The following is a 57,671-nucleotide window of genomic DNA, read 5'->3' as shown; positions in this document are numbered from 1 at the left end:
GGAACCTGCGTAGTTGCGATCGGCCCTATAGGTGAGCGTGGCAAGCGCTGCGTTGATGGCATCACGCGTGCCCGAAATAGTGAGCGTCGTTCCGCTCCCCTCCCCTGTGATGGCTCCGGTCGGATCGGCGATGCTGATCACGCCATTCGCAACGCTCAGCGAGATCGTGAAGGCATCGGCCGCCCCGGTCGCCGAGAGGTCGATCAGGTCGTCGATGCTGACGGCCGGCGCATGATTGGAACCACTGCCGCCATCGAAAGCCACGGGTGTGTCTGGCATGGTGGAGACACTGCTCGGCCCTGTGACCGTCGGCGTATCGTTGCGCGGTTCGATATCGATGCGCATGGTGGCTGTGGCGGAGTAGTCGGTGCCGTCGCCGAGCTGATATCGGAAACTCGTATATCCGGCGCCGTTCCCGTCCGGTGCCGGGCGATAGGTGAGCTTGCCGGCCGCGATGTCGGCCACGCTCATGGCGTCTCCGGCGATGACCGCCTTGCCGTCCAGATAGAGTGTGCCTCTGGCCGGCAAATTGATGATTCTCACGTCCTCAAGCGCATCGCCCGTGTCGACATCTGTCGAGGCGAAGTCGTCAGGCGTGAGCACGATGGCACCATCCTCGACGCCGCTCACCGTATGGTTCGTGTCGACGACGACCGGCGCGTCATTCGAGCCGGTTATGGTGATGGTGAGCTCTGCGGTGGACGTGTCGCCGTCACTATCCGTGATCGTGTAGGTGAAGACCTCCGTAACTGTCTCGCCCGGACGCAGCCCGTCGACGGCTGGGTTGGCGTTGTCCAGCACATAGGAATAGCTGCCGTCGGCATTCAGTGTCAGGGTGCCGTATGTGGCACTCGCGGGAGTTCCGATCGGCTTGGAATCCCCGTTGAAGCTCAGGCCGGTCACCGTGCCGCCATCGGCGCCAAGATCGTCGGCCACGTCGCCCGCACCGCCGCCACTCACCACATTGCCCGTGACCGCGCTGGTGTTCTCGGCGATCATTGCCGCATCCGGCTCCGCAACCGGCACATCGTCGATGATGCGCACCGTCAGCGTACCGGTGCTGCTGTCGCCCCCCGCGTCCGTCACGGTCAGAGCGATCGGATCCAGGCCCTCCGTCGCCGATGGCTGGCTCTGCGGCGCCTTCAGCATGTAGCTATAGCTCAGCGTTCCGCTCGTCGGCACAGCGCCCGCAGCAAGGCCTGGCACAAAGCCGGTCAACGTCAGGATGCCCTCGCCCGTGTCGATCGATATCGGCGTCGAGCCCAACGTCTGCAGCTCAGCCAGCGCCACTGTCCTGCCGCCCACGGTGATGGAGGCAAGGCCATCCGGCGACGTGATGTTGACAGTGCCCGTCCTGGTCTCGCTTATATCCGACGGCGAGGTCAGGCCGTGCTCCTGTACCTCTGCCTCGCCCGCCGCTCCGCCATTGCCGTCAACGGGGACGATACTCGGCGATCCGTCGGTATTGCCCTCTATCGTGATGGTCAGCGTCGCGCTCGAGGTCTCGCCGTCGCTGTCGACGATGGTGTAGCTGACGGTCTCGCTCAGACTGTCGCCGGTCTTCAGCTGATTGACGGCCGGGTTGCCGTTGTCGAGCGTGTAGGAGTAGCTGCCGTCGGCGTTCAGCGTCAGCGAGCCGTAGGCGGTTGTAAACGCCGTGCCTGCCGTGCGCGCGGTGCCGCCGAAGCTCACCCCGGTCACGACGTCGCCGCCGGCGGGAGGACCATCGGCACCGAAGACGTCGGCCACGTCCTGCGGACCCGCTCCCGTCACCACGTTGCCGCTCACGGTCGCGGTGTCTTCCACGATCGTCGCCGCATCGTTGTGCGCCGTCGGCGCGTCGTCGATGATACGCACTGCCAGCGTGCCATTCGCGCTACCGCCGCCATTATCCGTCACCATAAGTGCGATCGGGTCCAGGCTCTCCGTCGCCGACGGCTGGTTCTGCGGCGCCTGCAATGCGTAGCTGTAGCTCAGCATGCCGCTCGTCGGCACGCCGCCAACAGAGCTGCCTGCGGTGAAGCCGGTCAGCGTCAGCGTACCCTCGCCCGTATCGATCACAACCGGCGAGCCCGAGAGATTGTTCAGCTGCGCCAGCGTTACCGTCGTGCCGCCGACTGTGATGGAGGCAAGCCCATCCGGCGACGTGATGTTGACAGTGCCCGTCGTGGTCTCGCTCGAATCCGACGACGAGGTCAAGCCGCGTTCATAGACCTCGGCCTCGCCCGTCGCACCGCCGTTAGCGTCTACGGGAACGATGCTCGGGCCGCCGTCTGTATTGCCTTGGATCGTGATCTTCAGCGTGGCGGTCGAGGTCTCGCCGTCGCTGTCGATGATGGTGTAGCTAGTGGTCTCACTCAGCGTGTCGCCGGCTTTCAGCTCATTGACGAGCGGATTGCTGTTGTCGAGCTGATAGGTGTAGCTGCCATCGGCGTTGAGCGTCAGCGAGCCATAGGCGGTCGTAAATGCCGTTCCCACGGTGCGTGCCGTGCCGTTGAAACTCACATCGGTCACGACATTGCCGCTGGCGGGGGGACCATCGGCGCCGAAGCTGTCCGTCACATCCTGCGGGCCCGCCCCGGTCACCACGTTTCCGCTCACGGCGGCGCTGTCTTCCACGATCGCCGCCGCGTCGTTTTGCGCCGTAGGCGCGTCGTCGATGATAAGCACCGTCAGCGTGCCGATCGCGGTGTCTCCGCCCGCATCCGTGACCATCAACGGGATCTGGTCCAGGCCCTCCGTCGCCGCGGGCTGGTTCTGCGCCACCTTCAGCACGTAGCTGTAGTTCAGCGTACCGCTCGTTGGCACGCCGCCGACCACGGCGCCCGGCGTGAAACTGGTCAGTGTCAGCGTACCCTCGCCCGTGTCGATCACGACCGGCGAGCCCGAGAGACTGTTCAGCTGAGCCAGCGTCACCGTCGTGCCGCCCACGGTGATCGAGGCAAGGCCATCCGGCGCCGTGATGTTGACGGTGCCGGTGGTCGTCTCGCTCGTGTCCGCCGCGCCAATTAGGCCGTGCTCGTGGACCTCAGCCTCGCCGGTCGCCCCGCCATTGCCGTCGACCGGCATGATGGTGGGCGAGCCGTCCGTGGTGCCCGTAATGGTGATCGTCAGCGTCGCGGTATCCGTGCCGCTTGCCCCGTCGCTGATCGTATAGTCGACGGCATCCGTCAACGTCTGCCCGGTCTTCAGCGCATTGACCGCAGCGTCACTGTTGTCAAGCTCGTAGGTGTAGGTGCCGTCCGCGTGCAGCGTCAGCCAACCGTGGGTGGTCGCGAAGCGCGATCCAACGCCCAGCGATGTGCCCCCGCGGCTCACATCCGTGACCGTCAACACCTGAGTGTCAGGATCCGTGTCCTGCCCGGCACCGCCGGCTGCACCGGCGATTACATTGCCGCCGACGGAAGCCGTGCCTTCTGCGATCGTGTTCACGTCATCGACCGCAACTGGCGGATCGTTGGTGATCTGGATTGTGATCGTTCCCGAGATCGGAGCGGCAGCGAGCGACGTCGCACCGCCGGCATTGCCGCCGGCCTGTTGGTTGTTTCCGTCTTCCAGTGTGATGGTGTAGCTGCGGGTCGTGTCCGCGCCATAGTTCGTCGGGTTGTCGCTGGTGTTGCGGTAGGAGATCTGCGCGATGATCTGTTGCACCTCGGCGATCGTGGTATCGCCGTCGAGGGTGATCGTGAGCGTGCCGTTGGTCCCTCCGCTGACGTTCACACCCACCGGCAGCGCGCCGTCGACGAACAGGACGTCTCCCGTCCGGAAGGACGCGCCGAGGCGTACCGTGATCTGGCCAGACCCGAACACGCTCAGACCCGGCGTCGTGGTCAGGTCGATATCCGACAGCGTGACCGTACCGCTATTGACCAGTGCCGTCCCTGGAATACTGTTTCCGGTGCCCGTCTCGCTGTTTTCGACGACAGTCGGGTTGCTGGCCGTTCCGTTGAGCACCGGTGCATCGTTGAGCGGTGTGACCATAGTGGATAGCGTGCGAACAAACGACCATGTGCTCGTCTGGTCGTTCACCGTCGCCGAGATGTCGGCACTTGCAGCGAAGTTGACCGTGCTATCCGCACCGCGGACGGTGAGCCCGTCGGGTATGCCGTTGAAGTCGGCGGCGGGGAGGAAGCGCAGCCGCGCAGTCGTGGGCAGCAGCAGTGCTGCCGCGTCGGAGACCGCCGTCGAGACGTCGTCCCATGTCGCGCCTTGATCGAGAGAATATTGCCAGATGCCCTGCCCCGCCGACGCCGTATTGCCGATAATCGCGATGCCGCCAAAGCTGGTTGCGGCATTTCCGCCGCCCGTAATACCCGACTGGTTGTCTGTTACATCGCCGTAGCTGACGCCGAACAATGCCGAAACCGTAGCTCCGGACGGACCAGTAGTATCTTCCGGCACGCTGCTCAACGTCCCGTTGCCGAGCGTCGGCCGGTCGTTGGTGTTGGTGACGCTGGTCGACAGCACGACCGATCCGCTGCTGTAGCGTGTCGTGCCACCGGTGGCGCCTCCGCCGGACAGATCGACAACGGTGCCGCTTGTCGGCACGGTTCCGCCGTCTTCCACGAGTCTGACGGTCATCGCATTGGGCGTACCATGGAAATCGGCTGCAGGGTTGAACCTAACCAGCGTGTCGGCGCTGAGGATGAGCGCGTCGTCGAGGCTCCGCGTGCCGATAGCCACCCAGGTGCTGCCGTCGAAATATTGCCACGTGCCCTGGAGGGCATTGGTCGTCAGTCCGACGATGGCGACGCCGGCGAAGCTGTTCGAGCTCGAACCTCCCGCAATGGGATCGAGCGGATCGCCGAACTGACCTCCGAAAAGGCTACCGACGGTCTGGCCGGCGGGCGCGCTGTCCTCCTGAGCGGCCGGCAGCGTTTCCGTCCCGTCGCCGACAACCTGGGGCGCATCGTTCACCGGCGTCACCGTGAAGGTGAAGCTACGTGTGGTCAAGAGCGCCGCGCTCGCTCCATCGGCAAAAGCGAAATCGCCGGGATTAGCGGTGGCGTCATTCGTGTCGCCCGCCAGGCTCCCGGGTCGGGCGCCGTTGTGGCCGCCATCGTTTACCTCGATGGTCACGTTGAACGTACCGTTCCAGTCGCCCGCCGTCGGCGCGCCGGCGACATCGGGAAGCTGGATTCGGATGCTGTTCACTGTCGAGTTGATGTCCGCGACCGACCCGCTGAGCGTGAGCGTGCCGGTACCGATACCGGAAACACCGGCCGAACCGCCCGCCGAAGCGAAGGTGAAGCCGCTGGGGAGCGTCACGGTGGCGGTAACGGTGTCGCTCAAAGCGTCACTGTCGGTGATGGCAATACCGCCAAGCTGGACCGTGGTTGAGCCTTCGGGCGTGACGAGGGGGCCGCTAAGGTCGATATGCGCTGGATCGTTGGCACCGCTCGAAAAGAGATCGCGAGAGTTCGAAGCCACATTGAGCGCGAGCCCGCCCGGAACGGCCGCATAGGGGTCGATCGCCGTCGTCGGCACGGCGGCGGCACCGTTGCCGCCATTGTCGTTGAGGCCGCCGTCGGCGCCTCCCGTCAGCGCCCCTGACAAGACGTCACGCACGCGGTCGTCCGCGACGACCTCGACGCGGTAATGATTGTCGCTGTTGGCGAGGCTGCCAGTGAACTCGACCTGCAGCCCGGCAAGATAGGTGTTCACCTGATCGCGAGTGCCGCGGATGACGAGCGCGCTGCCGGTCCCATCGTAAGTATTGTCGACCTCGAACGTACTCCCCTCGCCCGGAGCACTCATGGAGGTGATGTTGACGTCCTGGTGCTGCAGGCCACTGAGCGGAACATCTGAGGTCGACGTGATCCGCACCGTCACCTGGACGAAATCGGTTTCGCCGGCTGCGAGACCGGCCTGGCCATCGCCGCCGAGGTCGATATCGCCGACTGAAAAGCCCGGGACCACCGTCGATCCACTCACCAGCACCGAGCCGGACCCGGCCGAGACGGTCGGCACGTCGTTCACCGGAGTGATGTCGAGCGCAAGCGACAGATCGGGCGGATTGTTCGCAGCCTGGCCGGTGCCGAGGTTGGAGCCGCTGTCGCTGAAGGAGACGGCGAGCGTCACATCCCCGGCCGTGACGCCATTGAGGTCGTGGTTGACGTTCTGCGCGCCTCTATAGGTGAGGCTCGAATTGAGGAGGTTCTGGATATCTTGCGCGGTACCGGTGAGGACCAGCGTACCGGTGTCTCGGCCGCTGACCGTGAGGGCGCCCGCGCTCGCCGCGACATTGAGCATGCCGCTCGGCACGGTGAGCGTTACTGTCACGGGCGTCCCGAACGCCGCGGATTCCGGATCCGCGATCGTGAAACTGATCTGGCTGCCGATCGGTGTCGCCTGGTCTTCGTAGGTCGATGCTGAGTTGCTTCCGCTCGTCAGCGTCGCCGGATCGTTGATGCTGGACGCGCGGATGATCACAGTCGCCGCCGCAATGTTGCCGGCGATGGCACCGCTGGTCGGCGCCGCATCGGCGTACCAGTTATATTCGGTCGATGGCACGGTCAGAGGCGTGCCGGTCATGGGAGTCTCCGGCTCGTTCAGCGTGCCGCCACCATTGCCGCCCGGCTGCACGCCAGCGATGCTTCCATCTCTGTCGACGAGATTGCCGCCTGCGTCACGCAGACGATCATCGGCAATGACCTCGACTTTATAGACCTGATCCCTGTCATTGCCGAACGACACCTTGAGGGTGGTCAGCGCAGCATTGACGTCGGCGGCCGTACCCCGCAGCACAAGGAAATCGCCGTTTCCGTCGTGATCTGCATCGATGGTCGTACCGCCGGCGGTGACATCGAGCTGCACGTCCGCATAGTCAACGGCGCCGAAGGCGCTGTTGTTGGAATTGAGCAGTCGCACGACCACCTGCACGAAGTCCTGTTCTTGTGCCGTCGTGGTCTCGAGATCGGGATCGGCGACGCTGAAGCCCGGCACGCTAGTCAGATTGTCAGTCACGTTGACCGGACCAGACGGGGCTGTAACGACCGGTGCGTCGTTGGTGGGCTTGAGATAGATCCAGAACTCGCGCGCCGTCTGCTCGGCGGCGCCGTCCGCCAGTGTGAAGACGAAAGTGTCGTCGGGCGTGCTCGGGTAGCCGCTGCTGGTCGGGTCGTCGCCATTGCTGAGATAATAGATGCGGCCGGCGTCGAGATCTGCTTGCGAGAAGGCCGAGCCGACGCCAATCGTCGTGAAGTTCAGCCCGTCGGTCGAATAGGCGATGCGGCCGTGCGCGGGTGCAGTCGTGATGCGGTACTGCACCTGCTGCGCCGTGCTGTCCGGATCGACCGCCCGCAGCATAGCCGACGTGATCTGCGAGAACGAGCCTTCCCAGGTGATCTCCAGCGGCTGATTTGCGCTGGTACCCGACGGCAGATTTCCTGTTGGATCGGGCTGCGTCGGGTCCTGCGCAATCTGCGGTGCATCGTTGACGTTGGTGATGAAGAAGCCAACCGTTGCGATGGTCGACGTCGCGCCCCAGCGGTCGGTCGCCTGCACCTCGAACGCATCGCTGCGGTCCTCCCCGCCATCGTGCACGTAACGCAAGCGCGTGCTAGCTGGGTCGTTCGTGATCCAGGAGGCGTCGATCTCCATACCGGCGGGGAGATCCAACCAATCGCTGCCGTTGTAATATTGCAGCTTGCCGTGGTCCGCAGCGTTGGTGACCGTGAAGGTCAGCGGCTCGGAAGCATCGTGGTTGACTGCATAGTTGTCGCCGCCGCCGGGCAGTGTGGGGGTGCCCTCAAGATAGCTCTCGCTCTGGGCATCGTCCGCGTCGCCGAAGTTCAGCATGCCTGACGTGATGGCTACGGTCTCGCCCTCGTCGATAATATTTTCCGACGATCCGGTCGCGACTGGTGCATCATTCACCGGCTTTATGTAGAAGGTGAAGTCCGCATCCCACTGGTCGGCGGTGAGGCCGCCGCTGCCATCGCTCACGAGCACGCCGGCCGAGGCCTGAAGCCTGACACTCGATTCGAAATCCTCGCCGCCATCGTGCTGGAAACGGACCAGTCCGGCATTAAGATCCGCCTGGCTGAAGGTGTCGTAGACGCTCAGGTTGACCCAGGCGCCGTTCACGAACTTCTGCAACTCGCCGTTCCAGGTCGGGCCAGCGCCGTCAAAACCGAGCACGGTATAGACGACCTGGGAAGGGTCGACCCCTTCCACCGTGTAGTTCAGGCCGGGCTGGCCGGCCGTGCCGTTGGTCAGGACGACGGTCCCTCCTTCGACCAGCGAACCAAACGAGGTTCCGGTCGGGTTCGTGCCGGCGAACGTCGAGCTGGCGCTCGCCGTCGTCGTTTGGCGGGTCGGTAGAGTGCCGTTCGTACCGTTGGGCGTCTCGATCAGATTGATCGTAAAGGTAAAGTTCCGCAAAGTGTCCGAAGAGGTCGGCCCTGTATAGACGCCGCCCAGGCGTTCGAATTGCGCGCCGTCGTCATTCCAGTGGGGCGCGAGCGCATTGTCCACCACCTGGAAAATGAAGCTGTCCGTCAAGCCGGTGGCCGGGTCTGCGCCATCAAGTTGCCAATATTGCACCCGCCCGGCCTGCACGTCCGCCAACGTAAAAGTACCACCTTCCGGCAGGAAGGATTCGGCACCGTTCACGTCTTTGTAGACGAGCCGTCCCTGATTGAGGCCGGTCTGCGACGTGACGATAAAGGTGATGTTTTCGGGCGCCGAATCGACGTCTGTCGCATTCAGCATCGTTGGGGTCAGGATCACCTTGTAGTCGGTTGACGTATTGCCCGTCAGCGCCGGCACGGTCGCTGTGCGTGTGCTGGTTTCGACCCACACTGGGTCATCGTTGGCCGGACGGATCGTCAGATCAATCGTGCCGGTCGCCTCCGCTGCGGTTCCGGTTCCGCCGCCGCCGTCGATAACCTTGACCCCGAAGCTGTCGTTGGGGGGGCGGCCGTTCGAACCATCGACCCCGTCGTTCGCATAGGTTAGGCCGGCCCGGTTGGCATAAACAAAGACAAAACCGGTGTTGATGTCGCTCGCCGTGATGGCATGATTGGTGAAACTTTGGGTGACGCCGCCGACGGTTGCCGTTCCGGTGAAATAGAGCGTGCCGTGATCCGGCAGATCGGTCAGTTGGACATTCAGCACGGTATCGCCGCTATCGCCGCCACCGCTCGCATTGATGAGATTGCCGACCACAGACTGCGGCACGCCGCCGAGAGTGGCATTGGCAGGCTGGCCCTCATACACCGCGCCGCTGCCGGAGACCGTGGGCGCCTGATTCACCGGCGTTATATCGAGTGTGATCGTAGCCGTGTCGGAACTTGCCTGCGGCGTTGCGCCGTCATTGAGCGAGATCGTGAAGCTATCCGGGCTGTTCTGGTCCGCTCCTGTTGCAGTATGATGATAGGCGAGCTTGCCGCCAATTACGTCCTGCTGCGTGAAAATGGAGCCGACGCCGATACGCTGGTCATTGAGCGTGAGATAGCCGAATTGGGGGTCATCGGTCAGGCGATAGACGATCTGGCTGGAGACCTGTGTCCCGGCCGTAACCTCCGGATCGACCGGAGCAAGCACGCCCGTACCAAGCGTCAAGGTGCCGCCCTCGATCACGGCCGTGGAGCGATCATCAAGAATGGCGCGATCGTTGGAGGGGGTGACCTCGACCGCAATGGAATGGTTCGCAGTGCCGCCGTCCGCGTCCTGAATCGTCAGCGAGATGCTGGTCGAGCCGGCGCTATTGCCGCGCTCCACATCGGCCGCGGCGAAGTTTAGGCTGTCGAGCCAGGCATTCGCCTGCGTCAGCGTGCCCGTAAAGCTCCAACCGCCAGTAATTGCGGTGCCGAGTCCGCCGCTGTTCAATACGGCGCCGATTGAGGTGTCACCCACTATCGCTGTGACGGTGACACTACCGGAGACATTGCTGTTGAATTGCCAGGCCGCGAGTGAAGCGCGATCGGCGCCGGCTGCGTTGAGGTCGCTTGGCTCGGCCACTCTCACAGTACCGGACGCCCCGCTGATCGTCGGCGGATCGAGCAGATGATCCCAGCTATCGAGCGAGGCCGCTTCGAAAGGCGTGGCGGCATCGATCTCGCCGCTTTCGACTTCCAGAATCCAGTCGCCGCCGCGTGCCGCGGCACCGGTGGCGTCGGCGGAAGCCGCCACGTCGGCTCCGGTGAGTGCCGAGAGGCTCCCAACCAGCGCTTCGCCCGAAGGCATCGACCCGACATCACATCCCCAGATCATGATGTCGCCATCGGTGCCGAGCGAGGCGCCCCATCCGGCGATCTCTCCGGCACGCGCGGCCAGGGTTGCGCCGTCGACGGCCGTCGACCCGACGCCGAAGGAGCCGCTTTCGCCATGGCCGACGAAATGGATCGCCGAAAGATTGCGATAGCCGGCCAGCGTTTCGCTGACCTGCGTAATTCCGTCGCGAGCGGGGTCGAGAACGACGATCTCGGCACCGGCACGCGGGGTGAAGGATTGGATGTCCGGCAGGCGGCCGTCGACGAAGACGATCTCGGTGACGGGCGCCGGGCCTGAGGTCGGAAGCGGCTCGGCGTGCGATGTCTCCGTGCGGCTATTCGCATCCGTTATATCGCCACGCGCGGCGTCGCCGGAGTGGTCCGAATTTGCGTGCGCCGGTTCGCCGTATCTGTCGGTTGCCGAAGCACTCTGGGCGGCGTGGGCCTGATCCGCAACGGTCGCCGCAGTCGCCGCGCCGGCCGCGTCGTACATGAAGCGGGGCTCGAGCGCCAAGGCGAGGCTAGCAAAGGAAATACCCCTGCTCGCCGAGGCCGAGCGAGTCAGACTCCGGGCATAAGCACCGCCGCGTTTCATGCAAAACCCCCTTCCGCTGCCCGCAAGGTCCCCCCTTTTTCAGGGCAGCCTCCTTGAAGCGTACGGCGCCATCGCTAACACCGGACTGGAATTCCCTTCAACGAGTGGTTGAATCAAGGGAAAACAACCTGTTAACGAAATCAATTGAAGATACTCTGGGACAAGCCGCCTACGTGGTTGCGCTACGACCAAGCAAATTCGTAATCCCCGCTACTGGCTTGATGCGCTCAAGCATCGCCCTCTCCCCAACATAGTCGGCTCCCAACCACGATCACATTCCTCTCCGGTGCGGACAGTGGCGTTCCACTAGCAACCGAATCGGCACTAGAGATCAGACTGCATTGAGAACCACACATAAGACGATTTATAAAGAGGTTAATCAAAATTCGGAATTACAGAAGTGAATATAAGCTAAGCTGAATATGTTCCGGACAGCATACACGCCCGATTACGTCTATATTTTTTGCTTGCCGGTACGACATCATGCCGTCGGCAGGGTTGGACAAAATGGAAGGGCGCGGGCGCGCCATGATCGTACAGATTATGAAGCGGCTCAGACCTGAGCGCGATACCATGAACAGCGACATGGAGGGCCTCGTCGATCCTGATCGCCTCGCCTTCGAAGATGAAGCTTTCCGCCTCGATCGACGCCGCCTCCCGGGCAAGCTCATGATAGCGGTCCGTCCAGTCGAAGCCGTTCTTGGTGTAGAAGCGAATGCCGTCGATGTCCTTGATCACTTCCGTGCGATAGCCGTCGAATTTGATTTCGTGGCACCACCCGTCCCCCTCGAGCGGCCGGTCGACAAGCTCTGGCTCCATTGGCCTGATGAACTTCAGCCGACCCCCGCCGGAAAGCTAACGCAATTGACAACCCACGTTACCGACGCGACTCAAGCCGCGACGCCCGTTTCAGTTCCGGAACATTTTAGCCAAATTGAATGTTTGAAAGGTTGAGGAGGCCGTTCATGCTGATCAAGGTTTGTCCGCTGTGCAATGGCGACGGCTTTGGCATCTCCCCGCCGCGAAGATCGACGACCGCTACGACCTTGCCAAAGCCACCATCATCTACGCCGACGGTTCGCGCGCGCCCGCCATGTGGGAGGGACCGCGCGGAACGTGTCGAACTCGTCGCCTACGAATTCTAATGCGCCATGTGCCAGGGGCTCGGGGAGTTCGAATGGAGACGCGGCAAGACCTTGGCGCCGCTTGCCGGCTCACGAAGCTAACCGCCCTTGTCCAGACCTTATTCACAAATGCCAAATTAACAATTGTTAACTCCGATGGCCCAAGGCATCTCGTGCTGGCTTATTTCATTGCGGAACTCCAACCCGCAGGCCGGCGTCCCTACGGCAGGTTGGTTACCCCACCCGCCCCCAAAGAGACGCCGGCCACCTAACCTCGATAGACGCCCCTTATATCGACCCTCGGTATTGGGTAGCCTCAACCCATAGAGCGAGCGCAATAGCTGGAGACCGCCCTTTTACCTCCCAGTCGCGGCCTCGATAGGGTCCGGCCGCAATCCACACTGTCTTAGAACGTTGATAGATTGTGATGCCTAGCGCACTCGCGCGGGCGCATAGCTCTGCGTGATTCCGATACATCCCCTATCGAGCTCCGTTGCTCCCTCATGATTGTGGAAGCAACAAACATGCCACGCTTGCGTGACAGAGGATCGCGGCGGCGGCTGTAAAATGCATTCTCATAAATTTCCTCCCTGAGAGATTGCGCGACACAACATCGTTCAAAGGAAAACGTTCCAGGGCCGGGCTTTGGTCGGATCGGCGCAGGACCTAAGTCCAATTCTAGATGAGCAGTGGTCTTGCCAGGCACGCCGCCCCGAGCCTGTCACCCAGCAGCACACCAGCAATGCTCTGGACTAAACGTAAAACACCCTTGTTGTTCTATAAGCAATGACATAGCAGTCGCGCTCATATATACAATAGCCGGGGGGCTTTTCGTGAAATCATATGTAATTAACCTAGACCGGAGCCCGGCTAGGTGGGATCGGATATGTCAACGCTTCACGTCGATTCGTTTGGAGTTTCAAGGAATTCCAGCTGTGGATGGAAGTTTGCTTCACTACGATGACGTGATGGCGATATATCAGCCCATCCCTAACGCGGCCACGCTGACGTCGGGGGAAGTTGGCTGCTTTCTGAGCCATCGCAATTGCTGGTCGGAGATAGCCTTGGGGCAAGAGCCATTTGGCTGCGTTTTTGAGGATGATGTAATCATCTCCTCACATTTACCTCAATTCATAGGGGACGACACTACTTGGATACCGGCCGACGCCGACATTGTCAAAATAGAGACGGTCCTGGGGAGGGTGTGGCTGGACCGCGTGGTTTCTATGTTACCCGGCAATTTCCGCCTTACCCTCCTGCGCAGCCTGCACTTCGGGACGGCTGGATACATCATCTCGAAATCTGCTGCAAAGCGGCTGTTAAAACTTACCGAGCGATTTTCCGATCCGGTAGACCATGTGATGTTTAACCCTGCCTTTGGCGTAGCCCGAGGCCTGAAAACGTATCAAATACTGCCTGCGCTCTGCGTTCAGTCGTACCATCTGTATCCAGAAGGATCTGATTTGGTCGACTCGCGCGCACTTACACAACACAGCACGGTTCGATTCCCCGACAATTTGGAAAACATGCCCTGGTTGAAACGGAAAACAAAATCGGCACTCCGTCGCATATGGCGGTTCGTGCGCCCGACATCGGAGAACCGAAATTCCCTTCGCCGACGACCCAAGCAGGGCGTGACCCGAACCACGGCGTCCCAATAAAAGCGCCGATAGACAGTTGCAATCTGAGCATCGCTGGTCTTCCTGAGATCGGCCTTCATGGCGTCCGCCTTCACATAGCGGCGGAAACCAGTGTGACGCCCTTCATGGTGGCGCCGCCCTTGTCGAGTGGGTTATCGCTCCATCCACCTTCGGATTTGAGGACGAGCGCAAGCGCCCGCTGGAAATTGCGGTCCCTGGACTTTCCTTTCCACAGGGAACCTTTCGCGCCAACGTGAGTTTCTGGGCGCGGTCGGGAGGGGGAAGGTTTGGAAATCTTCCAGAAAATTGAGGCGTTCATCGACGCGCCGGACGCGGACAGGATTGATGAAGCAAAGCGTTTGCTCGCAGGCTTCAGAATCAGAAACGACAATCAAAGCGATCGATGACTTCCTGCTGGATTTCATGACACTGGTTTTTGTCGTCGAGTCCGGCGAAGAGGAGTTTCAGGGTTCTGTACGCAAGCTGGCCCGGCTCAAGCTCAAAAAACTTAAGCGGATAGCGACCATCCTTGCGTGAGGTTCGGCGGGTACCCCGGTTGGATATCTGTCAGGCGCGCTGCAACCGTCTTACTGTTTGCGCGTTGTGGTGGCCAACCTCACTGGAGATTTTCACCGATGGCCGACAAGCGCTTCTCGCAGCCTGTATCAATATTCGTTGGGATGGGTTTCGCGTTTGATATTCATTCGGTGATAGAGGCGTGCCGAGTTCTTGATGAGTGGACCGGCAGCCGGAGTCCGAGCTACGCCGCAACGCTCGCCGTTTGCCAGTCGGCGCTTCGCGGCGAGCGGGAGGTTGAGTCAGCGCGGATTGCTTTCGAAGCATTTGCCCGATCACGTGGAATTCTTGCTCCAGACGCGCTCGAGCTGGCTGCGGCCCGTGCAGCAGACGAGTGGCTGGCAGCTTGATGGACCAGCCGCAGGTCTGGTCGCACTGGTAGAACTCCGCCCAAGATAGACGCTTGCCGGAGTACGCACCGTCGTGGGCATTGTTGGTGCTCTAAGGTGTTCCGGCGGACGGCGCCGCGCCGACTAGCAGTGAGCTCCGGTGAGGCGACGTAAGGCGCAGCGGTGGCCTTGGATTGGACAACTGGTCTGTAGTCGTGCGGCGCTTGGATGGCGCCAATGAAGTCGAACAGCATCGCCGCTCCGGCTGGAACGCTCTTGTCCATGGGTCTTCCTTTTAGATGATGATTGGCTATGGTCGGCGCCGGGAGGGGCCGATGGGGAATATCAAAGTCAGGTTCACGGTCGAGACGATGCGCGACGGTGACGCGCAGCGATGCCCAGGCCGGCCGTTTTGATGAAGCGACGGAATGCCTTGGCCCGGTCAAGCCCGGGCTGGGAATGGACACGGGTGACGGAGTTCGTTCGTCAGCGGCAGGACGAACTGGATTCGGGCTGGGGATTAGCTCCGCCTTCCCACGCAAAGTGGCCCATGGCCTCTCTCGCGCAAGCGCCGGCAGCCAAGCAGAATTTTTCTGATCGGTCAAACCCCTTTCCTATGATAAAGACGGCGCCGCTTGCGAGTCGACTTTGTTGGGTCTCAACCCTAGACTGCCAATGTCGAAAGGGTCCGCCATGAGCGATTCGAAGCCAAGTCTGGGAGAATGCCTCAAAGTTTTGCGCCGGAAGCGGGGCTGGACACTGACGCAGGTCGCGCAGATGTCGCGTCTGGCCATTTCCACCCTTTCAAAGGTCGAGAACAACCAGATGTCGCTGACGTATGACAAGCTGCTGCAGCTTGCCCAAGGGCTCAAGGTAGACATAACCGAACTCTTCGGCGTGAGAAAAGCCAGCGTCTCTCCCATCGCACATGGCGCGCGTGCCGTCAGCCGGCTTGAGGACGGGCGGATCGTCGAAACCCCCAACTATGTCTATCGCTTTCTATGCACGGAGCTGTCGCGCAAGGAAATGATCCCCATGCTGGGAGCAATCACCCAGCAAAGCATCGAAACGTTTGGCGAACTCATCCGTCATCCCGGCCAGGAATTCACCTATGTACTCGAAGGCGAAGTGGAGCTGCACACCGACGTGTACGAGACGCTGAGGCTGAAAACAGGAGAGTCGGTCTACTTCGAAAGCACAATGGGTCACGCCTATGTCAGCGTCGGCGACACGCCGGCCCGGATCCTGTGCGTGTGCACGTCGGCATCCGGCCAGTCGGAGCAGACCCTCATCAGCGGCGCCAAAAACGTGCGCCCTCATGACGAGCGCGAGGCTGGCGAAGCGGAAATGACACTTGGCTAATTAGAAAAATCGGTTTCCTATCGGAAAAATCGGCTTGCCATCCGAAATGCGGGTGTTAGCGTGGCCGAAAGGCATCCCTCGGCCCGTCCCGTGAGAGATGCAAAACACAAGCTCGAGGGGAGCGCATCATGTTGTTACGTCACCTGCCGACTTTTGCGGCATTTGCCGCGTTGACAGCCTTGACCTTCGCGGGGCCGAGCTGGGCCACCGACAAGGATGTCCTGGTCATCGCCAAGGCCGAGGATCCGCCTACGGCTGACCCTGGCGTCGAGGTCAGCAACAACGGCTATACGCTGATCTTCCCGGCCTACGAGCGCCTGGTGAAATATGACGGCGCCAAGACCGAGGTCATTCCGGAGCTTGCCGAGAGCTGGACTACGGCGCCCGACAACCTCAGCTGGACCTTCAAGCTGGCGGCGGGACACATATTCGACGATGGTTCGCCGGTCGATGCCGCCGCGGTCAAATATTCATTCGACCGCGTAAAGAAGCTGGCGGCAGGCCCGGGCGACATGTTCCCGACTGTCAAGGATGTCGTCATTGTCGACCCGCGGACCGTGAAGTTCGAATTGTCGGCGCCATTTGCGCCGTTCCTGTCGGCGCTCGCCACTTCGGCCGGATCGATCGTCAATCCCAAGGCGCAAGAGCACGCGGTCAACGGCGACGACGCGAAGGCCTGGCTCGCCGAGCACAGCGCCGGCAGCGGCGCTTTCAAAATCTCGGGCTGGGAGCGCAACCAGCAGATCACGCTCGATCCCAATCTCCACTATGCCGGCAAGGCGCCGGCCTTCAAGCAGGTCATCTTCAAGATCGTACGCGAGATGTCGTCGCGCCGCCTGCAACTGGAGAACGGAGACGCCGACCTGATCGACCAGGTTCCGGTCGACCAGGCCGAGGCCATGAAATCAAGCGCGGGGGTGGTCATCGAGAGCAATCCCAGCCTCTATGTCGTCTATCTCTATTTGAACAACAAGAAACCGCCCTTCGACAATCCGAAGGTCCGTCAGGCCATATCCTATGCAGTCGACTACAAGGGGCTGGTCGACGGCGTCATGCAGGGCCAGGCCGAACAGATGCGCGGGGCTGTCCCGGACGGCATGTGGGGCCATGACCCGCAGGGCATGCAGTACAGCTACGAACTGGAGAAGGCCAAGCAGCTCCTTGCCGACGCCGGTGTTTCCAATCTGCACATCAGCTTCACCTATTCGCAGGCCGACTCCGCCTGGGAGCCGGTGGGGCTTGCGCTGCAGGCCTCGCTCGCCGAAATCGGCGTCACGATGGATATGAAGAATGTCGCCGACACGACCAAGCGCGAGCTGGTCGCCAAGGGTGACTACGACATCGCGACTGGCGCCTGGACGCCCGATTTCGCCGATCCGTTCATGTTCATGAACATCTGGTTCGACCCGACCAAGATGGGGGCCCCCGGCAACCGAGCCTTCTATGAAAACCCGAAAGTGACCGATTTGATCACCCAGGCGCTCGCGACCGTCGACCAGAAGAAGCGTGAGCAGCTCTATATCGACGCGCAGAAAATCACCAACGAGGATGCACCTTACGTCCTTCTGTTCCAGAAGAACGACATCTTCGCCATGCGATCCTCGGTGAAGGGGTACGTCTACAATCCGATGCTGATCCAGGTCTACAACATCGCCGATATGTCCAAGTCCGAATAGAAATCGGCGCCGAAGGCATGTCGCTTATTTCAACAATCCTTCGGCGCCTCGTCTTGCTGGTCTTCGTGGTGGCTGGCGTCGCGGTCATCACCTTCACGATTTCGCATTTGATCCCCGGCGATCCGGCGCAGCTGATCGCCGGGGACAAGGCTTCGGCCCAGACGTTGGCGCATGTGCGCCAGGAGCTTGGTCTGGACAAGCCCGTTGCCCAGCAGTTTGTCATCTACGTCAAGAAGCTCCTGTCGGGCGATCTCGGCCAGTCCTTGCGGACACGGCGCCCGGTGGCCGGCGATATTGCCCTGTTCCTGCCCGCCACGCTTGAGCTCGGCATCGCCGCGCTGGTGACGGCAATCATGATTGGCGTGCCGCTCGGCGTGCTTTCGGCAATCTACAAGGACGGACCGATCGACCAGGCGGCGCGTGTCGTGTCGGTCGCCGGCATTTCAATGCCGGTATTCTGGTTCGGGCTGGCGCTCATCCTCCTGTTTTATGTCAAGATACCGATCCTGCCGGGCAGCGGTCGCATCACGCTTGGCATCGCCGCGCCGCCGCGCATCACCGGCTTCTTCCTGGTCGACTCGCTTGTCGCCGGCGACCTGAAAGCCTTCTGGTCGTCGCTCTATCACCTCATCCTGCCGGCCTTTGTCCTCGCCTTCGCCAATCTCGGCATCATCACGCGCCAGATCCGGGCCTCGATGCTGGACGTCCTGCAGGAGGATTATGTGCGCACCGCGCGGGCGAATGGTTTGTCGCGATCGGCGGTCATCCTGCGGCACGCCTTGCCCAATGCCCTGATCCCGTCGGTGACGCTGCTTGGCCTCGCCTTCGGTGATCTGCTCTACGGCGCGGTGCTGACCGAAACGATCTTCGCTTGGCCAGGCATGGGGAGTTATGTGGTGTCATCGATCCAGACGCTGGATTTTCCCGCGATCATGGGCTTCACCATTGTCGCTTCGCTGGGATACGTGCTGATCAATCTCGCGGTCGATCTGACCTATATGGTTCTCGACCCACAGATCAGGGAACTCGGCTGATGGCGGCGGATGGTATCGCTACATTGCCCCGGCCGGCATCGCGGCTTCGCGTGGGACGGTTTTGGTATCGCGTGAAGGGAAGTCCCCTCACTCTGATCGGCGCCGCAATCGCGCTGATGGTGCTGTTTGTGATCATGGCCGCGCCCCTGCTCGCACCCTACCCGCCCGACAAGATCTCACTTTCAGCAAGGCTTGCCGCGCCCAGCCTGCAGCACCTTTTCGGCACCGATGAAGTCGGGCGCGATCTGTTTTCGCGGGTGCTCTTCGGCGCGCGCGCGTCCTGCGGCATCGCCTTTGCCATCGTCATCATCTCGACCGTCATCGGCTCGATCATCGGCTGCCTGTCCGGCGTTATCGGCGGCATGGTCGATACCGCGATCATGCGATTGATGGATGTCTTCCTGGCGCTGCCGGCACTCATCCTCGCCATGGCGCTGGCCGCCGCGTTGGGACCGAGCCTGTTCAACGCTATGCTGGCCGTCGCCGTGGTGCGGGTGCCCGCCTATGTGCGGCTGGCGCGTGGGCAGACGCTGTCGCTGCGCAACCGCACCTACGTGAAGGCATCGCGCAGCTTCGGAGCTTCGCCGGCCTATATGCTGCGCTGGCACATACTGCCTAACGCCCTGTCGCCCATCATCGTTCAGGCAACACTGGATCTTGGCGGCACCATCCTGACGGCCGCGGCTTTGAGCTTTATCGGCCTCGGCGCCCAGCCGCCAACGTCTGAATGGGGCTCCATGGTGTCGAGCGGGCGCAACTATTTCCTCGACCAGTGGTGGTATGTCACCTTTCCCGGCCTGGCCATTCTGATCAGCGCGATGGGTTTCAACCTGCTGGGCGACGGATTGCGCGACATGCTCGATCCCAGGCTGGGTGGCCGATGACCGAACCGTCCGGCGATGTCCTGCTCGAAATCTCCGACCTTTCGCTCGAGTTCCGCACCTATCGCGGGCCGATCAAGGCGCTGAACGGGGTCAGCCTCAATGTCCGTGCCGGCGAGATCGTCGGCATCGTGGGAGAATCCGGGTGCGGCAAATCGGTGACCATGATGGCGGCGACGCGGCTTTTGCCCAAAGGCAGCGCGCACATTACCGGCGGCGGCATCCGTCTGTTCGGCAAGGATCCGATGAAGCTCAGCGAGCGTGAACTCCAGCATGTGCGCGGGCGGCTGGTGTCGACCATCTTCCAGGAGCCGATGAACGCCCTCAACCCAACCCGACGGATCGGCGAGCAGATCGTCGAAGTCATCCGCCGTCACCAGCGTCTCGACAACGCGGCCGCGACGGGCAAAGCCTCGGGCCTGTTGCGCGACATGCTGATCAGCGAGCCGGAACGGATCATGCAGGCCTATCCGTTCGAGCTTTCCGGAGGCATGCGACAGCGCGTGCTGATCGCGATGGCCTTCTCATGCGAACCCAAGCTCATTATCGCCGACGAGCCGACGACGGCCCTCGATGTGACGGTGCAGGCGCTGATCCTGGGCCTCATCAAACACAAGGCGATGAGCACGGGAACGGCCGTTGTTTTGATATCGCATGACATGGCCGTGGTGTCGCAGCTTTGCGACCGGCTCTACGTGCTTTACGCCGGACGGGTCGCGGAAGCCGGAAGGACCGCGTCTGTGCTGGCAGCGCCAGCCCATCCCTATACGCGCGCCTTGATACGCTGCCTGCCGGGGCTGGCGGCACCCAAGCAACCGCTGGAACAGATCCCCGGCACCTTGCCCGACCTGCTTGACCCGCCTGCCGGCTGCCTCTTTCGGGCGCGCTGCCGCGAGGCGAATGATCGTTGCGTCTCGGTGCCGCCGCTGGCTGCCATGGAGCCCGCCCGCCGCGCCGCCTGCTGGCGCCGTATCGAGGAGACGCAAGCCGCGTGACCGAGCCTCCGCTCCTCTCCGTCGAAGATCTGGAAGTCCGCTACCGCGTCACCTCGGGCTGGTTCGGTGGCGCCGACGTCCATGCCGTCAACGGCGTGTCGTTCAGCGTCGCCGAAGGCGAGACGATCGGCATTGTCGGGGAATCCGGCTGCGGAAAGACCACGCTTGGACAGGCTATGCTCGGACTGACCGACATTTCCGCGGGTGCGATCAAACTCAGGGGAACTGAATGGGACCGTGCGCGGCGTACCCAATTGCAGATCATCTTCCAGGACCCCCAATCGTCGCTCGATCCGCGTCTTCCGGTCTGGCGCCTGATCACCGAACCTCTGCACATTCGCGGCGGCTACACCCGCAAACAACTGATCGAGCGCGCAACCGAACTGGCCGTCTCGGTCGGCTTGCGGCCGGAGCATGTCGATCGCTATCCACACGAGTTCTCGGGCGGCCAGCGCCAGCGCATCGCGATTGCCAGGGCGCTCGCCGTCGAACCGGCGCTGCTGGTCCTCGATGAGCCCACCTCGGCGCTGGACGTGTCGGTGCAGGCGCAGATCGTCAATCTGCTGCTGTCGCTGCAGGCGGAGCGCAAACTATCCTATGTGCTCATCTCGCATGACGTGTCGCTGGTGCGCCACGTGGCCGATTTTGTCGCCGTCATGTATCTCGGCCAGATCGTCGAAAAAGGCCCGATGCTCGACGTGCTTGACGCTCCCAGGCATCCCTATACCAAAACGCTCCTCGACGCCGTTCCGAGTTTCGATCGTCCACTGAACTCGATCGCACCGCGCGCCGGCGAATTGCCGAGCAACCGAACACTGCCGACCGGCTGCTTCTTCCGGGAGCGCTGCCCTTCCGCGACGACCGGCTGCGAACTGCCGCAGGTTCTGGTACCCGCCGACGGATTGCGAACAGTCCGCTGTCATCTGGTCACGCGCGCAAACGATATGGCGTTACCGCGCACGGCGCCGCAGCCGGTGTTTTCCGCCCCGAATGATGCGATTGCTTAAGCCGCGTCGGCCGCGAATGGGTCTTCCACTTTCGGCCAACAAGGCGTCTTGAGCTTTGTGTACGGGATCGCGGCGAAGTTGGGCTGCGTCGCACCAGGCGGGGCGCAGAACAGGATGCGCTTGGCGATGGGTGCGAAACCAGCCTGAAAATGGTAATTGGATTTGACGATGACGATGCGTCGCTCGCTTGGATTGAGACCGAGCGCAGTCATGCAGTCGGGGTGGAAGACCTGCGTGCGTACCGTGTTGATGATCAGGTCGATGCCGCCGTCGGTGGTGACCCATGCCGCATCCCCGAGCGGCCATGGCATGATGCCGAACAGCTGCGTCAACTCGCGGCCGAGGCCCTTTACTGTAACGCGCAGGTCGACAGGCATACCCGAGAACACGCCACACTTGCCGCCGACCCGCAGGTCTATGGTACCGCCGATCCCGGCCTCGACGCAGAAGCGATAGGCGATCGGGTCCCAGTACATGGCGCTGGCCACGTTCCCGATGCCACGCTCTATCAGCCGGCGCAGTATGTAGGTGGAGTCCCCCGGCGCGCCGCCGCCGGCATTGTCCGAAACATCCGCGATGACGACCGGCCCATGCGGCTCGGCGAGCGCGATATCGAGCGCCTCGTCGATGCCGAGGAATTTCGGGATCAGATCGTTACGCAATGCGAAAAGCTGTTTGCCGAACCTTTCGGCGGTCCGCTCGGCAAGCGATCTGTCATCGTCGGTGACGACCAGCATGCGGGCTCCGACATCCTCGACGTCGCCATGCGGAAAGCCATGTCCAAGCGACACTGACAGTATGCCTGGCTCGGCTTCGGCGGCGGTCATGCCATCAACGAAGCCGCGCATTGGCTGCTCCTGCACGCGGAAGGTGCTGATCATGCGGCAGTCGTAAAGCGCCATCACCGGTCTGACCTTCCCCTCCACCGTGTCGACGATAATGCGGTAGAGCTCTCCGGCCCGGTCCATGATGTCGGTGTGCGGATATTCCTTGTAGGCGACGATAGCGGTGGCGTTGTCGACCATCTTGCGGGTCGTGTGGCAGTGCAGATCGAGCTCTGCCCCGATCGGGATGTCGGGGCCGACGACAGCTCTGACACGCGCGAGAAGATCACCCTCCGTATCGTCATAGCCTTCCGCGACGAAAGCGCCATGCAGCGCCAGGAGCACGCAGTCCACCGGCATGGCGGTCTTGAGCTCGTCTAGGATCTCGTCGCGGAACTGCTCGTAGACATTGCGGATGGTTATGCCGCCGGGCTCGGCGCAGACGCACAGGCTTTCCACGATCTCGTGGCCGTCGGCTTCGCCGCGCTGACGCCACACAAACAGTTGGCAGGACGGCTCGTTCAATGGCTTCGAGGTGGCGTCGCCCCGCGCTATCCCCATTTCCTCGAAACTGTGGTAGCCGGTCGGGATGGGCGCGAACGTGTTGGTCTCGGTGTCCATGCCCGCTATGAAAATGCGCATTCTTTCGCCCTCAGTTCGTCTTTCGTTTAAGAAAAATCTTTTCTCATCATCAAACTATTATATAATTTCCGCAAGCACCTGGACCATGTAAGAGCTGCGCCAAGCCGCATTCACGTGGCTTCCGGGTGGCACAGAATCGGAAATTCACATGCATCTTCACCCGCTCGACGATCTGGTGCTGGACGAAACCACCAAGGCCATTCCGCCTGGTGTTGTGGTCTGTCTTCATGATGTCGGTTCGATGGGCTGGAACCTCCTGCGCGGTGATGTTCCGTTGCCAGCAGCGATCATCAGGGAATCCGCGCTCGACCACAATTCGCGTTGGATGCAGCGTTTCCTGGCGAAGCGCAACGCGATCATCGCGCCGCATGTCAAGACGACGATGTGCCCTCAGATCATGCAGAGGCAATTGCGCGAGGGCGCCTGGGGCGTGACCGTCGCAACGCTGCACCAGATGAAGGTTTGCCGTCGGTTCGGCATCGATCGCATCGTGCTCGCCAACCAGCTGGTCGGACGGCTGGAACTGGACGCTCTGGTTGCCGAGCTTAACGCTTCGCCCGGCCTCGACTTCTACATGCTGATCGACAGCCTCGATGCCGTGCGCCTGACGAGCGAGGCGGTCGGACGCGCTGGAACGGCCTCGCGGCCGATCCAGGTGCTGGTCGAGCGCGGCTATCCAGGCGGCCGGACCGGTTGCCGCGACAACGACACGGCGCTCAAGGTCGCGCGCGCCGCGTATGCCGCGCCGCAACTGCGGCTCTGCGGCGTCGAGGCTTTCGAGGGACTGATCAAGCCGAAGGACGGTGGCCCGGCACAGGCAGTCGCGGATTTCATCGACGAGATCGGCGCGCTCTACGAAGCATGCGCCGGCGATAACCTGTTCGAACGCGCGCCACCGATCGTGACGGCCGGCGGTTCGTCGTTCTACGACATCGTGCTCGATCGCCTCTCCGGCAGCGGTGCGCAGGTGATGACGCGAAGCGGCTGCTATGTCAGCCATGACAGTGGTGTCTACCAGGCAGAGCAGAAGCGCATCCTTGCCGCGACGGGCGAGAACGAAGGTCTGGTCAACGCGCTCGAGATCTGGACCCATGTCCAGTCCTGCCCGGAACCCGGGCTGGCGATCCTGACCGCCGGCAAGCGGGATTTCGGAACCGACTCCGGACTGCCGGTGCCGCTTCTCGTGTCGCGCGATGGTCGTTCGCCCGAAACTCTGGCGGGCTGTGAGATCTTCGCAAGCAACGACCAGCACGCTTATATGCGCGTTCCGGCGACAGTTTCGGTAAAAGTCGGCGATCGCATCGCACTGGGCGTGTCGCATCCCTGCACAACCTTCGACAAATGGCAGATACTCTTCCTGGTCAACGACGCTTATGAAATCGTCGGCGCGCTGAAGACCTACTTCTGATCGGAAGCCAGCGATGGCACCGCGATCATCGCGCCGTCGAAACGACTTCACTCTACTGTGACGACATGTCGGAACAGCCCGTCGACGATCGAACGGGCCGCGCTGGAAACAAGTCGATGTCATACTGGCGGGGGCTAGCTCATACTACAAACCGTATCGCGCGCTGGATATCGAAGAAATTGTCTGCCTCGAAGCGAAGCGTGCGCGCGGCGGGATGCTCGATGCCCGGGTACCAGCTTCCCCTGTAGGCCTCGACAGGCGTGGTGTATTCGATGATGAGCTCGAACCGGTCGGCCAGCTTCGGCAGGCATTTCGACAGATCACGCGAAAGCGAGGCCTCCACGGTCTCGCGTATGGCCCTGACTGAGCCTTGAGGCGAAAGGGACGACGTCGCCGGCCCAAAGCCTTCGCTGGTTGCAACGGTTGATATCTCGGGCACCAGCGCCCTCGCCTCGCCGCACATGCCGGCATCGCCAGACAGAAAGACCGAAGGCACGCCATAACGGGCGGCGCAGTGCGCGTTCAGCGTATATTCGGATGCCACCTCCCCGTTGATCAGCATCCTGGACACGGTGCCGGTGAGCGTGTGTGCCAGCGGATTCGTGTCGGTGCCCGCCTTGTTGTGGTAGCCGGTATAGAGAGCGGCATCGAAGGTGTCATCGATGCCGAACATCATCGCATCCGGATGGCCGCTCCAGCCGCGCACGATGCGGACATAGGCTGGAAGCTTGGACAGGATAAGGTTGCGTGCCGTCGAATGGGCGTCCTTGACGACGATCTCGGTCGCACCCGCCGCCTTAGCGCCTTCGCAGGCTGCGACCAGTTCGTCGGTCATGTATTCGCGGAACTCAGCATAGTCGGGATTGCCCTTGCGCGCCTCATCCCAATTGGTGATGCCAGCCGTGCCTTCGATATCGGCGCTGATAAAAACTTTCATGTGCTTGCCTTTCGATTTCAGAGAAAGTCGCCGCGCACGCCGCTTGAATGGCGTCCTGGCTCGTGCGGTGGAGGCGACCCGCGCAGCGATGGCTGCCCGGGCCGAAGCGTCTCAGGCTGCCATTTCAGCCCGCCGCCGCTCCAGGAACATGGGGCCGACGCGAATGCCACGGCGTCCATTGTCGTCGGCGGCGTCCAGCTCGAGAATCTCCTCCTCGTAGAGCAGCCCGTGCATGCGGAACCGGCCGGCATCCACCGGCTCGCAGGTGTGGGTGCAGAAATACTCGATCAGGCATTTCAGCTGGCCGTGGCTGTAGGTCAGATAGGTGATGTTGAAATCCGGTCCGTACTCGCCGAGGTGCGGCGCGATCTCCGGCGGCACCTTCTCGACAGGCAGACTATCGACGCGCGACCAGTTCGCCCCTTTCCAGGTCAGCTGGTTGGCCTTGGAGAAGGAGAGATTCATGTGCGCGTAGTCGGCGCCGCGACCGTAGATGCGTCCGTCGATGACGAAGTCGTTGCCCGAGACCGGGCGGATCTGCAGCGGCACGCCCTCCCCCATAAGATACAGCTTGCCGTCCTTGCTCTTCACCTCGACGACCTCGCCGCCCACCTCATGACGATACAGGCCGGGCAGGCGCGCGAACTGATCCTCCGTGATGGGCGGCGGGGTCTGGCTGCGCTCCGGCATGCGTCCCATACCGCGATCGGCAAGGGTGATACGAAGGCCATCGCCTGCGAGCCGAGAGGCTATCTGATTAGCGAAATCAAGCGTGGCGAAAATCAGAACGCCCAAACCGGCCCTGGGCAGGATCATCATCTGCGAAGCATACCCATAGACCGCGCCGCCATGCCCGACTGAGGTCCACCCGTCCATGTCGCCGACGCCGAAGCACAAACCATAGCCGTTCAGGTCCTTGTTGTGACCTTCGGGACGCTTGCCGATCGGGGTCCACATCTTGCGAAGCGACGCCGGACCGACGATGGAGTGGCCATTGGGCGCAAAACCGCCCCTCAAGAGGCATTGCGTATAATTGGCCATATCAGATGTGGTGGAGAAGATATTGCCGGCGGGCGACCCACCCAGATTGAAGACCGGCGCGGGGCTGTCCCCGTCCAGCGTCCACATGTCGGCCGGCGCCAGCCTTTCACGGATGCCGGGGGCCATGCCTGACGACGTGTCGTTCATGCCCAGCGGCTTCAGGATGTTCTCGGTGATGTAGTCGGAGTAGCTCTTTCGCGTCACCCGCTCGATCACCATGCCGACCACGGCAATGCCGGCATTGGAATAATGCATGATGCCGGCGCTGGGATCCTGCTTCAATGTGGATGTGGCAAGCTCGGCGACAGTGTCGGCCAGCGGCGGCTTGTGTGAATCCAGATAGTGTCCGCTCTTGGGTTCGCGCACGATCCCGGCGGTGTGGCTCATGAGCTTGCCCAGGCTGACATGCGAGCCGTGGGGTCCGCTTTCACGCCCGGCGAACGGATTGACCGGGTGAAAACCGGGCAGATACTCTGAGACATCAACATCAAGGTCGACCAGTCCCTTCTCCACGAGTTGCATGATGGCAACCGATGTGAAGGTCTTCGTGATCGAGCCGATGCGGAAACAGGTGTCATCCTTCATGTCGAAGTGGCGATCGTGCCGCTGTATGTGGCCGTGCGTCATGAGGCCGTCCCTGTCGACCAAGGCATAGGAGATCGACGGGATCGCCTTGTCCTCCACTTCGTGGCGGATAAGGTCTTCAAGAAGCTCGATGGCGTGGGGGGAAAGCGAAGACACGGGGATACTCCCTGATTTCAGTTTGTATGGCGGGGATCGAGAATGTCGCGCAGTGCGTCGCCGACCAGGTTCCATGCCAGCACGAACAGGAAGATCGCGGCTCCGGGGAAGGCGAGCGTGTACCAGTACTGGAACGGATTGCCGGGCTGGCCGACGATCCAGTTGCGCGCGTAGGCGATGAACTGCCCCCAATCGGCGTAGCCTTCCTCCGTGCCCACTCCGAGGAAGCTCAGGGCGGACGCGGTCAGCACCATCGAACCCGTGGCCATCGTAGCCAGAACCAGCACAGGGAAGAACGCATTGGGCAGGATGTGGAACACGATCAGCCTGAAGTCGCCGGCGCCGTAGCTTCTCGCCGCATTCACGAAATCCATCTCTCGGATCCGCAGGATTTCACTGCGCACCACGCGAGCATAACCCATCCATCCGAAAGTCGTCAGCGCGACGGTTATCGGTCCGAGCCCCTTGCCGAGCAGGGCGGTCAGCACCATGGCGGCGATGAGGAACGGAACCGCCATGAAGACGTCGACGATACGCATCAGCACTTCGTCCACGATGCCGCCGTAAAAGGCCGCGAGCGATCCGATGACCGTGCCGATCAGCACGGAGATGGCGACGACACCGAGGCCGATCTTGAATGCCGTGCGGGTGCCCCAGATCACGGCGTAGTAGATGTCGTACTGGCCTTCGGTTGTTCCGAAGATCGCCTCGGGCGAAGGGGGTTGCGGCGTTGCCAGAAAGCCCGCTCTCGGCGTGTCGTATACCGACATCTGGAATTCCTGTGGCGGCGCAAGTACCGGCGCGAAAATCGCGATCAGCACGAATGCCAGCAACAGCAGCACCCCGACCAGCGAGATCGGATTACGCTTCAGATAGCCAAGCGCTCTCATCGCGTCTTTACCCTCGGATCGAGCAGCGGATAGATCATGTCGACGACCAGGTTCAGCACCACGAGAACGACCGCGAAGTAGAGCCCGAAGCCCAGCACGGCCGGAAAATCCAGATTGGCGGCCGTCTTGGCCGCGAACTGGCCGAGGCCCGCATAGTCGAAGATGGTTTCGGTGATGACGACGCCACCCATCATGGCGGCGAGCTCCATTCCGGCGATCGTCGTGACCGGAAGCAGCGCGTTGCGCCTGGCATGACGCAGTTCCACCACGCGCCGGGGCATGCCCTTTGCGCGTGCCGTGCGGACATAATCCTGGCGAAGCGTTTCCAGCATCGACGTGCGCATGACACGCGTCATGTTGGCAAGATTGACGTAGGTCAGGGTGATGACGGGAGCAGCGAGATGCCTGAGCGAATCCCAGAAAATAGGCAGATCGCCGTTCAGCAGCGCGTCGATCGTGTTCGCGCCGGTGTAGCGGGTGAAGCCGGGCGAGGTGACGGCAGCCTGTGCCCACTGGCTGAGGCGCCCGGGCGGGAACCAGTCAAGGGCGGAGTAGAAGATCAGCAGCATCAGCAGTCCGAAGACATATACCGGGAATGACCAGCCCAGGATGGTGAAGATGCGGATCACATGGTCCGGCCAACGGTTGAGATGGATGCCTGCCCGCGAGCCCAGGTAGATGGCGAGCAGAAAGCCAGGAATGAACGCCAGCAGGACCAGTTCCAGCGTCGCAGGCAGAAGGGAAGCCAGCGCGTGAGCAACAGGCTGGCGCGCGGTCTCGGACCAGCCCAGATTGCCCGTCAGGATGTTGCCGATCCAGCGTCCGTATTGAATGTAGAAGGGATCGTTCAGACCATACTGCTCGATCATCCTGCGAATGCTGTCCTGGCCGCCCTTGAGGAAGTCCGGGGACGGCGCATACGCCGCCAGGCGCTGTGTCGGCGACAGCGACATCTGCAGCGCGAAAAGCATCAGCGACAGGGCGAAGAGAACGACGGGCAACATCAGGAGCCGCCGCAAAGCATAGTTCAGCACATCAGCATCCGCACCATGAGGAATAGCCGTTTCGCCGGGCGACGATGGCGCCCGGCGAAATCCGAAGCTCTTTAGTCGGCCTTCTTGGTGACGGGATAGAAATCCCAGGCGCCGTAGAGGATCATGTTGTGCACGTAGCCGTCGATGTTGCTGCGAGTGACGATGTAGCCGAAGTCCTCCCATAGGAACTGCGTGGTCGCATAGTCGTAGGACATTTCCTGCAGCTTGGCATAGATCGGCTCACGCACGGCGGGATCGCTCGAGGCCCAGGCCTGGTCGAGAAGCGGCTTGAACTTCTCCGTCATCAGGTCACGGTAGCCCTGGCCGAGCATGCCACCGACAAGACCGGTCGGGGACAGATAGTAGGTCGCCGCCCCCAACGGACCACCCGGGTCGGAATAGTCCGGTCCCCAACCCATGTAGGTGAGCGGCGAGGCAGGCTTTTCACGGTTGTTCAGCTTGTCCGAGATCGACGCCCATGGCAGCGACTGGATCTTCATCTTGAACTTCGGGTTGATCCGCTGCAGCCCCTGCTGGAGTGCGGAAAGTGCGGCCGTGCCTTGCGGCGTTCCTTCCTGCACATAGGCCGTGAAGGTGAAGCCGGTATCCCACAGCTTGCCGCCGAAAGCCTTCTTGAAGTGCTCCGCGGCCTTCGCCGGATCATAGCCGTAGATCGGCGAGTCGGCGCGATAGCCCATGATGCCGCGCACGGTAGGGCCGCGCGCCTGGACGGTCTTGCCGAGCAGGGCCTGTTTTATCAGCGCATCGTAGTTCTGCGCGTAGTTGAAGCCCTTGCGGACATCGATGTCGGAAAAGAAGTCCGGTGGGATGCCGTTGCCGTCCAGCTTGCCGCTGCCGATGGCGGGGTTGTCGGCGTCATCCAGCGGCCACGCGAAATAGAGGCCACGGCTGAACACCTTAGGCAGGCCGTCGACGACCTTGACACCGTCCGTCTTGCTGAGCTCGTCAAGGAACTCGACGGGCGTCGCCACGAAGTCGGCGTCGCCAGAGAGCAACTGCAGGCGACGCGTGGTCCATTCCGGAACCGTGCGCATGACCACGCGCTCGAGCGAGGCCTTGCCCATGAAGTAATTATCGAAACGCTTCAGCGTGATGCGGCGATCGGTGCGATCCCATTCGTCGAGCATGAACGGACCGGTCCCGTTTTCCTGGGCGAACAGCGGATCGTCACCGAGTTCGGGGCGATAGTACTTCTTCCAGGTGTCACCACTGCCATCCCAACCTCCGACGGAAGCGACCCATTCCTTGTCGACAATCGAAGCCCCGAACGGCAGCGCCAGCACGCCAAGCGTGGCGGGGAAGGATTTCGGCAGCTTCAGCGTGACATTGTCGCCCTCGACGGTGATCTGCGATGCGAGTTCATCGTATACCTTCCGTAGCGCTTCGGGGCTGGCATCCTTGATGTCCGGCACCTTGCCTTCGGCTTCGACCCATTTGGCGACGTCGCTGTATTTGCTTGCCGTCACCACCTCGGTGATGGCGTTCGACATCCAGGATTGGCCCATGAGGATCGCGCGCAGCAGTGAGTAACGCACGTCGTCGGGCGTGATCTCGCCATAACCTGGTTCAATCTTGGCCTTCTGCTGGGTGGTCAGTCCGTCATAGTACTGCCAGGTGATCTTGCCGTCGTCGCCTTTGATGCCGACTTTGTGGGCGTGCACGCCCTTGCGGATCGGGAATGTATAGCTGACCGAACCGTCGGCGTTCTGCTTGATCAGGCCGTTTTCCAGGCTAGGCACCTGCGACGATAGAGACGGCACGAATTCGGAGATCTGCGAGCCGTTATAATTCAACAAGCGGCTGTAGACGTTCAAAACACCATATGAGCTCGGCGTGTTTGCGATATAGGCCGGATCGAAGGACTGAACATCGTCAGTCCAGAGGAACACGAATGTCCCGGGATTCTTGGTCTCTGCCATCACCGGCGACGTAACGGCGCCAGCGCCGATGCAGAGTGCTAATGCCAAGGCACGTTTGATTTTCATGAAGCTGTTCCCACAATTGAGCCGACGTCTTTTTATCGTTGCGAGGAAAGCTAGGAGGAGGGTTGCGCCGCTGTCCAATGCATAGATAGGATCGGTTATGCGAATTGCGCATGAGGCCGATGATGGAACTGGCGTGGTTTGAAGATTTCCTCGAAATCGCCGCGACGCGGAATTTTTCCACGGCCGCAGCGTCGCGAAATATTTCTCAGCCGGCCTTCAGCCGCCGTATCAAGGCGCTTGAACAGTGGGTCGGCGCCGAACTCATCGACCGCAGCACCTATCCGGTGCACCTCACCAGCGCCGGAAACCTTTTCGTTCCGCGCTGCCAGGAAATGGTTCGCGACCTGTACCGATTACGGACCGACTGCCGCAACGCGGCCGGCGCCAGTTCACGGCTTCTGACTTTCGCCGCGCTTCATACGCTGGCAATCTATTTTTTCCCCAAGTGGATCAGCCATCCCGAAATGCCCAATGCGCCTGTTCGCAGCAGCATGCACACCGGCGATTTCCTGGAATGCGTTGAACACTTGTCGTCCGGCAAGTGCGACTTCGCCATCACTTACGATCATCCCGACGGCCCGCCCGTGCTGGAAGGCGGCCCTTTCGAATCGCTTCAAATCGGCAGGGATCGGCTCGTTCTGGTATCCGGCGTCGGTTCCACGGGAGCGCCGCTCTTCGATGTCGATGTGCCGGAGGGAACCAGAATCCCCTATCTCGCCTATTCCTGGAGCGACGGCTACCTAGGCAAGTTGATCTCGCTTATCCAGTCGCGCTGGCGGCGCCCGCTCAATCTCAGCATCGTCTACCAGTCATCGCTGGCTGAAGGACTGAAGCAGATGGCGATCGCCGGACAAGGCGTCGTCTGGTTGCCGCAGATCTGCGTCCAGAAATCGGTCGCGCAAGGTGAATTGGTTCAGATCGGCGGGCATCAGATGTCGCTGGAAATCGAGATCAGGATTTTCCGGCGCGCGGGAACGCGCAGCCGAGACGGCGAGGCGCTATGGAGGTACCTTTCGCGTACCGCGGAACAGGCGAGCGGACGCAATATGGCCGACCCCGCTCTGGCGATGCGCTAGCAATCCGCTACGAGGCCAGGTCATGCGAAATCCGATGGAGCGATGCGAATTTTGCATAACTTTGAAGGATTGGTCGCAAACGTCAATATTCGCCCGGCAGTCGATGCGCACGAAGCCCTCTGGGGATACCGTCAGCGCTGCGGTTGCGACCCACCAGCGCGTCCCGGCCTATTGACAGCACATAGGCTGGCTGCGTTCGATACCGGCTGTCGAGAACGAACGCGCCCGGAGTGCTTTGTTGACTGCCAAATCCGCCGCCACCGCTAGCCTCCCGGACGACGTCATATTATCGGTCGAGAAGCTTGAAGTCCGCTTCGGGTCAAGGGCCGCTAACGCGGTGCGGGCGGTTCAGGGCGTGTCATTCCAGATCAAGCGCGGCGAGACGGTTGCATTGGTGGGCGAATCGGGTTCGGGCAAATCCGTGACCGCCATGACAGTGATGCGGCTGACCGAATACGACGGCGCCAGGATCACAGGCGGACGCATCCTGATGAGGCTCAAGGATGGCGGCGCCGTCGATCTTGCGAATCTGTCAGAGAAGCGCATGGAAGGGCTGCGCGGTTTCGAGTTCTCGATCGTGTTCCAGGATCCGATGTCCAGCCTCAACCCGGTATTCACCGTCGGCGACCAGATCGCCGAAGTGGTGACGCGACATCAGGGCAAGTCGTCTCGCGAGGCGCGCGAGATCGCGCTGAATGTGCTCAAGCTGGTGCGGGTGCCGGACGCCGCCCGGCGACTCGACCAGTATCCGCACCAATTGTCCGGCGGCATGCGCCAGCGCGTCATGATCGCCATCGCATTGGCGTGCCGCCCTTCCCTGATGATCCTCGACGAACCGACCACCGCGCTGGACGTCACCATCCAGGCCCAAATCCTGGATCTTGTCCGCGCGCTGCAGCGCGAGATCGGCATGTCTGTGCTTTTCATCACGCACGACATGGGCGTCGTTGCCGAAGTCGCCGACCGCGTCTGTGTCATGCTGAAGGGCGAGATCGTCGAATCGGGATCCGTGAATCAAATCTTCGCCGATCCCCAGCACCGCTACACGCGGGCGCTGATTTCGGCAGTTCCACGGCTGGGCAGCATGGCCGACAAGGATGCGCCCGAGAAGTTCCCACTTGTCATCTACAATGCCGAAGCCTCGCAGCCGGAGATTCCGGCATGAGCGGACCGACAGCAACCGAGAGGAAGCCCCTGGTCGAAGTGCGCGACCTGGTTACGCGTTTCGATCTCAAGGGCGGCTTCTTTGGCGGCATCACCGGACGGGTTCACGCGGTGGAGGGCGTCTCCTTCGATATTTTCCCCGGTGAAACGCTGGCTCTGGTGGGAGAATCGGGATGCGGCAAGTCGACCGTGGCACGCAGCATCATGCAATTGGACAAGCCCCTGTCAGGTTCCATTCGCTATGACGGCAAGGAGATCATCGGGGCCAGACGGGCCACCCTGGTGGGCCTCCGGCGCGAGGTGCAGATGGTCTTCCAAGACCCGTTCTCCTCGCTCAATCCGCGCATGACGATCGGACAAGCCCTGGCAGATCCCATGCGCGTCCACCGCATCGCGCGCGGCCCAGCGTTGCGCAAGCGGGCTGCGGACCTGCTGGCCAAAGTGCATCTGCCTCCGGAACATCTTGAACGCTTTCCCCATGCCTTCTCGGGCGGACAACGGCAGCGCATCTGTATCGCCAGAGCATTGGCGCTGGACCCGCGCCTGCTTATCGCGGATGAGGCGGTCGCCTCGCTCGACGTCACAATCCAGGCCCAGGTGATTAACCTGTTGATGGATCTGCAGCGCGACATGGGCATCGCCATTCTGTTCATAAGCCATGACATGGCCGTGGTCGAACGCATCGCGCATCGCGTCGCCGTCATGTATCTGGGTGAAATCGTGGAGATCGGCGACCGTCGATCAGTGTTCGGCAATCCCCAGCATCCTTACACGCGCAAGCTGCTTTCCACGGTTCCCGTCGCCGATCCGACGCAACGCCCGGTCGGACGCGAACCGATGTCGGACGAGATCCCCAGCGCGTTGCGCGGCGTTGACTTTGTCCCGGTCCGATGTCCAATGAATGCCGTTTCACCCACCCATTTCGTGCGCGAGACATCACCGGCCTGATCGGGCCATCACGGCTTCAGATCGGTCACGCGCTACGGCACCGACGCCGTCCGCCGAAACGCGAAGAGCTGGGCGGAAGGCGCGGGGGTCGGCGATGGCGGACGCCTATGTGCCGCTATTCTTCGCACCGGGCGAGGCCTACCAGTTCGATGGAGCCACGAGATCGTCCTGATCAACGGCGTGACAGTGACCGTGAAGGTCGCCCATATCCGGCTCTGCCACAGCCGCATGATGTTCGTCAGGGTCTATCCGCGCGAGACCCAGGAGATGGTGTTCGACGCCCATGACAGGGCGTTTGCCTTCTTCGGCGGCGCCTGCACGCGGCATCTACGACAACATTAAGACGGCGGTGGAAACGATCTTTGTCGGCAAGGACCGCCAATACAATCGCCGCCTCCTGCAGATGTGCAGCCATTATCTGGTGCAGCCGGTCGCTTGCACACCGGATGCTGGGCTTTTGAGCGCGTCCGTCCTCGATGAGCCCGATACCCTTCCAACGGTAGGCTCCTTGACCGGGCCAAGGACTCAAGTCACGTCATCGTTTGTCAAAGCCACGCCCATGTGCGATTTCCTCCGGGGTAATCGAAGATCAACGGCCGCGAACTGCCTGCCGCTCCGAGCGAACAAATCGAACTGCCCGGCACTGAAATGATTTTTCGCGTTCCAGGTTGTTCAATGTTGCGTTGCAAAAATACTCCACTATAACCCCGAGCATTCGATTGGACCCGGTGAAATTCCGGGTGGCTCTTCCGGCCGCCGATCCGCCGGATCACGCAACAAAAGTGACAGATAGTCGGCCGCCATGAGCGACGGCTTGCACCTCTGCGGATTCTCTCTCCATGGCTACTGCTTCCTCCCTTCATCGTGACTGGTTTTCCAACGTGCGTGCTGACTTGCTTTCAGGCATTGTCGTTGCGTTGGCATTGATCCCCGAGGCGATCGGCTTCTCGGTTATCGCTGGTGTCGATCCCAAGGTCGGGCTCTACGCCTCGGTCGTCATCGCCTGCGTTGTCGCCTTTGTCGGTGGGCGGCCGGCGATGATCTCGGCCGCGACCGCGGCCACCGCTGTCCTCATGGGCCCGCTCGTGCGTGAGCATGGCGTGCAGTATCTCTTTGCCGCCACCGTTTTGATGGGCATAATCCAGATCTTCGCCGGAGTTTTGAGGCTCGGACGGGTAATGCGGTTCGTCTCGCAGTCTGTCATGACCGGCTTCGTCAACTCGCTTGCCATCCTGATTTTCCTGGCGCAGTTGCCACAGCTCGTGGATGTGCCGAAGGCGACATATGGGCTTATCGCGCTCGGGCTCGCGATCATCTACCTCTTGCCCAGGCTGACGAAGACGATCCCATCGCCGTTGGTGGCAATCGTCGTAATCACGATAGTTGGCCTTGCACTCAAGCTCGACGTGCGAACGGTAGCCAGTCTCGGCCAGCTTCCAACAACCCTGCCCAGCTTCGGCGTGCCCGACGTGCCGCTTACTCTCGAGACGCTCCATATTCTGCTGCCCGTGGCGCTGACCCTTGCTGCTGTTGGACTGCTGGAATCCTTGCTGACGGCGCAGATCGTCGATGACATGACGGACACCAGCAGCGACAAGAGCCGCGAGTGCGCGGGACAAGGCATCGCGAATATCGCCTCAGCTTTCTTCGGCGGCATGGGCGGCTGCGCGATGATCGGGCAGTCCGTCATCAATGTCTCCTCCGGCGGGCGTGGGCGGCTCTCGACGTTCACTGCTGGCGCCTTCCTGCTAGCGCTGCTCGTGCTGCTGCAAGACGTCCTGGCCGTCGTACCCGTGGCAGCGCTGACGGCGGTGATGATCATGGTTTCGATCAACACATTCTCCTGGCGTTCGCTCGCGCGCCTGCGTACGAACCCACTGCCGTCGTCCATCGTGATGCTGGCAACGGTGGCGGGGGTGGTGACGACGGGCGATCTTTCCGTCGGTGTGATGATCGGAGTGTTGCTCTCAGGCCTATTCTTCGCGGGAAAGGTCTCGCGGTTGAGCCGCGTCACTTCCACGCTCTCGGCCGACGGGCGCGTGCGGACCTACACAGTCGAGGGGCAAGTGTTCTTTGCGTCGGCGGCCACATTCGTCGAGTCCATCGATGTGGCGGACCCTGTGGAGAAGATTGTTGTCGACGTCAGCGCCGCCCATTTCTGGGATATATCCGCGGTGGGTGCACTCGATCGCGTAGTATTGAAGGCAAGGCGGCGTGGCCGTGAGGTCGATGTCGTCGGTCTGAATGCAGCCAGCTGCACCATGGTCGATCGTTACGCGGCTCACAAATACGCCAGTCCAGTCAGTCCTGTCGTGGCGCAAAATCAGTAGATACGGACGCGTTCCGCCCTTGCTATCAGGCACCGCCGTCACAGCACCCAGCGGAAGGCCCGCTTGAGTTCCTTGACGCCATCCGCCTCGTACCAGCGCCCGTGCGAGATGATCACGCGCTCGGGTTGCCAGTTGATCATGCGGCGAACAGCCGACCGCAATGGCTTCTGGTGTCGGAAGAAGCTCAATCGCATGTCGAATGGGGCTTTGCCGTCCGGATCGATAACGCCGCCGATTTTCATGAGGGCGCGATAGAACCAGCCATGGATGCGTTTTGGCTCGAAATTCTCGATCAAGTCGGTGAGAATCAGGGTTCGTGAAGCGCGATGAAAAAATGCCGCCTCCGTGAGCACGTCGCCACTGACAACCTGCATGTCGATTTCTTCCGGCCAAGGCGTATCCTGGCCCGTCAACTCCATGTCGACGATGACGGGGCGCTTGGCCCCCTTTTGCAGGCCGGGCACCGCCAGGACCGTTGCGCTCGGCAAACGAGCTTTCCAGTCCGGCAGCCACCAATAGTGAAGCGAATTCGGCGCGATCAGATAGCGGATTGGCCCCAACGCCTCCACCGCCGTCTGGAGAGCCGCTGTGTGCCGTACAGGCGAATGAAGAACCAGATCGCCGCCATGAAGCCGAACAACCGTCATGCGGGTGGTGAACGGCACTTTCAGCCAGCCGAGACCAAACTCGATTTCCGGTCCGTCGACAATCCAGACATCGGCGGCCGCCGGTTTTAGGACATCGATCGGCTCGTATGGTTCCAGCCAGTTATGTTCGCGAGAATGGCTATAAGGTATCACCTGATCGTTCCATGCTTCTCAGTCGCCTGAGGGACTCGGCGAGCAGCGGCTCGTGTTTGGACATCTCCTGGAGGTGATCGGCGGCCAGTCGCTCAAGCAGCGCCGCCCCTTTGTCCGTCATGACGACAAGCACGCTGCGGCGATCCGTTGAGGATTGTCGGCGTTCGGCGAGGCCAGCGCCGACAAGCCTGTCCACCAATTGCACCGCCCCATTCGGTTGAAGCAACATCTGCCGTGCGAGTTCCTTGATCATAATGGCTTGATCAGGATGTACCCGGATAGCCAGCATCGCCTGGTATTGCTGCGACGTGACTCCAGCCGCCGAGGCGGCAACTTCACTGAACGCCAAAAACCGGCGAAGCGCATGACGAAATCCAGCCAATCCTTGGTAGGCATTCTCATCCAGGCTTCGGGAGCGTTCATCGGACGGATTCACGCTACCGGCGCCAGGGGGTGTCTTTTCCAACTTGGCGCGCGCACGCGTGGTGCCCTTGCCACGGGATGGCTCCGAAAAAGCAGGAGGATCAGTCGCGGTCACTCTTTTCAATGCCCCCAATATATGTCATGCCATGACATATATATCAAGCTGAGCTTGATACCCAGCGGGTTCGGTTCGTAAGGCCCAGGCCTTCATCCTCCAGTCCATTCTTTTCCGGGGCGCATCTTCTATGGCACGCAGCGACACGGCAACGTCCAGCAACTCGAGAACTGGTGAATCAGACGACGGCAAACCTTCCGCGCAAGATGCCTCGCATCGCGGAGCGATGGAAGACGAAGAAAGCCACCGGCTTAGCCTGCTGGTTCTCACTGTCCTCGCGCTCGGTCTTGGCGTTGTAACCGGCTTCGGCGCGGTCCTCTTCCGGGATTCGATAGGGCTGCTCCACAATCTCTTCTTCAACGGTACGTTCGCGGTCGCATATGACGCGAACGTGTTCACGGCACCCAGCCGGTGGGGTGGGTTCATCATTCTGGCACCGGTGATTGGTGCCGTCCTGGTCACGTTTCTTGTCAACAATTTCGCGCCCGAGGCAAAAGGCCACGGCGTGCCCGAGGTCATGGACGCCATTTACTATCGGGAAGGGAAAATTCGGCCGATCGTGGCGTTGGTCAAGTCGCTGGCTTCCGCCATTGCCATTGGCAGTGGCTCGTCGGTTGGCCGCGAGGGCCCGATAATCCAGATCGGATCAGCGCTCGGATCGACATTGGGGCAGATCATCCACATGCCGGTCGGCCAGCGTATCGTGATGGTCGCCGCGGGTGCCGGTGCGGGTATAGCGGCTACGTTCAACACGCCGATCGGGGGCGTGATGTTCGCGATCGAGTTGATGATGCCCGAAGTGAGTGTGAGCACTTTCCTTCCGGTTGCCATAGCAACCGGCGCTGCGACATTCGTGGGACGCTGGTTCATTGGACAGCAGCCGGCATTTGCCGTGCCGCCATTGCAGGCCCTAGCGACGGATGGCAATGCAGTCGTGCTGCTTGTGCTCTATGCCGCCCTCGGCGGTGTGACCGGAGTGGCGGCCGCCGGCTTCATCCGCAGCCTGCATTTGGCCGAGGACTGGTTCGACAAAATCCCCGGGCGATACACGCGCCACACACTCGGAATGCTGCTGCTAGGGCTCCTGATGTATGTTCTCTTCGTCACGCTCGGACAGTATTACGTCGATGGCGTGGGCTATGCGACGATCGAGAGCATCCTGGTCGGTCACACCTCTGCTGTATGGCTGCTGGGTCTTTTGTTAGCTTGCAAGGCGGCAGCCACATCGATCAGTCTCGGCTCGGGGTCTTCCGGCGGCATCTTCTCGCCTTCGCTGTTCATGGGCGCCACTTTGGGCGGCGGCTTCGCCGCGCTGCTGCAGGCGACAGGCATTCCGATCCCCCTCAGCATTCCGGCCTTTGCCATGGTCGGCATGGGGGCGATGGTTGGTGGCGGTACGGGGGCTGTGATGACCGCCATCACCATGACCTTCGAGATGACCCGCGAATATGACATCGTCATGCCGATGATCCTGGCCGTTGCCACCAGTGTCGGCGTCCGACGACTGCTTTCGCGTGAAAACATCTACACGTTGAAGCTGGTCCGCCGGGGGCGTGCCATTCCCAAGGCGCTGCACGCCAACATGTTCCTGGTCCGCCATGCGCGCGAAGTGATGGATGCGGACATCCTGGTGCTGCAGGCGGAGCACAGCTTCGATGGTTTCCTGCGTGAGCATGAAGCGGAGGGCAGACTTCGTCATGTGGTGGTCATCAAAAATGGCCAGATCTTCGGTGTGCTCCGCGTCAACACCGGGCTGCGGCGCGGGCTCGAAGGCGCACATACCGGTGTCACGCTCGCGGACATCGCCAGCCGTGACTACACGATTGTCGGCGAGAACATGATCGTCTCCGACGTGATCGAACGGATTTGGCGGAAGAACGCATTCATGGCCGTCGTCGTGCAGGGACACGGAATCCCTCGAGAAGATGATGTTGTCGGCGTCATCACCAGGGAGCATGTCGCCAACTCCGTAGCCGACGGCCTGAAGATCTATCCCAGATGACGATCGGGATTGCAGCGAGCCATTTCGCGGGCGAAGGTGGCAAACAGTCGGACTCACCCTCCAGTCGCGGTTTTAGTCGCGGGGATTGGATATGCGATCCTCTCGACCTAACTAGCCAGCGCTTGGCGACGCTCTGCCTTCCGCCGGCCGCAACCGATCTCGAACCAGCACGGCTATTCTTCGCAAGCCCTCAAACCGCCCACGTCATGGATCGGGTCGAGGGGCGCGCGCACGCGTGACCAGACAGGGTCGCCCGTCGTTACGGCCAGAACGGCCTTGACCGCCGGCACGACCGGCAATTTGAGCAATCTTTCGAGAATGCCATCGATCAGCGGGACGTCCTCCCCGCGCACCAGTGTCGCGATCAGTTCGGGAGCGAAATTCGCCACGCCGCTGATCGAGCCGCTGGCGCCGACCCGCACGGCGCGCGCCAGATCTCCTTCGTGGCCGACGAGGATGGCGAGATCCCGGTGTTCCGCCAGCAAAGCGGTCGTCTGCTGCCAGTCGCCACTGGAATCCTTGACGCCGGCGATTGGCTTGCGGAAACGCAAGCCGTAGCCGGGCGACGAGGCTTGGGCCGATGCGCACGCCGGTCAAAACCTGGAATGTTGTAGAGGATGACATCGCGACAAGCCGATCCGACACGTTCCAATACTTCGGCGAACCAGCGATAGACGCCTTCCTCCGTCGGCTGCTTGAAATAGAAGGGCGGCGTCAAAAGGATGCCAGCGCAACCCGTATCGATCGATCGCCGGGCATGGTCGCCGGCGTCCTGCGACGACGGCCCGTAGATGCATTCGACCAGACTGCCTCCTTCATTGTTGCGCTCATCGCCGGCTCCCTCTTCGTCATGCTGGTCGGCGTCCTTATGGAGCGGCTCATCATCCGCTACTTCTACGCTCGCCCGCAGGAGGACCAGATCCTCGTCACCACCGGCATTCGCAGCCGCGGGAGCGGTTCGGTCATGCAACTTTCGTGGATGATTGGGATTAATGATCTAGATTAACAAGTCACCGCAGGATGCTGTGGACGATTGGCCTCTCGCAGTTTGGAACATCGGTATGCCGCTGACCGGTCACGCGATCATGACCAGACTGACGCGCGTTATGAAACTGGACGCGGCCGACCTCGCCGGTCTTGAAGCAATCTTCGAACGCGACGTGGCTGTCAGGAAGCGAGAGGAACTCGTCGTCGATGGGTCGCAGTTCCGGAGCCTGTGCTTTATCAAACAGGGCTACGCGATCCGCTACAGGCTGCTGCGGAGCGGCAAGCGACAGATCCTCAAGCTCATCCTGCCCGGCGACGTCATCGGGTTTCCGGTCAGCTTTTTCGAAAGGTCCACCTATGCTGTCGTGGCATTGACGGAATTGACGTGCACCGTCTGCTCGCTCGATTCCTACATCCGTCTCTGCTACGAGCGGCCGCAATTCGGGCTGGTCTTGAGTTGGCTCGCCGCGCAGGAAGCAGCGAACTCCGCGGAGCACATTGTCAATCTCGGCCGCCGCACACCAATCGAACGGTTGGCCCACCTTCTTCTCGAGATTCATGCGCGCCTTGTCGAGGTTGGACTTGCGCCAGAGACGAGTTTTGATCTGCCCTTCTCGCAGGAGGTCATGGCGGACGCACTTGGGCTGAGCGTGCCACATGTCAACCGGGTCATGCAGCAGCTGCGCGCCGAACAGCTGATCACCAGCAAAGCGCGGCTCATCGCGTTGAGCGACCCCGCGGGCTTGCGACGACTGGCCCAGTATCAGCCGCAGAACCTCGTGCCGATCCCCTTGCTGGAACGGCACCGCTGACGACACAGGCCACGCCTGGCGGCCATTTCATAATTTACACAGAGACGGTTGATGCGGAGCGCAGCGGCCGCTTCGGTATTCACTTTGACGCCCGGCATCACCAAAATCCACATTGCCACGGCGATCTTGTATGTTAGATATGGCAGACTGTATCGACGATGGTTGGCAACCGGATGGGCGCCGATTTGACAGGTGAGCAAACAGCGCCGGTTGTGGCCGCGACCCAGCCGCGGCCCGGTTCCGCCGGGCGGCCTAGCGTCGGCCTTTCTGGCAATGCGCAGAAGATCGCGACCGCGGTTCACAGACGGCTCCGCGGCGATATCCTGTCGCTTGCTCTCAAGCCCGGTATGATCGTTTCGGAAAAGGAACTTTCAGTCGCCTACGGCTCGGTCGAACGCCGGTCCGGGAGGCGCTTCTGCGCCTTTCCGACGAGGGCCTTGTCGAGATCGTGCCGAAATCAGGTACGCGGGTGACGCGGATTCCGGCATCACGCTTGCCCGAAGCCATTCTGGTACGCAAATCACTGGAAGACATTACCACCCGGGCGGCGGCCGAACACGCCAGCGTCAGCGACCTGATGAGCCTGCGCATGCTGATCCAGCGCCAGCAGGAAGCCGCCGACCTGGCGGACGAGGCCGCATTCCATGCGGCGGACGAGGCCTTTCATGCCGAGATCGCCCGGGCGGCGGGCTATCCCGGCATCTGGTCGCTGGTCCAGCAGGTGAAAACGCAGGTCGACCGCTATCGACGCCTGACGCTGCCGCAGCAAGGAAGAATGGCCCGCGTTCTGAAGGACCATGCGGCCGTCCTGGCAGGGCTTGAAGCACGCGATGGCGCCGCCGCCGCCGTGGCGATGGCCGCGCATATCGACCAGCTCAGGCTCGATATTGGCACCATTCGCAGTGTCTATCCGGACTATTTCACCGACGACCCCGATGCCGACGGCGGCTGGAACGCAAGGGAGGCCGCCGGCTAGGCAAAATGTCCGGACAACCGGACCGATTAAACTCAGGGAGGAACCGACATGACCGCCAGACTTTTCGGATTGACCATTGCCGTTTTCGCGGTGATCGCGGCGTTCGCCACCGGGCCGGCGTCGGCCGAAACAGTGCTGAAATGGGCGCATGTCTACGAGACCGGCGAGCCCTATCACATACAGGCCCTATGGGCAGCTGACGAAATCGCCAAACGCACGGAAGGCCGTTACAAGATTGAGGTGTTCCCGGCCTCGCAGCTGGGCAACGAAAACCAGATCAATGAGGCACTGACGCTTGGCACGGTCGACATGATCTACACTGGCGTCGCCTTCGCCGGCTCCATCTACGGTCCGCTGTCGATGACCAACGCCCCGTTCATCCTGCGCGATTTCAACCACTGGAAAGCTTACCGCGATTCACAGCTCTTCCAGGATCTGGCTAAGGGCTATGACGACAAGACCGGCCACCACATCGTGTCCCTGACCTACTACGGCCAGCGCGACGTGACCGCCAACAAGGAGATCAAGGAACCGGCGGACATGAAGGGCATGAAGCTGCGCGTGCCGCCGGCGCCACTGTTCAAGATGTTCACCAAGTCGGTCGGCGCCAACGCCACGCCGATCGCGTTTTCCGAAGTCTATCTCGCTCTGCAACAAGGCACGGTCGATGGCCAGGAAAATCCGCTGCCGACCATCATGGCCAAGAAGTTCTACGAAGTGCAGAGCCATATTATGCTGACCGGCCACATCACCGAATCGCTGGTCACCATCGTCGGCGGTCATGTCTGGAGCGCGATGAGCGATGAGGACAAGAAGATCTTCACTGACGTGCTCAAGGAAGCCGCTTCACGCTGCACCGACCAGATCCGCACCCAGGAAAGCGAGCTCGCCGACAAGTTCCGCGCCATGGGCAAGACCGTCGTTGACGTCGACCGCGAGGCCTTCATCAAGGCGGCGCAACCGCTGCACAACGATCCCGAGTCCGGCGCTGTCTGGACCAAGGAGCAGTACGACGCCCTGCAGGCGCTGAAATAGTCGCCGATATTGCCCCAGGAGGCGGCCTCGCCTCCTGGTCTGCCGGCCGCAAAGCCGTGGCGTGGAAAGCTGCGGCGTAGAAAAGGACACCGCCATGACGCAAGACGGACTGGACGGCGTGCGCATTCGCGTTTCCGAGGAGGAGCCAGATCCTGCGATCGAGCATCATATCGAGGACTGGCTTGCCTTCGCAATCTTCTGGGGCATGGCGATCATCGTCTTCCTGCAGTTCTTCACGCGCTATGTGCTAAACAATTCGCTGGCATGGACCGAGGAGATAGCCCGCTACCTGCTGATGATCATCACCTTCGTCGGCGCCGCGGTCGCCATGCGGCGCGGCACGCACATCTCCGTCGAGGTCGCGCACATGTTCTTGCCCGCACCCGTCGTACGGGTGCTGAGCTTTATCATCGACGTGCTGGTGCTCGGCTTCGTCGGGCTGCTGGGCTGGTTCTCCATCTCGATCACGAGGCTCATGCAGATCCAGACGATGACCGTGTTTCCATGGCCGATGAGCATTGTCTACGGCGGCATCGCCATCGGCTGTTTCCTGATGCTGTGGCGCGCCACGGGACGCTTCATCGCCGGCGCTAGGCGCGGCTGGCGTCCCGACCCGAACCACTCGGACCTGATCATCGACTAAGGGGCGAACTAAACCATGTGGCTCTTGTTCCTGGCCTTCTTCGCCCTGCTGCTGATTGGAGCGCCGATCTTCGTCGCCCTCGGCGGTGCCTCGCTGGTCTACACGGTGTTCCTATCCAACATCCCCGATTTCGTGGTGTTGCACCGCATGGCCGGCGGCGTCGATTCCTTTCCATTGCTGGCAGTGCCGTTCTTCATCCTCGCCGGCAACCTGATGAACACGGCCGGCATCACCAATCGCATCTTCGACTTTGCGGCCTCCGCCGTGGGCTGGCTGCGCGGCGGACTTGGCCATGTCAATGTCGTCGCCTCCATCATCTTTGCCGGCATGTCGGGAACCGCGGTGGCCGATGCCGGCGGGCTTGGCAACATTGAAATCAAAGCAATGCGCGACCATGGCTACGACCATGAATTCTCGGTCGGCATCACCGCCGCCTCCTCCACCATCGGCCCGATCATACCGCCATCGCTGCCGATGGTGGTGTTCGGCGTCATGGCCAACGTATCGATCGGCCAGCTTTTCACCGCCGGCATCATTCCCGGCCTCGTCGTGGCGGTGGCGCTGATGCTCTATGTAAGCTGGTACGCACGCCGCAACGGCCTGGGCCGCGACCAGTCGTTCCGCTGGCGCGCCCTTGGCCGTGATTTCATCCGAGCCATACCGGCATTACTGACCCCCGTCATCATTATCGGCGGCATGACGTCGGGCGCCTTCACGCCGACCGAAGCGGCGGTCGCCGCTTGCGCCTGGGCGCTGATCCTGGGAATCTTCCTTTATCGCTCCCTCACCTTCCGCCAGTTCTACCGCATCACGCTGGAAACCATCGAGACGACGGCGAGCGTATTGATTATCGTCGGCGGCGCTTCGCTATTCGGATGGGTGCTGACCACGACGCGCGTTACTGAACACGTCGCCGCTGGGCTACTATCGATCACCGACAACCCGCTGCTGCTGCTTTTGATCATCAACGTCATCCTGCTGGTCGTCGGCTGCTTCATGGAAACCATCGCAGCTATCTCGATCCTGGTCCCGATCCTGATGCCGGTCGTCAACCAGGTCGGCATCGATCCGGTCCAGTTCGGCGTCATCATGGTGCTTAACCTGATGATCGGCCTGCTGACGCCGCCGGTCGGCATGGTGCTGTTTGTTCTGTCGCGAGTCGGAAAACTGTCGTTCGACCGCACGGTGATGGCGGTGCTGCCGTTCCTCATCCCACTCCTGATCGTCCTGGTGCTGGTTTCGGTCATCCCGCAATTGACGTTGTGGCTGCCCACGATGTGGTATCGATGACCTGTCGAGGGCGGCTCGCTCCGGTCGCGCGTCAATCGAATGTCGTATCGCCCCTCTTGCCCCAGAGCGCTTAAACTCCAGTTTCAGGCTTTAGCCGATGGCGGTCCCGAACGGCTTTGGTTGATAACACCCACACCGTACTGATTTCTGGCGGCGGAATTGCCGGGCCAGCGCTCGCCTTTTGGCTCAATGAGCCGGATTCCAGCCAACCTTGAGTGAACGAGCGCCAACTCTGCGCACCGGGGGATATGTTATCGACGGCTCGGATGCAGCATCGCCGAACGCATGGGGCTTGCTACGGATATTGAGCGCGTTGGCTACCATGTGCGTGAGGTGCGCATCGTCAATTATCGCGGCAGCCGGATACGGGTTTTGAAAAAGAGACTGGTATTCTCCTCTCCCGTATTAGGCAGATTGACGAGTGATAATTTGGAAGCCGAGATCCGTGACCCGTCCAGCGGGCGGTTCGCCGTGGAAGCGCGCCAGGATCACCTTGGCGCCGGCGAGTCCGAGTTCCGTCCGGTCAACCCGGACGGTGGTGAGCGGTGGTACGACATGGGCCGCGAAATCCTGATCCCCGAAGCCGATGACGGCGATCTCGTCGGGTACCCGCAGGCCGCGGACGTTGGCCTCGATAAGAACCCCATGGGCGAGCAGGTCGGAGCTGCAAAAAATCGCTCCATTTTCAAAATTCTTCTCGTCGACAAGGCTTCGCAGAGCCTCGCGACCGCGCGCAAGACTTGCGCCTCCGACGAAATTGATCTGCGCGACGTCGATACCCGCGCGACGGCTGATCTCCTTAATGAAGGCGTCCTTGCGTCTGAGCGCGCGTTCGTCGCCTGCGGAAATCGTCGCTGCGTTCTTGTAGCCGGCCTCGACGACGAATTCCGCCACGGCGCGACCAGTCTCGACATGCGAAAAGCCGACGCAGAGATCGATCGGTGTCTCGGTCATGTCCCACAATTCCACTACCGGTATTCCGGCCGCCATCAGCATGCGGCGGGCCTCCAGCGTATGATGGATGCCGGTCAGGAGCATCGCGTCTGGCCGGCGGGAAAGATGCGTCATGATCGCTCTTTCTTCTTCCTTCGGGTCGAAGCCCGTTTCGGACAGAAGGATCTGGTAGCCGTGCCCGGCGATGCCCTCACTGAAGGCTTGGATCATGGAGGAATAGACAATATTCGTTATAGAAGGCACCAGCGCCCCGATGAGACGGCTGCGGCGGGAGGCAAGCGCACCGGCTATCGCGTTCGGTACGAAGCCGGTCATTTCGATGGCGTTGCGGATCTTCTCGAACGTTGCTGGGGAGACCTTCGACGGGTCGCTCAGCGCCCGCGAAACGGTGACCTGTGAAACGCCGGCCAGACGGCCGACCGTTGCCATGGTAACGGGACGACTGGAGCCTTCTTTCGCCCGCTCGACGTTTCCGCCGTCGTACTTGTCTCGCCGGCCCGACCCGGTTTTTCGCATGCCATTTCCGTTTCCCGCAAGGATCAAGCTTGCTCACGAACAGCTTCACTTATCTTGTGCTGTTTGCTGCGCCTTGCAAGAATGATTGATACCCAAATGGAGCCGGCGATCAACAACCACATCAGAACGGCGATCCAGCTCTTGGTGAAAAAGATCGTCAGGTCGCCGAACGATTCGAGGCTCTTCACGAAATAGATCTCGGCTGAAGGCCCGAGAATGAATCCGATAATGAAAGGGGCGATCTCGATGCCAATCTTCAGCGCCAACCAACCGAAGACACCGAAGATTAGAAGCGTCCACACATCGAACATCACCCCGTAATTGGTGGTGTAGGCGCCGACTATGCACATCATCACGATAAGTGGAAAGAGAATGTGCTTCGGCACGGTGACGATCAGCGCCAGATAGCGAATGGCGAGATACATCATGGCGAACATCGCGAGATTGGCGATCAGCATCGCCACGATTATCGCGTCCCAGGTTTCGGAATTGTTGCCGATGAAAAGCGGTCCCACCTGCACACCTTGAAGAGTGAAGGCGCCGATGAGTAGCGCCGTCGTCGAGTCGCCGGGGATGCCGAGCGAGAGCAGCGGGATCAATGCGCCGCCGGTCAGCCCGTTGTTGCCGGATTCGGAGGCGATGACGCCTGCGGGCTCTCCCTTGCCGAAGCGTTCGGGATTTCGCGAGAAAGTCTTGGCGTTCGAATAGGCGAGGATCGAGGCCGCCGATCCGCCGACGCCGGGCAGGATGCCAACAAAGGTGCCGATGCCTGAGGAGCGAATCAGGTTCCATATCTGACCTCGGAACAGCGAAAACGAAAAGGTCGAATCCTTGCCGATCTTGATGTCGCTGATGCTCTGCCCTTCGGGAACGCCCTGTTGCGCTTCTTCAAAAACGGCCGCGATACCGAACAGGCCGATCAGGACGGGCAGCAGGGAAAAGCCGTTATCCAGCCAGTATTCGAGACCCGGCGGCACCAACCGGATTTCGCCATTGCCGCCGTTCGATGTGGCGTAGGTGCCGATGAGGCTGATGAAGATGCCGAGAAAGCCGGAAAAGACACCCATCAGCATGTCGCTGCTGAGCACGCCCATCACGGTGAGCGCGAAAAGGATGATCAGGAACTTCTCGACATAGGAGAAACGGATCGCGAAGTCGGCGAGCGCCGGAGCGAACAGATAGAGGATGAGCAGGCTGAAGAGACCGCCGAAAAGGGAGGAGATGATGCCGATGCGCAATGCCTTCTCCCCCTCTCCTTTCCGCGCCATCGGATAGCCGTCGAGCGTCGTGGTGATCGAGGAGGGAGTACCCGGTATGCCGATCAGGATGGCCGGCACCAGCCCGCCAGATATGCCACCGACATAGAGACCGAGCAGCAGGGCGAGGCCGTTCGTGAGTCCCAGAGAATAGGTGAGCGGCAGGCAGACCGCGACCGCCATCGTCGCTGTCAGCCCCGGAATGGCCCCGAAGACGATGCCCACGAAGGTTCCGCCAACGATGAGCGACAGGAAAAGCGGGGTGACGAAATCGAAAAGTTCCATGGAGTTCAGGCCCGCGGACGAATTGATCAGGGAAGCGACAGGGAGAAGACGTCGTTGAACAGCCACCACGTCAGCACGGGCGCAATGGCCGCAATGATGCCAACCGGCAAGACCGTTCTGAGGTTGCGCTGGTGCATGAAGAGCAGCGACGTCAACAAAACGAAGGGAAAGGAGCAAGCCAGGAACCCGAAGCCGGTGTTCGGCATCAGTTCGCCGACGGGTTCGAGAAGCAAGAAGTAGACGAAACTCAGCCCAATCGCGCCAAAGAACCGCACCTTGTCCATCTGTGAGGCGATACCGCGCCAATAGGCGCCAGATCCGGCAATGGAGCGGCGCCGGGTGACGATGATCGCAAGGCCGAGGATCGCGAGGATCGCGCCGATCACTCCCGGGAAGACGAGATGGGATGTTTCGAAGTTGATGGTGACGTGGGTAAGACTGCTCATGCCGGCTCCTGTGCAAGAAGGGAAGGGCCGGTTTCACCCGGCCCCGGCCGTCACTTGCCGGAAATCTTGGCGATGATCTCCTTGTAGGCCGCGTTCTTCTCTCCGAGATGCGCGGCCGCTTCCTTCGAGGGCTTGAAATTCGGAATGAAGAAGGCCTGCTTCTGGCGTTCCTGGATCTTGCCTTCGGCGAAGACATCCTTGAGCGCCACGTCGATCGCATCGACCATGCCCTGATCCATGTCCTTGTTGTAGAGGAAGAAGAACTCCTTGTCGAAGGTGAAGTCCTTCTTGCCGTCTTCAGTCACGTTCGTCTTCGGGCTGGTGTATTTCAACATATCGTCTCGAGTCGTCTTGCCCATGCCCATATCCGGGGCTTGCTCGATCGTTTCCGGCCGCGCCGTGATCCAGACAAAGCGCATCGCCTTCTGGTCCGATTCCGGCAATTGCGTGAACTGCTCGTTGGCCTGGATCGAGCCGTTGATGACGTCGGCAAGATCGTCGAACATTGCCTGGTTCTTGTCGGACTGGCTGCCCGTCTTCACCGAGACGATGTTGGCCTCCGAACCGGGCGACAGGATGCTTGCGGCATTCTTCATCGCGGAAAAGCCTATTTCGGAAACCCCGCCGGGTTCGATCGCCACGCGGATCTTGGTGCCGGCGGCGGCGGCCTTGAAGATGTCGTCCATCGACTTGTAGGGTGAATCCTTGGCCACCAGATAGGCATTGCCCGGGTTGATCGCGACCGTCGGGCCGATCTTGTATTTCGTGAAGATGTCGTCGAAGCCGTGCACGCCGTAGAGGTGTGAGAGATAGGCAGAATCGTGGAAGACCATGATCGTCGTTCCGCGCCCGTCGCGTTCAAGCGCCTTGAACGCCTCATTGGCGCCGACGGCATCCACCTTCATGTTGACGCCGAGCTTTTGGGACAGCGCCTCGGCGACGATGACGGAGTTCTGGTAGGTGTCGCCGCCGGTCGAGGACGAGCCGATCACCATCCGGATATTGTGGGGCAAATCCTGAGCGGCCGCAGCCAATGGCTGCGTGAGAAACATTGCCGCGCCGGCGGCCAGGATCATTCTACGGGTAATTTTCATCTTTCCTCCCATACCCAGCCCACTGGCGGGGTTCCTCATTTCATGGCATGCACAAACCCGCAATGAATTCGCATACATTATCTTGTTCGGTTCATTTGCGCCTGTCAACTCTCATGGTCTTCGTTACCAATGACCAAATCTGGACGGGTCCGGCTGCGGTTGACACGAATTAATGAAAGCGCATACATAATTGCCATTTTAAGGAATAGTCGATGGTCCCCAAAGGAAAGAGCCCGGAAACGCTTCGCAGCGCACGCTGGTTCGCACCGGATGATCTGCGCAGTTTCGGACATCGGTCCCGTATGATGCAGATGGGGCTCGCACCCGAGGACTGGGCCGGCAAACCAATCATCGGCATCCTGAACACATGGTCCGAGATGAACCCCTGTCACCTGCATTTCCGTGACAGGGCCGAGGATGTGAAAAAAGGCATCGTGCAGGCGGGCGGTCTCGGTGTCGAAATTCCGACGATTTCGATCGACGAGAGCTTCACCAAGCCGACATCCATGCTCTACCGCAACATGATTGCCATGGAGACGGAAGAGACGATCCGGTCCCATCCGCTCGACGGCGTGGTGCTGATGGGCGGTTGCGACAAGTCGACCCCGGGTCTGACCATGGGCGCGATCACCGCTGGCATTCCCTTCATCTATCTCCCCGCGGGTCCGATGCTGCGCGGCAACTATGCCGGCAGAGCGCTGGGCTCCGGTTCGGACGCCTGGAAGTACTGGGACGAGCGGCGGGCGGGCAATATTTCCGACGACGAATGGCTGGGTGTGGAAGGCGGCATCGCCCGTTCCTATGGTCACTGCATGACCATGGGAACAGCCTCGACCATGACCGCGATCGCCGAGGCCATGGGCCTCTGCCTGCCCGGTGCATCTTCCATCCCCGCCCCCGATGCCAACCACAAGCGCATGAGTGCGGCCTGCGGGCGCCGAATCGTCGAGATGGTCTGGGAAGACCTGACCCCGGACAAGATCGTGACCGAAGCCGCCGTCCGCAATGCCGCCATCGTCGCCATGGCGACCGGCTGCTCCACCAATGCGGTCGTGCACCTTTTGGCGATGGCGCGGCGGGCAGGCGTGAGGCTGACCCTCGACGACCTCGACGCCCTCGGACGGACAACGCCGCTGATCGCCAACATCCGGCCGTCGGGCAAGGACTATCTGATGGAGGATTTCTATTTCGCCGGAGGCCTGAGGGCGCTGATGAATGAACTCGGAGACCGGTTGGAGAGAAGTAGCATCACCTGCACCGGGCGACCGCTCGGCGAAACGCTGGCAGGCGCGGAGGTCTACAACGACGACGTTATCCGCCCGCTTTCCAATCCGGTCTATTACGAAGGCTCGCTTGCCGTGCTCAGGGGCAACCTCTGCCCCGACGGGGCTGTGATGAAGCCGGCTGCCTGCGATCCGCGTTTTCATGTGCATGAAGGCCCGGCGCTTGTTTTCGACAGCTACCCGGAAATGAAGGCGGCAATCGACGACGAAGACCTCGACGTGACGCCAGACCATGTGCTGGTGTTGCGCAATGCGGGCCCCCAAGGGGGGCCGGGCTTTCCCGAGTGGGGCATGCTGCCGATCCCCAAAGCGCTGGTGAAGAAGGGCCACCGCGACATGCTGCGCATTTCGGATGCCCGCATGTCCGGTACATCCTACGGCGCCTGCATCCTGCATGTCGCTCCGGAATCCTTCATCGGCGGGCCGCTGGCGCTCCTGAAGACCGGCGATACCGTCCGGCTGGATCTGCCGAACCGCCGCCTCGACATGCTTGTCGGTGAAGAGGAACTTGCCGCGCGGAAGGCAGCCTGGACACCGCCGAAGCCGCGTTTCGAGCGCGGTTGGGGCTACATGTTCCAGCGCCATGTCGCCCAGGCGAACGAGGGCTGCGACTTCGACTTCCTGACCCGCGATTTCGGCCAGCCGGCCGGCGAACCTGATATTTTCTGACCGAACGAGGAAAGCCATGTCCCACGACCTCGACAAGGCCTTGACCGGGATTTCCGGCATTCTCGTCACGCCCTACGACACGGACGGGAATATCGCGCCGAAACGCCTTCAGCCGATCATCGACCACGCGTTGCAGGCAGGAGTCCACATTCCCGTCGTCAACGGCAATACGGGCGAGTTCTACGCGCTGACGACGGACGAGGCCTGCACCATGGTGCATGAGGTGACGGCGATGGTTGCCGGTCGCGCACCGGTGCTGGCCGGCGTCGGCCGGTCGATCCGCGACGCGTGCCGCCTTGCCAGCGCTTCCGCCGATGCGGGTGCCGCTGCGCTGATGATCCATCAGCCGCCGGATCCCTTCGTTTCTCCGCGCGGAACGGTCGAATACGTCAAGGCGGTCAGCGAGGCTTCCGGCGGCCTGCCGGTCATGCTCTATCTGCGCAACGATGCGATCGGAACCAAGACGATTGCCGACCTTTGCGCCATTCCGGGTGTGAAAGGCGTGAAATGGGCGACGCCGAATTCGATGAAGCTTGCCGAGGCGAGAGCGGCCTGCGATCCGTCGATCGTCTGGGTCGGCGGCCTCGCGGAAGTCTGGGCCCCCACCTTCTACGCGGTCGGCGCGAGGGGCTTCACCTCCGGTCTGATCAATCTCTGGCCGGAACGTTCGATCGCGATCCATTCGGCGCTTGAGGGCGGCGATTATGCCGCCGCCCGCGAACTGATAGCCGGCATGCGCGCCTTCGAGGAAGTCCGCGCCGAGGAATTGAACGGAGCCAATGTCACCGGCGTCAAGGCCGCTCTCCAGGCGGTGGGCAAGGACTGCGGCCCGACGCGGCCGCCGTCCGCCTGGCCGCTAACCGCCGCCCAGCAGGAAAAGATGCTCGCTTTCCTGAAATCCTCCAGGCTCATCTGAACCCACCCAGAGGAAAGCCCCGTTATGAAGCCCGAAACCAAATCCAAACTCATGGGCGTGTCCGTCGCGACGCTGGCGACTGCCCTCTTTAAGCGCGGCCTGCGCAACCAGGTGATCCAGGGCGTCCATCCGGTGGCCTCCAAGGGTCGCAATATGGTCGGCCCTGCCTTCACGCTACGCTACATGCCTGCCCGGGAGGACCGTAACCAACTCAGCGAGTTCCGCAATCCGAAGCATCCCCAGCGCGTCGCGATCGAGACCTGTCCCGAAGGCCATGTCATGGTAATCGACAGCCGCAAGGATGCCCGGGCGGCCAGCGCGGGCGACATTCTGATCACCCGGCTCATGATGCGCGGTGGCGTCGGCATTGTGACCGACGGCGGCTTCCGCGACGCCGCAACAATCGGCGCGCTCGACATTCCGGCCTATCACGCCCGCCCCTCCAGCCCGACGAACCTGACGCTGCATGAAGCCATCGAGATCAATGGGCCGATCGGTTGCGGCGATGCGCCGGTCTTTCCCGGCGACATCGTCGTCGGCGATGAAGACTGCGTGATCGTCATTCCCGCCCATCTGGCCGAGGAGGTGGCCGACGAAGCGGTGGAAATGTCGGCCTACGAGGATTTCGTGGTCGAGCAGGTGAAAAACGGCCAGACCATCATCGGTCTCTACCCCTGCACGAAGGAGGAACATCAGGTGGCTTTCGCCGAGTGGCGAAAGCGGAATGACCGATAGGCGGTTGCGAGCCGACTGCAAACGTCTGCCATTTCACAGGTCTAGGAAGCTTTCGGATTCGATTGGATTGAGCGTCCACCGCTCATCTCAAGCCCCTCAGACCTGTCGACAATGGCGGTATGCTTTGCGGCAGCCCTGCCCCAGAAGCGAGCCGCCGTAGCGCGTGCGGTGCAGATCACTTTCCGGAGAGCCGGCAAGCCTACGCCGAAATGCTCGGGAATGGTTCGATCGATGCCGTCCGGCGCATCCATCCCGAGAAGGGCATCTACACCTACTGGAACTTCTCATACCGGGGCGGCTACGATCGAAGCTCCGGCCTCCGAATGGACCATCTGCTCGTGAGCCCTTCCCTTTCGGACAAACTCCGCAATGCCGGCGTGGACGTGGAATTGCGCGGCTGGGAGAAGCCAAGCGACCACGCGCCAGCCTGGATCGAACTCGATTGACCGCCACCAAGTTAGTCGCGCAGCTCTGGAACCGAGCAAAATCGCTCCTACGACGGGTTTATGGGGTCAAGACATTGGCTGGCATCGAAGTATCCGTATTTGATTGGGGAAGAGCGGCGGTTGTCCTTCTTTTTGGACCAAGCAGTTGGAGGCGAAGGGGCAATCAGAGGCCCATTGCCGTCGGAAGCTTTGGGGCCGTCAGCCGACTGTCCGCTAACGGGACGCCTCCAGTGGATAGCCGCCGTTCAGCAACCGACCCCTTCTGAGACGTTAGCGGACTGGACAGACGCTCCTGAAAGCGGTCGTTCGAACTAGCCCGGTTGAGCGCGCCATGCGGCCCGACTACATGACCGTGGCGGACGAGAAAGAAGTGAACGAGAGCGAATTCGCCCGGTCCCGCCGCGTCGACAGGTCGGTGCTCAAGCGGCCGGCCATCTAGGCCGTCTTTGCCGCTCCGTCGTCTGCTTCCTCGGCATCGACTTCCGTATCTTCCGGTGTGGGTAAGATCTGATCTTCTGGATCGTGTCCCCTCTCGTAGTGGCGGATCAGTCCCTGCATCGTCTCGGTCGACATGGAGCGGTGCGGCTCGGGCCACTTGTCGACCTTGGCGGTCACGGCTTCATAGACCTTCCGGGCCCAAGGAATCTCTGTCATGAGCGGCTCCCCATGCCTCCCGTGATGGTAACGGTAAGCCAGAAGTCTCGAGCCCACGTTTAGTGCGGGAACGTCGCTCGCTATTAAGTTTGCCATCCTGTCGACGTCGATGCCGAGTAGTACCGGGTTCCTCGACAGATCATCGTTCATCATGTTGAGCTTATGGAGTGCGTCAAGATCGCCGGCCTCGGCTTCCTTGACTATCTCGTCGGCGCGATTCTCCAGATCGACCTTTCCAACATCCGCCTGCTTGGCGGCCAGGTATCGGTAGATTTCCACGAACTCCGGAGTGGTGTTCGAGTTGAACCCCAGCCCTGCAGCCGACTCGTGTTCGATTGGCAGGGGGTCGATCTGGTTTGTTTCAAGTGATCCGTTTGCGACCAAATCATCAATGTAGGATTTGAAGAACGACACCACCTCCGCACCATTCGTCAGACGAGTATCCCCCGCCTTGCCATGTTTGATGGCCAGACCGGCGGCATGAAGGATCGGCCCGCGTTTCGTATGCGTCCGCTTGGCAAGCTCGTCCTTCAGTTCCTCTGCGGCTTGGTCGGTGTGAGCCATTGGCCTGTCGTAGCTGTGCCACAACCGCCGCCAGGAGGGTTCCGACCGTCCTTTGCCGAAGCCAAACTGAGACTTGGTCCACGTCGTGAACTCAGCGTCGTTCAGGATGCCGCTGGCTTCGAAGTCGATGATGCGTCGATATTCCACAGGCGGTGACTCGACGGCCAGATCGGCGAAGGTTTCCGAGAACTGTTTTGCGACAGTGGTCTCCTGATCCTCTTTTGGTGGCTCCCAGCAGGACGCTTCTACCCCAGTTCTTCCGATTCATGTTCTGTCGGTTCCTATCAAACACTGGTCCGGGCGCGTGCATCGCCCCCGGATTTTCGATCATCAAATCCCACTGTGTTGCAGCGGACTCGCACCTACCAGCGCACGCTGAAGCCGAGCTTGGCGCCGATTGAATTGCTGTCGCCGAACTTCTCGAGGCTTGTCTTGGCGGTAGCTTCGCCAAAGACGGCGTATTTGCCGTCGGCGAAGTCCAGCGAGCCGCCGAGGCCGACACCGCCCCACAGCGCCTGGTTTTGGCTGACCAGCTTCACGCCCGACACGTCGACATCATAACCGTCGAGGAAGTCGTAGTAGAGGTTGGCGATGCCATAGACATGGGTGCGGCTGACCTGGCCCGCAGCATCCGCCCACTGGTCCTCATAGTCCGCCGACAGGCCGAGGCGGCCGACGAGGCTGTCGCCACTGCCGGGCGACACGGCCGTGCCGAACTTGTCGGTGAAGGTGTCGAAGCGGACGTCGGAGTAAGCAAGCTGCGCCTGCGGGGTTAGCGACCATTTGCTGGACAGCGCGATCTTCTGGCCGCTCTCGATGCTGAGGGCATAGCCGAACCCGTTGTTGCCCTCGGCCAGAGTGGTGCCGAGCGTGGCCGATCGGATATCGCTGTCATACCATGTCGCCTGCGCCTGGGTGTCGAGATAGAACCCGTTGTTGCCGAACCAAGTCAGCGTGCCGCCGACGCCGTAGCCGGTGGCGGCGATCGAGCCGGTGCCGAAGACCGACGAGATGTCCGCCACCGCGGTCCCGTAATGGGCGGTGATGCCGCCAATCAGCACGCCGTCCTCGCTCTCATGCAGCAGGCCGTCGACACCGGCATAGAGCTTCCAGGTCGTTACGTCGTAGTCGGTACCGGTGGTCGAGGTCTTCGGGTCGAGCTTGGCGTGCGCCGCCTCGATGCGGGCCCAGATAGCCTTGCCGTCGACCGGGCCTTGGCCCGGGACATCAGCACCTTCCGGTGTTGCTCCCTCGCCCCACGATCTGTTGCCGATGCGCTGCTGCAAGGTGCCCAGTTCATTGAAGGTCTGCAGCACGCCTTCATAGGCCTCGTAGAGCGGCGCACTCGGCGCGTACAGCGGTCCTGGCGGATTGCTGGGTGTGGTAAGTGCTGAGCGAAGATACCAGTCGCCGTCACCGGGCGTGCTCACGCCGCTCTTGTAGAGCCGGTAGGCATAAGCGCCGCCGACGACGGCCTGGTCGCCCTCGAAGACATAGTCGCCGGCGAGCGAGAAGGTGCCGGCCGAGGTACCGCCGACATCGATGATCTTGATGCCTTCGACCGTCTGCGCGCCGCCGCCGCCGAGATTGGCGACCTTGAGCGTGGTGGTGCCGGCGGTGTCGCCGGTGACGACCAGCCGGTCGGTGGCGGAGCTGTCGTCCCCCAGCACCGTCTCGATCTCCAGCGTGCCGCCATTGCCGGTATAATTGCCGGCGATGGTGAGCGTGCCAGGCACGCCGGGATTGCCGGCGGCGATCGTGCCGCCCACGGCGTTGGTGGTGTCGCAGACCGTGCCGGTGCCTTCGAGGCGTCCGCCGGAGAGCACATTGACGTCGCCGCACAGGCTGCCCGAGACATTGACCGCGCCGCCGCCGATCGCCGTGGTGCCGGTGAAGGCAGAGGAGTCGGCCGTCAGCGCCAGCGTGCCGGCGCCGCTCTTGGTCAACGCACCGGCGCCGGAGAGCACCCCGTCGAGGGTCAGCGTCGTGGCGGCGTCGGTCGAGAGCGTGCCCTGGCCGAGGACATCGATGGCCCGGCCACTGGCAAAGCTTGCGGTGGTGTTGAGCGTGCCGCCGTTAAAGGAGAGCCCGCCCGCCATATCGCCGAGATTGCTATCCTGCGAGACCCGCAGCGTGCCGCCATTGACCGCCGTGCCGCCGGTGTAGCTGTTGGTGCCGGTCAGCGCCAGCGTTCCGGCATCCGTTTTGACGAGCTCGGCATTGCCGGTGAGCGCCGAAGCGACCGTCGCCGTGTACCCTGCGCCCGCACTGGTGCCGTCGCCGACCCTGATGG

41 protein-coding genes, 4 pseudogenes and 1 other annotated feature (1 of these 46 running past the window's edge) are annotated in these 57,671 nt (G+C 61.6%); of the genes and pseudogenes, 26 read left to right on the top strand and 19 right to left on the bottom strand.

Annotation, left to right across the window (positions count from 1 at the left end):
• Nucleotides 1–10,812, bottom strand: partial view of a cadherin-like domain-containing protein gene (locus LB533_RS26570; protein ID WP_224678600.1) — the 5' portion only. The gene continues 894 nt to the left of window position 1, outside the view; only the first 10,812 of its 11,706 coding nucleotides appear in the window; the start codon lies at nt 10,810–10,812; the stop codon falls past the left edge of the window.
• Nucleotides 10,813–11,223: 411 nt separating this feature from the next.
• Nucleotides 11,224–11,631, bottom strand: a complete 408-nt coding sequence (locus LB533_RS26565; RefSeq protein ID WP_224678599.1) for a hypothetical protein — start codon at nt 11,629–11,631, stop codon at nt 11,224–11,226.
• Between the two features lie 994 nt (nt 11,632–12,625).
• Here LB533_RS26565 and LB533_RS26560 point away from each other — a divergent pair.
• Nucleotides 12,626–13,597 carry a glycosyltransferase family 25 protein gene (locus tag LB533_RS26560; protein ID WP_318012510.1) on the top strand — a complete coding sequence of 324 codons (972 nt, stop codon included), beginning with the start codon at nt 12,626–12,628 and terminating at the stop codon, nt 13,595–13,597.
• On the opposite strand, the pseudogene LB533_RS26555 reads toward LB533_RS26560, so the two are convergent.
• Nucleotides 13,579–13,811, bottom strand: a pseudogene (locus LB533_RS26555) (glycosyl hydrolase 108 family protein); the annotation flags it as partial. The gene LB533_RS26560 and the pseudogene LB533_RS26555 overlap by 19 nt on opposite strands.
• Before the next feature lie 110 nt (nt 13,812–13,921).
• Between LB533_RS26555 and LB533_RS26550 the strand changes: the two are divergent.
• From LB533_RS26550 to LB533_RS26515, 8 genes are all read left to right on the top strand, one after another.
• A complete protein-coding gene (locus LB533_RS26550; RefSeq protein WP_224678597.1) occupies nt 13,922–14,113 on the top strand; it encodes a hypothetical protein in 192 nt (63 codons plus the stop codon).
• Nucleotides 14,114–14,211: 98 nt separating this feature from the next.
• Complete coding sequence (locus LB533_RS26545; RefSeq protein ID WP_224678596.1) at nt 14,212–14,502, top strand: DUF982 domain-containing protein; 291 nt, start codon at nt 14,212–14,214, stop codon at nt 14,500–14,502.
• A gap of 672 nt (nt 14,503–15,174) precedes the next feature.
• Complete coding sequence (locus tag LB533_RS26540; RefSeq protein ID WP_224678595.1) at nt 15,175–15,843, top strand: helix-turn-helix domain-containing protein; 669 nt, start codon at nt 15,175–15,177, stop codon at nt 15,841–15,843.
• 128 nt (nt 15,844–15,971) lie between these two features.
• Nucleotides 15,972–17,519 (top strand): ABC transporter substrate-binding protein, encoded by a 1,548-nt coding sequence (locus tag LB533_RS26535; RefSeq protein WP_224678594.1) that lies wholly within the window; start codon nt 15,972–15,974, stop codon nt 17,517–17,519.
• Nucleotides 17,520–17,536: 17 nt separating this feature from the next.
• Nucleotides 17,537–18,553 carry an ABC transporter permease gene (locus LB533_RS26530; protein WP_224678593.1) on the top strand — a complete coding sequence of 339 codons (1,017 nt, stop codon included), beginning with the start codon at nt 17,537–17,539 and terminating at the stop codon, nt 18,551–18,553.
• Nucleotides 18,553–19,437: a D,D-dipeptide ABC transporter permease gene (ddpC, locus tag LB533_RS26525; RefSeq protein WP_224678592.1), complete on the top strand. Its 885-nt coding sequence runs from the start codon at nt 18,553–18,555 to the stop codon at nt 19,435–19,437. The genes LB533_RS26530 and ddpC overlap by 1 nt, the downstream gene beginning before the upstream one ends.
• On the top strand, nt 19,434–20,429 hold the full coding sequence (locus LB533_RS26520; RefSeq protein ID WP_224678591.1) for an ABC transporter ATP-binding protein: 996 nt from the start codon (nt 19,434–19,436) through the stop codon (nt 20,427–20,429). The genes ddpC and LB533_RS26520 overlap by 4 nt, the downstream gene beginning before the upstream one ends.
• Entirely contained in the window at nt 20,426–21,436 is a 1,011-nt protein-coding gene (locus LB533_RS26515) for an oligopeptide/dipeptide ABC transporter ATP-binding protein (RefSeq protein ID WP_224678590.1), read from the top strand. Before LB533_RS26520 ends, LB533_RS26515 begins: the two co-directional genes overlap by 4 nt.
• Here LB533_RS26515 and LB533_RS26510 read toward each other — a convergent pair.
• Nucleotides 21,433–22,902, bottom strand: a complete 1,470-nt coding sequence (locus tag LB533_RS26510; RefSeq protein WP_224678589.1) for a M81 family metallopeptidase — start codon at nt 22,900–22,902, stop codon at nt 21,433–21,435. The genes LB533_RS26515 and LB533_RS26510 overlap by 4 nt on opposite strands.
• Before the next feature lie 148 nt (nt 22,903–23,050).
• Here LB533_RS26510 and LB533_RS26505 point away from each other — a divergent pair, with 148 nt between their 5' ends.
• The gene (locus tag LB533_RS26505; protein WP_224678588.1) at nt 23,051–24,310 is read left to right on the top strand and encodes an amino acid deaminase; all 1,260 of its coding nucleotides are present in this window, start codon (nt 23,051–23,053) and stop codon (nt 24,308–24,310) included.
• Nucleotides 24,311–24,449: 139 nt separating this feature from the next.
• Here LB533_RS26505 and LB533_RS26500 read toward each other — a convergent pair whose 3' ends face one another.
• The 5 genes from LB533_RS26500 to LB533_RS26480 all read right to left on the bottom strand — a co-directional run bounded on the left by LB533_RS26500 (nt 24,450) and on the right by LB533_RS26480 (nt 30,959).
• Complete coding sequence (locus LB533_RS26500) at nt 24,450–25,247, bottom strand: M55 family metallopeptidase (RefSeq protein ID WP_224678587.1); 798 nt, start codon at nt 25,245–25,247, stop codon at nt 24,450–24,452.
• Between the two features lie 111 nt (nt 25,248–25,358).
• Nucleotides 25,359–27,029 carry a serine hydrolase domain-containing protein gene (locus LB533_RS26495; protein WP_224678586.1) on the bottom strand — a complete coding sequence of 557 codons (1,671 nt, stop codon included), beginning with the start codon at nt 27,027–27,029 and terminating at the stop codon, nt 25,359–25,361.
• A 17-nt stretch (nt 27,030–27,046) separates the two neighbouring features.
• Nucleotides 27,047–27,919 carry an ABC transporter permease gene (locus LB533_RS26490; RefSeq protein WP_224678585.1) on the bottom strand — a complete coding sequence of 291 codons (873 nt, stop codon included), beginning with the start codon at nt 27,917–27,919 and terminating at the stop codon, nt 27,047–27,049.
• On the bottom strand, nt 27,916–28,923 hold the full coding sequence (locus LB533_RS26485; RefSeq protein ID WP_224678584.1) for an ABC transporter permease: 1,008 nt from the start codon (nt 28,921–28,923) through the stop codon (nt 27,916–27,918). The genes LB533_RS26490 and LB533_RS26485 overlap by 4 nt, the downstream gene beginning before the upstream one ends.
• 101 nt (nt 28,924–29,024) lie before the next feature.
• Complete coding sequence (locus LB533_RS26480; protein WP_224678583.1) at nt 29,025–30,959, bottom strand: ABC transporter substrate-binding protein; 1,935 nt, start codon at nt 30,957–30,959, stop codon at nt 29,025–29,027.
• A gap of 110 nt (nt 30,960–31,069) precedes the next feature.
• Here LB533_RS26480 and LB533_RS26475 point away from each other — a divergent pair, with 110 nt between their 5' ends.
• The 5 genes and pseudogenes from LB533_RS26475 to LB533_RS26455 all read left to right on the top strand — a co-directional run bounded on the left by LB533_RS26475 (nt 31,070) and on the right by LB533_RS26455 (nt 36,477).
• A complete protein-coding gene (locus tag LB533_RS26475) occupies nt 31,070–32,035 on the top strand; it encodes a LysR substrate-binding domain-containing protein (protein ID WP_224678582.1) in 966 nt (321 codons plus the stop codon).
• A 238-nt stretch (nt 32,036–32,273) separates the two neighbouring features.
• Nucleotides 32,274–33,200 (top strand): ABC transporter ATP-binding protein, encoded by a 927-nt coding sequence (locus LB533_RS26470; protein WP_224678581.1) that lies wholly within the window; start codon nt 32,274–32,276, stop codon nt 33,198–33,200.
• Nucleotides 33,197–34,147: an ABC transporter ATP-binding protein gene (locus tag LB533_RS26465; protein ID WP_224678580.1), complete on the top strand. Its 951-nt coding sequence runs from the start codon at nt 33,197–33,199 to the stop codon at nt 34,145–34,147. Before LB533_RS26470 ends, LB533_RS26465 begins: the two co-directional genes overlap by 4 nt.
• Before the next feature lie 36 nt (nt 34,148–34,183).
• Nucleotides 34,184–34,601, top strand: a pseudogene (locus tag LB533_RS26460) (IS21 family transposase); the annotation flags it as partial.
• 264 nt (nt 34,602–34,865) lie between these two features.
• Nucleotides 34,866–34,921: a sequence feature (sul1 is cis-regulatory element that is thought to sense ions involved in sulfur or methionine metabolism; They are found in Alphaproteobacteria), on the top strand.
• Between the two features lie 65 nt (nt 34,922–34,986).
• A complete protein-coding gene (locus tag LB533_RS26455) occupies nt 34,987–36,477 on the top strand; it encodes a SulP family inorganic anion transporter (protein ID WP_224678579.1) in 1,491 nt (496 codons plus the stop codon).
• A 38-nt stretch (nt 36,478–36,515) separates the two neighbouring features.
• Here the strand turns inward: LB533_RS26455 and LB533_RS26450 are convergent, their stop codons facing one another.
• Complete coding sequence (locus LB533_RS26450) at nt 36,516–37,277, bottom strand: DUF4336 domain-containing protein (RefSeq protein ID WP_318012509.1); 762 nt, start codon at nt 37,275–37,277, stop codon at nt 36,516–36,518.
• Nucleotides 37,264–37,815 (bottom strand): MarR family transcriptional regulator, encoded by a 552-nt coding sequence (locus LB533_RS26445; protein ID WP_224678578.1) that lies wholly within the window; start codon nt 37,813–37,815, stop codon nt 37,264–37,266. The genes LB533_RS26450 and LB533_RS26445 overlap by 14 nt, the downstream gene beginning before the upstream one ends.
• Nucleotides 37,816–37,945: 130 nt before the next feature.
• Between LB533_RS26445 and LB533_RS26440 the strand changes: the two genes are divergently transcribed.
• Complete coding sequence (locus tag LB533_RS26440) at nt 37,946–39,817, top strand: chloride channel protein (protein WP_224678577.1); 1,872 nt, start codon at nt 37,946–37,948, stop codon at nt 39,815–39,817.
• 173 nt (nt 39,818–39,990) lie between these two features.
• On the opposite strand, the gene LB533_RS29945 is transcribed toward LB533_RS26440, so the two are convergent.
• Together LB533_RS29945 and LB533_RS30230 are read right to left on the bottom strand one after the other, a co-directional pair.
• Nucleotides 39,991–40,368, bottom strand: a complete 378-nt coding sequence (locus LB533_RS29945) for a dihydrodipicolinate synthase family protein (protein ID WP_263487706.1) — start codon at nt 40,366–40,368, stop codon at nt 39,991–39,993.
• A 107-nt stretch (nt 40,369–40,475) separates the two neighbouring features.
• Nucleotides 40,476–40,541: pseudogene (locus LB533_RS30230) on the bottom strand (hypothetical protein); the annotation flags it as partial.
• Between the two features lie 69 nt (nt 40,542–40,610).
• Between LB533_RS30230 and LB533_RS26430 the strand changes: the two are divergent.
• The 6 genes and pseudogenes from LB533_RS26430 to LB533_RS26400 all read left to right on the top strand — a co-directional run.
• Nucleotides 40,611–40,757 (top strand): annotated as a pseudogene (locus tag LB533_RS26430) (branched-chain amino acid ABC transporter permease); the annotation flags it as partial.
• A 121-nt stretch (nt 40,758–40,878) separates the two neighbouring features.
• Entirely contained in the window at nt 40,879–41,616 is a 738-nt protein-coding gene (locus LB533_RS26425) for a Crp/Fnr family transcriptional regulator (protein ID WP_224678576.1), read from the top strand.
• A gap of 493 nt (nt 41,617–42,109) precedes the next feature.
• Nucleotides 42,110–42,592 carry a GntR family transcriptional regulator gene (locus LB533_RS26415; protein WP_224678575.1) on the top strand — a complete coding sequence of 161 codons (483 nt, stop codon included), beginning with the start codon at nt 42,110–42,112 and terminating at the stop codon, nt 42,590–42,592.
• A gap of 48 nt (nt 42,593–42,640) precedes the next feature.
• Nucleotides 42,641–43,627, top strand: coding sequence for a sialic acid TRAP transporter substrate-binding protein SiaP (locus LB533_RS26410; protein ID WP_224678574.1), 987 nt, complete (start codon nt 42,641–42,643; stop codon nt 43,625–43,627).
• A gap of 94 nt (nt 43,628–43,721) precedes the next feature.
• Complete coding sequence (locus LB533_RS26405) at nt 43,722–44,270, top strand: TRAP transporter small permease (RefSeq protein WP_224678573.1); 549 nt, start codon at nt 43,722–43,724, stop codon at nt 44,268–44,270.
• Nucleotides 44,271–44,285: 15 nt separating this feature from the next.
• Complete coding sequence (locus tag LB533_RS26400) at nt 44,286–45,560, top strand: TRAP transporter large permease (protein WP_224678572.1); 1,275 nt, start codon at nt 44,286–44,288, stop codon at nt 45,558–45,560.
• 405 nt (nt 45,561–45,965) lie between these two features.
• Here LB533_RS26400 and LB533_RS26395 read toward each other — a convergent pair whose 3' ends face one another.
• Genes LB533_RS26395 through LB533_RS26380 form a run of 4 tightly spaced genes read right to left on the bottom strand, consistent with a single transcriptional unit; the run spans nt 45,966 to nt 50,111 of the window.
• The gene (locus tag LB533_RS26395; RefSeq protein WP_224678571.1) at nt 45,966–47,030 is read right to left on the bottom strand and encodes a LacI family DNA-binding transcriptional regulator; all 1,065 of its coding nucleotides are present in this window, start codon (nt 47,028–47,030) and stop codon (nt 45,966–45,968) included.
• A 23-nt stretch (nt 47,031–47,053) separates the two neighbouring features.
• On the bottom strand, nt 47,054–48,571 hold the full coding sequence (locus tag LB533_RS26390; protein WP_224678570.1) for a tripartite tricarboxylate transporter permease: 1,518 nt from the start codon (nt 48,569–48,571) through the stop codon (nt 47,054–47,056).
• Nucleotides 48,572–48,597: 26 nt separating this feature from the next.
• Nucleotides 48,598–49,017, bottom strand: a complete 420-nt coding sequence (locus LB533_RS30225) for a tripartite tricarboxylate transporter TctB family protein (RefSeq protein WP_224678569.1) — start codon at nt 49,015–49,017, stop codon at nt 48,598–48,600.
• A gap of 50 nt (nt 49,018–49,067) precedes the next feature.
• Nucleotides 49,068–50,111 carry a Bug family tripartite tricarboxylate transporter substrate binding protein gene (locus tag LB533_RS26380; protein ID WP_224678568.1) on the bottom strand — a complete coding sequence of 348 codons (1,044 nt, stop codon included), beginning with the start codon at nt 50,109–50,111 and terminating at the stop codon, nt 49,068–49,070.
• A gap of 212 nt (nt 50,112–50,323) precedes the next feature.
• Between LB533_RS26380 and araD the strand changes: the two genes are divergently transcribed.
• From araD to LB533_RS26360, 4 genes are all read left to right on the top strand, one after another.
• The gene (gene araD, locus LB533_RS26375) at nt 50,324–52,063 is read left to right on the top strand and encodes an L-arabinonate dehydratase (RefSeq protein WP_224678567.1); all 1,740 of its coding nucleotides are present in this window, start codon (nt 50,324–50,326) and stop codon (nt 52,061–52,063) included.
• 16 nt (nt 52,064–52,079) lie between these two features.
• A complete protein-coding gene (locus LB533_RS26370; protein WP_224678566.1) occupies nt 52,080–52,979 on the top strand; it encodes a dihydrodipicolinate synthase family protein in 900 nt (299 codons plus the stop codon).
• 24 nt (nt 52,980–53,003) lie between these two features.
• Nucleotides 53,004–53,714, top strand: coding sequence for a ribonuclease activity regulator RraA (locus LB533_RS26365; RefSeq protein WP_224678565.1), 711 nt, complete (start codon nt 53,004–53,006; stop codon nt 53,712–53,714).
• A gap of 209 nt (nt 53,715–53,923) precedes the next feature.
• Nucleotides 53,924–54,160 (top strand): hypothetical protein, encoded by a 237-nt coding sequence (locus LB533_RS26360; protein ID WP_224678564.1) that lies wholly within the window; start codon nt 53,924–53,926, stop codon nt 54,158–54,160.
• A gap of 435 nt (nt 54,161–54,595) precedes the next feature.
• On the opposite strand, the gene LB533_RS26355 is transcribed toward LB533_RS26360, so the two are convergent.
• Both LB533_RS26355 and LB533_RS26350 read right to left on the bottom strand, forming a co-directional pair.
• A complete protein-coding gene (locus LB533_RS26355) occupies nt 54,596–55,525 on the bottom strand; it encodes a hypothetical protein (protein ID WP_224678563.1) in 930 nt (309 codons plus the stop codon).
• 215 nt (nt 55,526–55,740) lie between these two features.
• Nucleotides 55,741–57,671 (bottom strand): autotransporter outer membrane beta-barrel domain-containing protein (locus LB533_RS26350; protein WP_224678562.1); only part of this gene is annotated, 1,931 nt, incomplete at its 5' end.

Origin of the sequence: Mesorhizobium sp. BR1-1-13 (assembly GCF_020165515.1) — a bacterium.
GTDB lineage: Bacteria > Pseudomonadota > Alphaproteobacteria > Rhizobiales > Rhizobiaceae > Mesorhizobium.
Note: the sequence above shows the minus strand (reverse complement) of the source record. Positions and strands in the feature narration are given on the sequence as shown.

Coding starts and splice junctions, on each gene's coding strand:
- LB533_RS26565 (WP_224678599.1), bottom strand. CDS start 11,631: ATGGAGCCAGAGCTTGTCGACCGGCCGCTCGAGGGGGACGGGTGGTGC.
- LB533_RS26550 (WP_224678597.1), top strand. CDS start 13,922: ATGAAGCAAAGCGTTTGCTCGCAGGCTTCAGAATCAGAAACGACAATC.
- LB533_RS26545 (WP_224678596.1), top strand. CDS start 14,212: ATGGCCGACAAGCGCTTCTCGCAGCCTGTATCAATATTCGTTGGGATG.
- LB533_RS26540 (WP_224678595.1), top strand. CDS start 15,175: ATGAGCGATTCGAAGCCAAGTCTGGGAGAATGCCTCAAAGTTTTGCGC.
- LB533_RS26535 (WP_224678594.1), top strand. CDS start 15,972: ATGTTGTTACGTCACCTGCCGACTTTTGCGGCATTTGCCGCGTTGACA.
- LB533_RS26530 (WP_224678593.1), top strand. CDS start 17,537: ATGTCGCTTATTTCAACAATCCTTCGGCGCCTCGTCTTGCTGGTCTTC.
- ddpC (WP_224678592.1), top strand. CDS start 18,553: ATGGCGGCGGATGGTATCGCTACATTGCCCCGGCCGGCATCGCGGCTT.
- LB533_RS26520 (WP_224678591.1), top strand. CDS start 19,434: ATGACCGAACCGTCCGGCGATGTCCTGCTCGAAATCTCCGACCTTTCG.
- LB533_RS26510 (WP_224678589.1), bottom strand. CDS start 22,902: ATGCGCATTTTCATAGCGGGCATGGACACCGAGACCAACACGTTCGCG.
- LB533_RS26505 (WP_224678588.1), top strand. CDS start 23,051: ATGCATCTTCACCCGCTCGACGATCTGGTGCTGGACGAAACCACCAAG.
- LB533_RS26500 (WP_224678587.1), bottom strand. CDS start 25,247: ATGAAAGTTTTTATCAGCGCCGATATCGAAGGCACGGCTGGCATCACC.
- LB533_RS26490 (WP_224678585.1), bottom strand. CDS start 27,919: ATGAGAGCGCTTGGCTATCTGAAGCGTAATCCGATCTCGCTGGTCGGG.
- LB533_RS26485 (WP_224678584.1), bottom strand. CDS start 28,923: ATGTTGCCCGTCGTTCTCTTCGCCCTGTCGCTGATGCTTTTCGCGCTG.
- LB533_RS26480 (WP_224678583.1), bottom strand. CDS start 30,959: ATGAAAATCAAACGTGCCTTGGCATTAGCACTCTGCATCGGCGCTGGC.
- LB533_RS26475 (WP_224678582.1), top strand. CDS start 31,070: ATGAGGCCGATGATGGAACTGGCGTGGTTTGAAGATTTCCTCGAAATC.
- LB533_RS26465 (WP_224678580.1), top strand. CDS start 33,197: ATGAGCGGACCGACAGCAACCGAGAGGAAGCCCCTGGTCGAAGTGCGC.
- LB533_RS26455 (WP_224678579.1), top strand. CDS start 34,987: ATGGCTACTGCTTCCTCCCTTCATCGTGACTGGTTTTCCAACGTGCGT.
- LB533_RS26440 (WP_224678577.1), top strand. CDS start 37,946: ATGGCACGCAGCGACACGGCAACGTCCAGCAACTCGAGAACTGGTGAA.
- LB533_RS26425 (WP_224678576.1), top strand. CDS start 40,879: ATGCCGCTGACCGGTCACGCGATCATGACCAGACTGACGCGCGTTATG.
- LB533_RS26410 (WP_224678574.1), top strand. CDS start 42,641: ATGACCGCCAGACTTTTCGGATTGACCATTGCCGTTTTCGCGGTGATC.
- LB533_RS26405 (WP_224678573.1), top strand. CDS start 43,722: ATGACGCAAGACGGACTGGACGGCGTGCGCATTCGCGTTTCCGAGGAG.
- LB533_RS26400 (WP_224678572.1), top strand. CDS start 44,286: ATGTGGCTCTTGTTCCTGGCCTTCTTCGCCCTGCTGCTGATTGGAGCG.
- LB533_RS26395 (WP_224678571.1), bottom strand. CDS start 47,030: ATGCGAAAAACCGGGTCGGGCCGGCGAGACAAGTACGACGGCGGAAAC.
- LB533_RS26390 (WP_224678570.1), bottom strand. CDS start 48,571: ATGGAACTTTTCGATTTCGTCACCCCGCTTTTCCTGTCGCTCATCGTT.
- LB533_RS30225 (WP_224678569.1), bottom strand. CDS start 49,017: ATGAGCAGTCTTACCCACGTCACCATCAACTTCGAAACATCCCATCTC.
- LB533_RS26380 (WP_224678568.1), bottom strand. CDS start 50,111: ATGAAAATTACCCGTAGAATGATCCTGGCCGCCGGCGCGGCAATGTTT.
- araD (WP_224678567.1), top strand. CDS start 50,324: ATGGTCCCCAAAGGAAAGAGCCCGGAAACGCTTCGCAGCGCACGCTGG.
- LB533_RS26370 (WP_224678566.1), top strand. CDS start 52,080: ATGTCCCACGACCTCGACAAGGCCTTGACCGGGATTTCCGGCATTCTC.
- LB533_RS26365 (WP_224678565.1), top strand. CDS start 53,004: ATGAAGCCCGAAACCAAATCCAAACTCATGGGCGTGTCCGTCGCGACG.
- LB533_RS26360 (WP_224678564.1), top strand. CDS start 53,924: ATGCTCGGGAATGGTTCGATCGATGCCGTCCGGCGCATCCATCCCGAG.